The sequence below is a fragment of the Sphingobacterium sp. UT-1RO-CII-1 genome (genome assembly GCF_026711005.1).
Taxonomy (GTDB): Bacteria; Bacteroidota; Bacteroidia; order Sphingobacteriales; family Sphingobacteriaceae; genus Sphingobacterium.
In genome coordinates this window covers 115343-173013 of sequence record NZ_JAPPVJ010000004.1, presented here as the reverse complement: position 1 = coordinate 173013, position 57671 = coordinate 115343, and the positions used below count along the sequence as shown (strand labels likewise).

Sequence of the window (57671 nt, the reverse complement as noted above, 5' to 3'; positions counted from 1 at the left end):
CAAACAACTTTAGAAGATATCATAAAAAATCAAAACTCCGGACTATTATCCATGGGTTTTATTCTGGCTACCTTTTTTGCTACCAATGGCATGAGCACCTTGATGCTCTCCTTTAATAAAGCTTCCTTATCAAAAGAGAAAAGATCATGGCATAAAAGGAGGCTAGTAGCTTTAGCATTGTCTTTTGGTATTGTCGCAGCACTGATAATAGGAATAGGAATATTTACAGCTACTGGATTAACTATATCATATCTACAAAAAAATATCGATTTTGACTTATCATGGTTTTGGACATTTGTTATCAAACTTTCGCGATGGGTTGTATTATTTGGTATTTACTTTATAACGGTAAGTATGCTATACAAATTTGGTCCGAGTGATTCAAAAAAATGGAAATTCCTGAATGCAGGGGCTAGTCTTGCTACCATCCTTGCAATACTCACCTTTTCAGGCTTCACCTATTTCATCAATAATTTTGGGGCTTACAATAAACTTTATGGCTCTATTGGTACGTTAATAGTAGTTATGATCTGGATGCAGCTTAATTCTCTAATCCTTCTTATTGGATTTGAATTAAATGCCGCAATTGCACTTTCAAAAAAAAGTATTAAAATAATCAAACCAAAAATTTACAATTCCTTTAGACATAAATAATTATATATTCGGACTATTATCTTCGCTTAAAGAAAAGCAAACAACTAATACCCAAACCAGTACGCCTTAAAAAAAACTTTTAAAGTGTTTTTAGTTCACGCACAATTAAGCCTCTTCTTCCAACATTTAATCTAATAATATACTTTTTTTACACATAAGCTCTTGTATATAAAAGTTTTTCGTATTTTTGCAGTCCCTACAACGTGGGGAAAAGGAGATAAATTAATTAATGGCAAAAAAACAAGAAGCAGAAAAAGAGTTAGCGGCGAAAAACGCAGAGCTACAGGGTGTTGACACTAAAGTAGTGAAAGACACTGAAACAATCGAGTCTGAAGCAGATTCAAAATTAATCGACGAAATCAAATCTAACACTTGGAGTACACCTGAAGGTGATTTCGATTGGGATCTTGATGAAAAAGCTTTCGGTAACTACAGCGAAGCTGAGCGTACTAAACTAGAAGAGCAGTATGCAGGCACTTTCAACCAAATCAACCAAGGTGAAATTGTTGAAGGTATTGTAGTATCAATCAACAACAAAGATGTTGTTTTGAACGTTGGTTTCAAATCAGACGGTCTTGTAGCATTATCTGAGTTCCGTGACTTACCTGACTTGAAAGCTGGTGATACGGTAGACGTATTTGTTGAATCACAAGAGGATGCAGATGGTCAATTGGTATTATCACGCAAACGCGCTAAAACCCAAAAATCTTGGGAAGCGATTAACCTTGCTTTGGAAAATGACACGATCATCGACGGTTTCGTAAAATCACGTACCAAAGGAGGTCTTATCGTTGACATTAAAGGTGTAGAGGCGTTCTTGCCTGGTTCTCAAATCGACATTAAACCTATCCGCGATTATGATATCTATGTAGGTAAAACAATGGAATTCAAAGTTGTAAAAATCAACCATGAATTCAAAAACGTTGTTGTTTCACACAAAGTATTAATCGAGGACGATTTAGAAAACCAAAAATCAGAAATCGTTGCTAAACTAGAAAAAGGTCAAGTACTAGAAGGTACAGTTAAAAACATTACAGATTTCGGTGTATTCATCGACTTAGGTGGTGTTGACGGCTTACTTCACATTACAGATATTTCTTGGGGACGTATCGAACACCCGAAAGAGGTATTGACACTAGATCAAACAATCAACGTTGTTGTATTGGATTTTGACGACGAGAAAAAACGTATCGCTTTAGGTTTAAAACAACTTTCAGAACACCCATGGGAGTCACTGGACAAAGAATTGGCTGTAAGTTCTAGAGTAAAAGGTAAAATCGTAACAGTTGCTGATTACGGAGCTTTCTTAGAAATTATCCCTGGAGTTGAAGGTTTAATCCACGTATCAGAAATGTCATGGTCACAAAACTTACGTTCTCCTCAAGAGTTCTTAAAAGTAGGTGACGAAATTGAAGCTGAAATCTTAACTTTAGATCGCGAAGATCGTAAGATGAGCCTAGGTATCAAACAATTGACACCAGATCCTTGGAAAAACATTACTGAGCGTTACCCAGTAGGTTCAAAACAATCAGCTATTGTTAAAAACATGACTAACTTTGGTGTTTTCGTTGAGTTAGAAGAAGGTATCGATGGTTTAATTCACATTTCAGACTTGTCATGGTCTAAAAAAATCAACCACCCTAATGAGTTTACAAAAGTAGGCGAAACTTTAGAGGTTGTTGTTTTAGAATTAGATGAAGAAAACCGTAAACTTTCTTTAGGTCACAAACAACTGGAAGAAAACCCTTGGGATACATTCGAAACAATCTTCACTGAAGGATCTGTTCACGAAGGTACAGTAATCAAAGTTGGTGATAAAGGTGATATCGTAGCTCTACAATATGGAGTAGAAGGCTTCTGCCCGAACAAACACTCTGTTAAAGAAGACGGTACGCAGTTAAAAGTTGACGAAGTTAACGAGTTCAAAATCATCGAATTCAATAAAGAGAACAAGCGTTTAGTTATTTCTCACTCACGCATCTGGGAAGATCAAAAAGCAGAAGCGCGTATTGATGAGTTTAACGCACGTAAAAAAGAAGCTAAAGCAGCTAATTCGGCAGTGAAAAAAGTAAAAGACTCTGTTGAAAAATCTACTTTAGGTGATTTAGACGTTCTTGCTCAATTAAAAGAGCAAATGGAAGGTGATGAGAAAAAATCTAAGTAATTAGATAGTTCACATACTAATTCTGAACCCCAATCAATATTTTGATTGGGGTTTTTATTTAAACAAAATATTGACTTATTGATTACATAAGTCAGATATTATAATCATATTTTTGCATTAATAATTCAAAGTGCACCGCCACTCTAAATATGCAATATATGATTCGTGTATATCTAGTTTTTATTTTCACATTATCCAGTCTATTACTTTCCTCCTGTAAGAGACCATTTGAATACTCTGTCCTTGAGGTTCGTCCATTAGCAAAAGATTTAAATACAATTAATATAGAAAAAATTCAATCTTTAAAACCTAAGGATCACTTTACTTTTTTCTTTATATCAGACACTCAAGTAGCATATGACCAGTTAGAAAGTTTTGTCAAGATGGTCAATAAGCTTCCCCAAGACAGTATCTCCTTTATACTAAATGGAGGTGATGTCGCTGATTATGGCACTAATTTCGAGTACAACTATTATTACGATAACATCAAAAAGCTAAATGTACCTATTGTCACTATTATAGGTAACCATGATATGTTAGGGAATGGTAGGGAGTTATACAAGCAATATTTTGGTCCAGAAGACTTCTCTTTCTCTTTTGGTGAAACCGGGTTTATATTATTCAATTCCAATTCGCGTGAGGTAGCCTTCGATGGTAGCCTACCTAATTTATCTTGGGTAGAAAACGAAATAAAATCTTTCGAAAATAAAAGAAACATTATTTATTTATCTCATATTACACCAGATAATTTCGATTATGATCAAAGTAAGAAAGCCCAACATGGTCAACTTATATCAAGTGCCACCAATTCCCGTTTATCATTGCACGGACATACACACTCCTATCATGAAGCTGAAGTCTTTAATGATGGCATTCCTTATGTTACTACAGCAACCTTAAGAAGGCGTTCTTATGTAAAAGTAGCCGTACACGGCGACAGCATATCTTACAGTCAAGAGTTTTTCTAAAATGAATAAGTATTTCACTACAATTATCCTTAGCTTATTAATATTTAATAACATATATGGACAATCAAAAACAGATCATGTCTTATACAAGATAATGCCTCATAACTTAAAAATACAACATGCGGGGAATATTGGAATGTTCTCTGTTGGTTTTGGTTATCACACTAAGAATAACAAATGGAAAGGAGATTTTATGTACGGTGTTGTCCCTAAGAAGTACGGTCCTAATAAAGCAATACACTCTTTAACACTAAAAGGAAAGTTTGCTCCTATACATCGTGTATACAATGACGAAATTAAAGTCAACTGGCTTAACACAGGCTTTCTTTTCAATTACTCACTCGGTAACGATTATTTTTTAACTCCGCCCAGCCATTTTGAAAGTGGTTACTACATTTTATCTACTGCCTTAAATGTAGGAATATTTGTTGGTAGCGAAGTTAAATATAAAAAGTGGGGTGCTTATTATGAATTAGGTACCACCGACAAACATATTGTTAACTTCGCTAAAAGTCCAAAATCTATTGGTTTACAAAATATTTGGAATATTGCTTTAGGGGTAGTCTATCACCTCAAATAGCCGCCTCCCAAATACAATTATTGAGCACCCAAATGAACATTAATTAACGTTTGACCTCTGGTAATGCTACATATCCGTCATCATTTATCACCTTAGGAAAACGATGGTTTCTCCAGTCATCTTTTGCTTGCTCTAAAATTTCTTTACTAGTTGCGACAAAGTTCCAAGATATAAAACGTTCTTCTGGAAACGGGTTTCCACCGAAAATATAAATAGTAGTATTTGCTTTTATAGTGAAAGCACATAAGTGTGCATCTTTCGTTATTAATATCAGTTTAGGGCCAAAAGCATCGCCCCCATTTTCTACTTCTCCCTCTAAAATGTACAAACCACTCTCGCCAAATAACTTTCCTCCCAGGTCAATTACCTTATCCTCTTTTGATTTAATTTCAATCATATACAAAGGCGAGTATACAGGAACAGCTGATTTATGTCCTAACACTTCTCCTGCTATAAGTTTATAAGCGACACCATCTTCTTCCCAACTAGGGATATCCTTCGCTTCTACATGAAAGAACTCAGGCTCCATAAATTCCAGCTCTTTAGGCAGCGCTACCCATATTTGCAAACCATGCAAAAATTTATCCTGCTGTCTTAAATATTCTGGCGTACGTTCAGAATGCACCACGCCTTTTCCTGCAGTCATCCAGTTAACGGCCCCGGGCTGAATTTCAATTTCGGTACCAATACTATCTCTATGCATAATAGCTCCTTCAAACAGATACGTTAATGTAGATAAACCTGTATGTGGGTGCGGCGGGACATCTAAGTTTTCATAATCAGCTAAACAAGCCGGCCCCATATGGTCTATAAACACAAAAGGACCAATAGATCTTTTTTGTCTAAATGGCAATAATCTTCCTACAAGAAAGTTACCTATATCAGCTGCTTTCTCTTCGTGTATAAAATGAATATTCGACATCGCTATAATTTTTTGTTACTCCTAAGTTACAAAATAAAAATCCCAAATGCTTTTGGCAATTGGGATTTTTCACTACTTCCAAAACTATGTATTGCTATACGTCAATTTTTGCATAACGTGCATTTTTTTCAATAAACTCGCGTCGAGGCGCTACCTCATCTCCCATCAACATAGAAAAAATCCGATCACACTCTGCTGCATTCTGAATAGTAACTTGCCTCAAAGTACGGTGTTCAGGATCCATGGTTGTTTGCCATAGCTGCTCTGCATTCATCTCTCCCAGACCTTTATAACGTTGAACATGCACTGACTCTTCTTTTCCTGCTCCTTTCAATCGCTGAATAGCTGCTACACGTTGATCTTCTGTCCATGCATACTCAAAGTCTTTACCCTTTTTCACCTGATACAATGGTGGTGTGGCAATATACACATAACCACGCTCAATAAGCTCTTTCATATATCTGAAATAGAATGTTAGAATAAGCGTAGCAATATGCGATCCATCCACATCAGCATCCGTCATGATAATAATCTTATGATAGCGCAACTTAGCAAGGTTTAAGGCTTTTGAATCATCTTCTGTACCAATACTCACACCAAGTGCCGTAAACATATTCTTTATTTCATCACTTTCGTAAATCTTATGTTCCATTGCTTTTTCTACGTTAAGAATTTTACCTCTCAACGGCATAATCGCTTGGAATTTTCTATTACGTCCTTGCTTAGCAGTACCACCTGCGGAATCTCCCTCGACGAAAAATATTTCACATTTTTCTGGATCTGTATCCGAACAGTCAGCAAGTTTACCAGGCAATCCAGAACCACCCATTACGGTCTTACGCTGCACCATTTCTCTTGCCTTACGTGCTGCTGCGCGCGCCTGAGCCGCTATAATAACCTTCTGGACAATAGTTTTAGCTTCTTTAGGATGCTCTTCTAAATATATACCTAATATTTCTCCAACCGCCACATCTACCGCTCCCATCACTTCGTTATTCCCTAACTTTGTTTTAGTTTGTCCCTCAAACTGAGGTTCTGCTACCTTAACAGATATCACAGCACTTAAACCTTCACGGAAATCATCACCTGTAATATCCACTTTTAGATTTTTCAAAAGGCCTGATTTGTCAGCATAAGCTTTTAAGGTACGTGTTAATCCTCTACGGAAACCCGATACGTGCGTTCCCCCCTCAATAGTGTTAATATTATTAACATAAGAATGCACGTTTTCAGAATAAGTATCATTATACTGCAATGCCAATTCTACAGGCACTCCCTGCTTCACCCCTTCTACATAAATCGGTTCAGGAATTAAAGCGTGCCTTGTTCCATCCAAGAATTTCACAAATTCACGCAACCCACCTTCTGAGAAAAACACATCCGACATATAGCTACCATCCTCTAAGACTTCGCGTTCATCGGTCAAAGTAAGTGTAATGCCTTTATTTAAAAAAGAAAGCTCTCGTAAACGGTTTGCCAAGGTATCATAATTATATACCGTAGACATCGTAAAAATAGTAGGATCAGGCGTAAATACAACTGTAGTTCCTGTTATTTCGCTTGTTCCTATTTCTTTAACATCATATAGCGGTTTTCCTTTTTCATATTCCTGTTGGAATATCTTTCCTTCTCTATGCACAACAGCAGATAGATGAGATGACAAGGCATTCACACAAGAAACCCCCACACCATGCAATCCTCCTGAAACCTTATATGTATCTTTATCAAACTTTCCTCCAGCATGAAGGACAGTCATAACAATTTCTAAAGCCGATTTATTTTCTTTTTTATTAATTCCGGTGGGGATACCTCGCCCATTATCAGTAACCGATATAGCTCCATCCTTACAAATAGTAACCGATATTTCAGAACAGTAACCTGCAACAGCTTCGTCAATGGAGTTATCAACAACCTCGTAGACCAAATGGTGCAATCCTTTAATTCCAGTATCACCAATATACATGGAAGGCCTCTTACGTACAGCTTCTAATCCCTCTAAAACTTGGATATTATCCGCCGAATACGTTGATTCAATCTTCTTTTCTTCGCTCATGAAACTAAATTAAAATGAGTATTGTTTAACATTCAAAAATACGATTTTTTTTGCTAGTAATCAAGCAAAAACGTACTACTGTTTCTATATAAGGCGAGTAAATTATAAGATCCTAAAAGTATAAAATCACTGTATAAAAGAATTGCGATTAAAAATCATTAAGAATTTCAAATGAATTAGAGATAATTCAATTTATTTATATTAGGTTTGTTTTCTAAACAGAAAAGACATATAAGTAATGAATAGATTAACTAAAACTTTGTCAGCTTTAACCCTAGGTTTAGCAACTACAATGTTTACGATTTCATGTAATCAAAACGCCAATAAACCGGCAGCAAATTCTAGTGATTCAAGCGCAGTAGTAAGTTCTTCGAATGTAGTTGAAGAAAAAATAGTATATATTAACTCAGATAGCCTATCTGAGAAATACGAATATTTCAAAGACATTAGAACAAAACTAGAAGCCAAAGTAAAAAAAGCACAAAGCGATTTACAGTCTAAAGGGCAGGCATTTCAGCGCGAAGTAGCAGATTATCAACAAAAAGCAGCTACAATGAGCGCAACGGACCGTCAAGCAACCGAAGAAAAACTAGCGCGTAAGCAAGACGAGTTGGGTCGCTTAGATCAAAATGCTTCAGCATCCTTAGCTCAAGATGAATCTACCGAATTCAATAATGTCTATAATACCATAACTGAATATCTAAAAAAACATGCTGAGGAAAAAGGCTATACATTAGTATTAACATATTCTAAGTCTAACCCTACAGTATTATACGCAGACTCAAAGCTAGACATTACGAAACAAGTAATCGAAGCTCTTAATGCAGAGTATACTAATACAAAAAAACAAGATAAAAAATAATTGCATACAACAGCAAACAGAAAAGCCTTAGAATAACTTCTAAGGCTTTTCTGTTTGCTTTTATACCGATTGATTGATACCTTGTATACTATTTACCAGTCGTTATACGTTTACTATGATCCGCACTGTACTAGACAAAGACCAAGCACCATTCGAATGGATTGATATAAAAGATCCTGTTCGAACAGATTTTGATCCCTTAAAAGAGAAATACAACATTCACGAAAAATCAATTAAAGACTGCCTTCAAGTCGGGCATCTACCAAAAATAGAGGAATTTGATAATTACCACTTTCTTGTGATACGTTCTATCCCTGAAAGTTTTAAAAACCATTCTGATTCGCTAACTGAAGTAACTGTTCGTCTTTCTGTATTTTTTAATGATAAATTTATAATTACCGTACATCGTGGAGAAATAGGTTATATAGAAAACCTAGTAATAAACTATCCTATATCGAAATTAAACTCCAGCAAATTACTCATTAATCACTTAACATCAGAGGCTTTAAAAACTTTCGAAAATCTACTCATTAATGACCTTAGTTTAAAACTAGATAATTGTGAAGAAAACATCTTCCTGAGCACACGAAACAAAATGCTTTTACGCGACATCTATTATATTAAGCGTCAGGTTGATTTAATACGCATCATACTTACACTATATAAAGATATCGTAGACTTCTTTCATCTACCGGCTTTTAAAAACATATACACACAAGATTTAAGAGACATATACTCCCGCTCTAGCACATTATACCGAAATATGGCAGAAAACACGGCTCAGTTACTCAACATCTATTTCAACATAGAGTCCAACCATACCAATGATATCATGCGAACGTTGACAATTATATCCGTATTTTTTATGCCTTTAACTTTTATAGTTGGCGTATATGGTATGAATTTCGTTAACATGCCCGAATTAGAATGGTATTACGGCTATCCTATTATTATGGCAATAATGGCTGGCCTCGCCTTGATCATTTACATATGGTTCAAAAGAAAAAACTGGCTGTAATTATCTTTTCTTAGGTGTGGTTGCAATAAAATCTTTTAAATAATAAGGTTCAAAATATACTAAATCTTCAAAATCCTGACTTTCAAAAGCGACAAATGCCAAAAAGCTCATAAAAGCCGCAGAGTTTTTAAACCCAGGACTTATTTGTACCTTTCTATTGTCAGCAAATAAATCCGTGAACTTATCTGCACCACTTCCAAAAAGAGTAACCGTTGCAGCCTCAGTGTTCGAAAAACTGTCCTCATCAATAATTTCAGCTTTTGTCTTTATTAAAAGTTTTGCGTCTGCAGTGTATGTTGCCATATATACCTCCATACGTCTAGCATCTAGCATAGGAATAAAAAGGCTATTTGCTATATATTCCTCCTTTCTTTCCTTTAAAAAACCAGAGCACATAGCATCCAATGTATTAATAGCAATGAATGGAATATTTAACCCATAACACAATCCTTTCGCAGTAGAAACACCGATCCTTAATCCAGTATACGATCCAGGTCCTTCACTAACAGCGATCGCCGACAAATCACTATAATTCAGATTCGCATCCATTATAGCTTTTTCAATAAATAATGTTAAATGGCTAGCATGTATATTTTGCTCTTCAGCTTCTATAGACACCAACGTTTCACCATTAAGACTAATTGCAACTGAACACACAGGTGTCGCTGTTTCTATTTGAAGAATATATATGTTTTTCATAGAACTTAAGGAACAGGGTCATGACCATGACCACCCCATGGGTTACAACGCAGAATGCGTTTTATAGCTAAAAATCCACCTTTAAACGGACCGTACTTCAGAATAGCTTCTTTGCCATACTGCGAGCAAGTAGGGTAGTATCTACAGTTAGCTCCTAACAGAGGGGATATAAATAATTGATAAATCCGAATGATTGATAAGAAAAGAAACCTAACTGGCAAAACCACTAAATTATCCCATAAAAGCTTTAATACTTTCATATTCTAAGCGTTCTAAAACAGTTTCCATTCGCACACACATTTTTTCGAACGGTAGTTCTTCTTTACCCACATATTGAAAAGCTACTAAAAGCTCCAGAGAATTCTGTCTTAAAAACTGGTGAAATCCAGATTTATTAAGCCGATAAGATTCACGCATTAGCCGTTTTATCTTATTCCTATCTACAGCCTTTTTAAACCTTCTTTTTGACACCGATATAATACATTGTACAGGGTACAGCATTTCGGCGTCCATAAGCGGCCTTTTACAAAAAACCACTCTATAAGGGTATACAACAAAAGAAGAGCCCTGATTAAAAAGACTATCAATAAGTCTTTTGCTACACAATCGCTCTTCTTTTGTAAAAGTATTTCTCATGATGACCTTCATGCCGATTCGTTAGCTCGCACGAGTCACCGGCCATACATACTATCCTTTGTGACGACCTTCGTCAGATACTGTAAGGCGTTTTCTTCCTTTAGCTCTACGAGAAGCTAATACTCTTCTACCGTTAGCCGTGCTCATACGCTCTCTGAATCCGTGCTTATTTCTTCTTTTTCTTTGCGAAGGCTGAAATGTTCTTTTCATGACGCTTTATACTTATTTTAATATTTCCAATCAATAATCCCTTAAACAAGGGAACGCAAAAGTAAAGCTATTTTATAAAATAAGCAAATTAAACTTCCAAAAAATGCAGGAATAATTGCATTCCAATAAACGAGCTTTCTTTAATACTATAAACTATTTATTTTTTAATAAGTCGCGAATTTCAGCTAAAAGAACTTCTTCTTTAGTCGGTGCAGGTTCTACTTCTGGTTCTGGCACTACTTCCTCTTCTCTCTTCAGAGAATTTAATCCTTTAATTACCACAAATATACATAGTGCAATAATTAAAAACTGAATAACGACATTAATAAAGTTCCCATACGACAACGAAACCTCCTCAATACCAGCAGCTGCATCCGCATCAACCATCACATATTTTAGATTACTAAAATCAACCCCACCAGTAATAAAACCGATTGGAGGCATAATGATATCATCTACCAATGAAGTAACGATTTTACCGAATGCTCCACCGATTACAACCCCTACTGCCAAATCGATTACGCTACCGCGCATCGCAAATTCTTTAAACTCTTTTAAAAACCCCATATCTTAATATTTAAATTAAACAATTTAAAAACAAAAATGATAAATATATTTCCAATTTTCAAGACTTTTAAAACAAAAATAAATAAATAAATTTTTTTAGTTAATTTTATTATAACCCACTCTTTATTGAATTTTTTCTATATTTGCTCAAAGGGTAAGAATATTGGAGTTAAAACCTTTGGAGTTAACCACATCTTATAATGAAAAACATTTTAATAGCAGATGATCATAGCATAGTAAGACTAGGCGCATCTGTAATTATTAAAGAAGCTATTCCAGATGCTGATATCGTTCAGGCACAAACATACGATGAAGTATATCTTCATCTGAAGAATAAGTCTTTTGATCTACTTCTTTTAGATATTAATATGCCTGGAGGCAACAACATAAAAGTTGTCAAAGAAATTTTAGATTTACAGCCAGAATTAAAAATATTAATTTTCTCTTCCTATGAAGAAAATCTATACGCCTTACGCTATATAAACGCAGGTGCATCTGGATATTTAAATAAGAATACAGCTATGTCTGAATTAAAAAATGCCATCAATCATATTATGGTGCGTGGCAAATACATGTCGGAAGCTGTTAAAGAACTGTATATACAAAAATTAACTTCAAGTAAATCATCATTTGATGAAAACAATCCGCTAAACAAATTATCGAATAGAGAAATGGATGTTGCAAAACATCTAATTAAAGGACTAGGTATTCTAGAAATATCGACTTCATTAAACCTTAGCTCATCGACAGTCAGCACCTATAAAAGTCGTGTTTTTGAAAAATTAGCAGTACAGAATATTCCTGATCTTATCGAACTATTTAAATTACATTCAGAGAAGCAATACTAAAATCGCTTCTCTGAATATATACTAGTTTAACCTAAGTTAATTGATCCATCGTTGTTTCGGGAATATCCTTCACACTAGGCTCAACCAATTCTTTTGTCTTTTTATACACATAGCCCTTCTCCGCATCCAAATCCCACAGCAAAGGCGCCAAGAAATTTATACAAGTAGAAAAACCCTGGTTTGTTGCAGAAATATTACCTGTATCTTTGGAGTTTTTCGCTTCATTCTCAATCTCAAAGGGGCCATCAAAGCCTTTCTCCTGCAGAGCAGAAACAAAACCATTCCAATCCATATTATCTGTTCCTCCAAAACCAGGCAACATGGCTTCATAGTGATGTCGATCCCAATCATGCGCAGGAATATCTACACCTGCTTTTCTCGCCAATGATTCTTCAACGGTTTGCATAGCGTACATCCCCCCCCATTCTACTCTCGCTTTCGTATTTAAATTACGGGTAGTTTTAACATGAATACGTTTAAGGCGGTCAATATCTGTTTGCTTGATTACATCAACCGGATTTGTATTTTGCCAAATATCATGTGATGGATCATAAATCTCTCCATGTGCTACACTGGGCACCATAGCATACATTAACTTACGTGCCGCTAATACTCCTGGCAAATTATTATAAGTAGATGTATAGCGTGATGAACGCCAACCTTCCATCGGACAATTTTCATACACTATTGTAACACCCAAACTTTCAGCATATTTTACAATAGGTTCAAAGACTCTCTTATATTCGTCAAGATTTTTTTGAAAACCATCTATTTCATTTCCCAAATCATGATTATAACCGACAAAAGTACCCACCTTTACATCATTAGTATCTCCACCCAACAAATGCGCAATACGTATTAAGCGTAAAAGATGATTCTGATTTTTGACCCGCTGTTCCGGATCGCCACCAATCATATTTTCAAAAGCACCTAAAGACAGAGTCAACTCTGATTGATTAAACTTATCAATAAGCTTCTTGCCGTCTTCAACAGTAAAGTTTTCATATTCTAAATGTGTAGCAGTATGATCTTCACGGGTTCCATCTTTTCTAAACACACATAAATCAAGTCCCTGCGCCCCAACCTGCTTAGCAGTCTGTATTAATTCGTCCAAGGACAGACGGTCATAAGCTGAACTCATTACCCAAATAGGGTTGTTTTGTTTGATTGACATATCAATTTTAAATTATATTCGACAATTAAATGAAGTCTTCAAAAGACTTCGCTTGTAGACTAAAGTTAATATGTAAATATAAAGGAAAAAGCACTAAAAAGGACTTTTCTCACGGCATAATACAAATTACAAATATCAATTCTTACATTCTATCAAGAAAAAGAACGATTTCCTAAAAGCCAAAAAAAGCGGCCATTTTAGCCGCTTCTCTATATTTTTGCACTAAGCTTAGTCCACATTATCATGTAAAAACGAGTTATTTGGCCTAATCTCTGTTTCTCCATCATCAAACGATAAAGTAAAGCGAGAAACTTGAGATTGCGACGAATGAGGAACGTCTTCTAACGACTTTTGTCTTCTTTTATAAGCGGGTTCATTCTCTAACTCTTGCAATCCATTAGTCGACTTCAACTTCATGCTCAGTTCTTTCAATCTTAGTATACGCTCTTTTGTTTTCAACAATTGATCTTCAAAATCAATTTCTTTTGATTCCTGCATCTGATTATCAAAACCCTGTGGCGTCGCTGGCACTGATTCTAAATTAACATTTTCTGTAGACTGTCTTGTTTGTTCATTTTTGTCACCATAGGCATCAAAAACGCTAGGTAACTTAAACTCAAACACAGAAGGAGTTGTTTTTAATTCAAACCCTGAGTTATCCGCTTCTACATCCTGCTCTTCAGGCGAATTCATATCTAGTGTATGACGTATCACCTGAGGCTCTTCCTGATGGTTAACAACCGAAGAATTAATCGGTTTTGGCGATGCAAAAAGATCTGTTTGCGAAGGTCTATTCTCAACTACCGGACTATTAAAGAACGCCTGTGTAGGTTTTATATAAGGTTCTGTAGGGCTTTGAACTTCCTGTGTTCTAGTTGCAAATTGATTTTGCGCTACTGGTTTCACGAACTGATTAGCGGACGTTTCCGGCATTAAAGGCAAAGCCACCTTTTCCTTTTCTTTTTCTTTAACACGCTCATCAGCCGTTTGAAAGCCTGTCGCTATAATTGTCACCGACAACTCGTCTTCCAATTTATCGTCAATACAATTACCCCAAATTAAATCAGCCGAAAGTCCTGCTTTCTCCTGGATATAATCTGTCACTATCGCTACTTCATCCATTGTTACTTCTTTTTTACCAGAAGTAATGTTCAATAAAATATAGCGTGCTCCTTCAATTTCATTATCTTTTAATAATGGAGAAGCCAATGCTCCTGTTACTGCTTCAATAGCACGGTCGTCCCCAACAGCAGTAGCATTTCCCATTATTGCCACACCACTATCATTCATCACGGTGCGCACATCTTTAAAGTCTACGTTAACATAGCCAGGTATCGTAATAATTTCAGCAATACCTTTTGCAGCTGTTGTCAATATATCATCTGCTTTTGCAAAAGCAGCCGTCATGGTTAAGTTACCAAAAATCTCACGCAAACGATCATTAGAAATAACCAGATAAGAATCGACATATTTACGCAATTCCTCCATTCCATCTTCGGCTTGCGAGCGACGTCGTTTTCCTTCAAATGTAAAAGGGGTAGTTACGATAGCAACTGTTAAGATACCTAACTCTTTCGCAGCTTTCGCTAACACAGGACTTGCTCCGGTTCCCGTTCCACCACCCATTCCAGCAGTAATAAAAAGCATTTTGGTATTTGTACCCAACATCCGCTTAATATCCTCTATACTTTCAATAGCTGAATTTTCACCTACATCCGGGTCAGCTCCTGCCCCCATCCCTTCAGTCAAACTAACACCAAGCTGCACTTTATTAGGTATAGGGCTTAATTCCAAAGCTTGTGCATCCGTATTACAAACAATAAAATCAACACCACTGATCCCTTGCTTATACATGTGATTAACAGCATTACCACCGCCACCACCAACCCCGATAACCTTAATTATCGATGATTGCTCTTTTAACATTTCAAATTGAATCGACATAAAATACCCTATTTAACTCATGCTAAACCACTTATTAACCAGCCAGAGGTTCAACATTTCAAATGTAATATTAACAAAATATCCACAATTGTTTTCCACAATTGTTAAAATGTGGAAAAATCAAACATTGTGGAAAACTTATTTTTTCCCGATAAAAGTATCATCATCAATACCTGCATCATCTTTAATAAAATCAGACAAAATCTTAGTAAACCAGCTCTCTTTTCTCCGTTTCTCTTCGGCTATTTCTGCTACTTTTTCTCTGCCCGGATTTTTCGCCACAGCTTCCTGCTGCATAGCCTCATCCTCTTCCAAAGATTGCACACCTTTTATAAGTAAACCTACCGACGTAGCGTACATTGGGCTTTTTAACTCTTCTAAAGCCTGTCTGTTCAACATTTCTGTTTTAGCGAGATATTCATTAGGATACCCAATTCTACATCCTATACCTGTAATATACTCTACCAACTGCACCAAATGTTTCACTTGTGCCCCTCCGCCTGTTATTACAATACCTGCTATTAATCTGTCTTCGTAACCGGAAGATTTTATCTCATAATACACATGCTCAATAATTTCTTCCATACGGGCCTGTATAATATAAGCTAGATTTTTAACCGATATTTCCTTGGCTTCACGTCCACGGATACCTGGCACACAAATTACTTCATTATCTTTATTCTCATCTGCTAAAGCTGAACCATAACGTACCTTAAGTTGCTCTGCTTGATTACGCAATACCGAACACCCCTGTTTAATATCTTCCGTAACAATATTACCCCCCAATGGAATCACAGCAGTATGGCGGATAATACCTTCATGAAAAACAGCAACATCAGTTGTACCTCCACCGATATCTACCAACACAACACCAGCAGTTTTCTCCTCTTCATCCAACACAGCTTCAGATGACGCTAGAGGTTCCATAACTAAAGAAGACACATCCAATCCTGCATTATCTACACAACGTTTAATATTGCGGATATCTGTCACGCGTCCAGAAATAATATGGAAGTTAGCCTCTACACGGCGTCCCGCCATGCCTATAGGTTCTTTTATACCGGGTTCGTTATCAATTGTAAATTCTTGTGGCAACACATGCACAATCTCTTCCCCTGGAGGCAACACAAGCTTATACATATCAGAGATCAACTGATCAACATCCAAACGCCCCACCTCATCATAATCTCGTTTTGTCAATATCCCCCTATGTTGAATACTCTTGATATGCTGTCCTGCAATACCAACGTGAACCACTTTAATATCCACATTAGACTGTGATTCAGCTATCGACACGGCTTCTCGAATACTATTCACTGTCTTCTGTATGTTAGCCACCACCCCACGGTTTACACCCGAAGACTCTGCTTTCCCCACACCTAGAAGTTCAATTTTATTCGTACCACTACGACGACCCACCGTTACACAAATCTTTGTTGTCCCGATATCCAACCCTACTATGATTGGATTCTCTCTCTCGTTTTCTGCTAATCTTGGTTTCATATGCTGTGTATTTTGTTGCTGTGTTATTAATTAATTTTCATTTGTAAACTATCCAAAAACCAACCTTTTTGACGTTCACAAATTATTTGATCCTCATATTTTACATTTACCCTAGCATAGGCATCAGAGCCCACTCGCGGTAATATATTTTTATAAAACGCTTCTAAACGCGTCAATTTATCTTCGATATTCTCTGCACTCCCTACTATTAACTGCTGGCTGCCCACACGTGGTACAATCTCTATATCCTGCTCAGCATTAACATATAACTGCACAATTTGATTACCCCATAGCACATCATCTTTTACATGTTCTGCTATTTTCATCAATGAACGCACGACCTCAGTTTCCACCGTATCTAATGCCTCACCATATCCTTCTTTTATATATCCATTTGCAATCAGCACATGGGGCACATATTTCAAGGTAACAGGCACTTTGGCACCTTTCGTATCTATATAATACTCCTGCCCTCTAGCATTTATGATACGCAAAACCACTTCTCTCTGCTTTACTGCCACCTGTAGAACACCATCCATATCTGCATATATTTCAGCTGATGACACATATGGCAGCTCAACCAATGTTTTTTCTATTTTTTCCGTCGGAATCTCCACAAGTCGTTTCCCAACGACCTCTCCAAAACCTACTTTTATCAAATCAGATATATCTTCTTGATTGATAAATGTTTCTTTTCCTTCTACCATTACCTTCAACGAAACACACTCTTGCACGGCATCCTTCTTTTTAACAAGAGCCATCAGCATCATCACCCCTACAACTGCCAATCCACTTAGGCATGCATAACCGACAATCTTCCACCTTATGTTTCGAACAAACTCAAGCATTTGTTAATACTTTTTTTAGCGGTTTCACCAAGCGGTCAATATCGCCTGCACCAACTGTCACCAATAACTCAGGGCGTTCATCATCTACAATTTTAACCACCTCATCAGCTTGTACCACTCTTTTATTTTTTAATGCTATTTTTTCCAACAACCACGAAGAATTCACTCCTTCAATTGGCAACTCTCTAGCTGGGTATATTTCCATCAAAAGCAATTCATCCGCCAAGGCCAACACATCTGCAAAACCATCGACAAAATCCCGTGTCCTCGTATATAAATGAGGCTGAAATATAACTGTTAACTTACGCGAAGGATACAACTTTTTCATTGACAATAAAAAAGCTCTTAACTCCTCTGGATGATGCGCATAATCATCAATATAAACCGCCTCCTCTTGTCTTACTACAAATTCAAATCGTCGTTTTACACCTGCAAATCGAGAAAGTGCTATTCTAATTTTTTCAGGATCAATAGCCAATTTTAAAGCTACTGTTATTGCAGCCACGGCATTTTCAACATTATGAATACCCGGGATACCCAAATGAATATCTCTAAGCTCTATTTCGCCAGCTATATAGTCAAAATAAAATTCACCATCTTCTACGCGTATATTTTCAGCATACGCGTCACTTTTTATTCCGTTTGAATAAGATACATCTCCTACTAAAGGCAATCCCTGTTTAACAATCGCCGTTCCTCCCTCTACCACTTTCCCCATAAACAGCTTAAACGATTCAAGCAGCTCTTTTTCACTACCGTAAATATCCAAATGATCCGCATCTACACTTGTCACCACCGCTATATTCGGATGTAATGTCAAAAAAGAGCGATCATATTCATCAGCTTCCACCACCACAACGTTATTATTCCCATACAGCACATTACTATTGTAATTTGTACTAATTCCTCCCAAAAATGCCGAACAGTCATATCCCGTATCTTTCAATACATGTGCAATCATAGTTGAGGTCGTTGTCTTCCCATGTGTTCCTGCCACAGCTATAGTAAAACGACTACCACTTATAATCCCCAGCACCTCCGATCTTTTAAACAATTTACATCCTTTTTCCAGCAACAAATTCTTTAGCTTCAAATCTTGCGGAATAGCCGGTGTATAAATCAATAAAGTATCTTCAGATGGCACCGTATAAATAACCGGCAGCAAATTCGGATCATCCTCATAACTTACCGCTATACCTTCTCCCACTAAAGCCTGGGTCAATTCTGACTCCGTTCTATCATATCCTCTCACTTCACAACCCAAGTGCTTAAAATAACGGGCTAACCCACTCATTCCAATACCACCTATCCCCAATAAGTACACTCGCTTTATATGATCCAAATTCATCATCTATTTTATTAATTTCAATACCTCTCTTGCAATTACTTCATCCGCATCCAGCCTTGCCATTTTCTTTATATTTTCTCCCAACAATTTACTTTGCTCGTCATTTCTCAAAATTTGCATTGCCGTTGCTATCAAATCACGCTCTGCCTCATTATCCTTCACCAAAACAGCCGCATCCTTATCAACCAAAGCTTTCGCATTTTTTGTCTGATGATCTTCAGCTACATTCGGAGAGGGGACCAATACCACCGGTTTCCCTATCACACAAAGTTCTGATATCGTACCTGCACCTGCCCGTGATATTATTAAATCTGCTGCTGCATAAGCATAGTCCATTCGTTGTAAAAAAGGCATCAACAAAACATTGCTCGGCATTACTTCAGCTAAATGCTCTTTTAGAGAATCATAATAATACTCACCACACTGCCATATAACTTGCACATCGTCTGTTCCGAGAGCTAGCAAGGAACCTATCATACAATTATTTAGTGTACCTGCTCCCTGACTACCCCCTGTAATCAAAATCGTTTTCCGATCGGCAGCTAATCCAAAAAAACTTAAAGCTTCCTCTCTTAAACCTATAATATCTACAGAAGCTCGTCTAACTGGATTTCCGGTAAGCATTACTTTGTCCGCTGGAAAAAACTGCTCCATACCTTCATAAGCCACACATATACGAGATGCTTTATTTGCCAATCGTTTATTTGTTACTCCGGCATATGAATTCTGCTCCTGTATTAAAGTCGGGATTTCCATATTTCCTGCCACCATTAACAAAGGAGCGGAAGCGTAACCACCTACACCAACTGCAACTTGCGCGCCGAAATTCTTAATAACCTTTCTCGCCTTCAACATGCTACCTATCAACTGAAATGGTAACATGATGTTATTTAATAAAGAGCTCCGATCTATCCCTCGAATATTCAACCCTACTATTTCATATCCTGCTGCAGGCACCTTCTCCATTTCCATTTTACCCTTTGCTCCAACAAACAGAATTTCAACCGTCGGGTCTAATCGACGCAAAGCATTGGCTATCGAAATAGCCGGAAAGATATGTCCTCCTGTACCACCTCCACTTATAATAATACGATGCGCCATATTCATTTTTTTTATATCGTACCTACTACAACTTTTTTATTCAGCGCAGTAGACTCATTAAGTTCCTCTTTTCCTTTTAACTCTTCTATATTTCGACTCACACTTAGTATAATCCCTAAAGCTACACTCGTAAACAAAATAGATGTCCCTCCCATACTCACCAAAGGCAGCGGTACCCCCGTCACAGGTCCTAAACCTACAGCAACAGCCATATTTGCCAAAGCCTGTATAGCTAAACTAAAACCCAGTCCTGCGGCTAAAAAAGCACCAAACGCACGCGGACTCAACGTCACAATCCGTATGCATCGATACATTAACGCCATATACAAAAACAACAATACAGCCCCCCCAATTGTCCCATACTCTTCAATAATAATAGCAAAAATAAAATCTGAATACGGGTGGGGCAGCAGATTACGCCCTACACTATTTCCTGCTCCTTTACCAAAAAACTGTCCCGAAGCAATAGTCATTTTAGCTAAATTTGCTTGATAGTTTTTGTCTTCCTGAAAAGGAATATTTCCTCCCGCAACTTCCTCTGTTCTAAAAAAACCTTCTATACGACTCAAATAAGTATCCCTACGCGGCCCGATCAAAATCACAAGTAGTAACAAAAAGCCTCCCCCAACACATACAATAGCTATTTGTTTAAAACTCACTCGACCGATCAACAATAACAAAACACTCGTCCCAAATAACATTAGCGCAGTTGATAAATTCGCCCAGGCAATGAGTATAAACACGAGACATACAGCCCCCATGATAGGAACAAAAGATTTTTTCACATCCTTAATATCCTCTTGCTTTCTAGATAGCATCCTAGCTAAGAACGTGATTAAAGCAAGCTTAGCCAAATCAGAAGTTTGAAAAGTCTGATTAATTACCGGTATAGTCACCCAACGGCTTGCATCATTAACTTTACTACCGCCTATCAAGGTAAACAGCAACAATGGGATAGTAATAATCATCAGCAACTTAGAAATACCCGCGTAATACCTATAATCAAGCTTATGAGACAGATACATAAATAATAAACCAATAGCAATAACAGAGAAGTGCTTCAATAAATACATCTCCGTGCCTTTACCTTCTTTATAGGCTAATGTACCTACCGAGCTATATACAGCTAGCAAAGACCATCCGGACAGAACTATTACAATAATCCATATCCATTTATCACCTTTGAGTTTACTAAAAACCTGATCCATCATCTTTCTCTTGTTTACAGATTCATTACAGCATTTTTAAATTTATCTCCACGCTCTTCATAGTTTTTAAACCAATCAAAACTTGCGCAAGCCGGAGAAAGCAACACAGTATCTCCTTTTTTAGAAAGATGCGACGCCATCTCCACTGCATCCTCCATAGACGAGCTATTAACGATCACCTCCGTATCATCCTCAAATGATTCATGAATCCGCACCGTATCTTTACCTATACAAACAATAGCCTTCACTTTTGATTTTACCAAGTCGCGTAACATCTCATAATCATTTCCTTTATCCACACCTCCCATTATCAAAATAATATCCGGCGAAAAACTCTCCAATGCATACCAAAGAGAATTCACATTTGTCGCTTTCGAATCGTTAATGTAATTAACACCTCCAATACATGCCACATGCTCCAAACGATGCTCAATATTCACATAAGATCCCATACTCTCCTGCATAGTCTTATTGCGTAGCTGCTGTGCTTTAGCAATTAAACCTGAAGCCATATTATTGTATGTATTATGCTTCCCGTGCAATGACAACTCTTCAATATTCATCGTAAATCTTTCTTTATTAGGTACATTAATTACAACATTATTCTCTTTATCCAGATAAGCTCCTTCACACACTTCTTCTAATTGCGTAAACGGCAAATGCTTAGCTGGAGTCTTAAACTCACTCAATCCTTTAACAAGCTCTTCATCGTCCAAGCAGTAGATAAAATAATCTGCTGCTGTCTGATTTTGTATCATTCTAAATTTCGAAGCGACATAATTCTCCATTTTATAGTCGTATCGATCCAAATGGTCAGGCGTTATATTCAGAATCACAGCCATATCTGCCCTAAAATGATACATATCATCAAGCATAAAGCTTGATATTTCTAGCACATAAACATCAAACGTTTCACGCGCAACCTGCAGCGCAAAGCTCTTCCCTATATTACCGGCCAAGCCCACATTAAGCCCACCATTCTTTAACATATAATAAGTAAGCATTGTCGTCGTTGACTTTCCATTCGACCCCGTAATGCATATCAATTTTGCATCTGTATACTGGGCTGCAAACTCGATTTCAGAAATTACTGGAATAGCCTTCCCCTTCAACAACTTCAGTAACGGTACATTGAAAGGTATTCCCGGACTTTTAACTACCAAATCGGCCTGCTGTATTTTACTCTCCGTATGTTGCAATTCTTCAAATGCAATCCCTTCTGCCAACAGTTGCTCCTTATAAGACGTGTCAATAGCTCCTTTATCAGACACAAACACATCAAAACCACGATCTTTAGCTAAAATAGCAGCTCCCACACCGCTCTCCCCTGCCCCTAGGACAACAAGAAAACCAGTCTGCGGATAATATGTATGTGCTATATTAGTCATATCTTCTATCTAATTTTAAGCGTCACAATTGTTAAAATCGCCAATGTAATAGACACAATAAAAAAGCGCATAACAATTTTAGATTCATGATAACCTTTCTTCTGATAATGATGATGTAAAGGCGACATCAAAAATATACGTCGACCTTCACCGTATTTCTTCTTTGTATATTTAAAATAAGACACCTGTAAAATAACAGACAGATTTTCCAATAGAAAAATACCGCACAAAATAGGAATAAGCAGTTCTTTACGAATCAAAATCGCAAAAGCAGCTATAATACCACCTATTGCCAAACTCCCTGTATCCCCCATAAACACTTGAGCAGGGTAAGCGTTATACCATAAGAATCCCGTACAAGCACCAACAAATGCTCCTGCAAAAATCACCAGCTCACCCGAATTCGGGATGTACATAATATTAAGGTAATCTGAAAAGATCACGTTACCTGAGACGTACGCCAAAATAGCCAATGTAATACCAATAATTGCCGAGGTTCCGGTCGCTAACCCATCGATACCATCTGTAATATTCGCCCCATTTGACACAGCCGCCACAATAAACACCACCACAAACAAAAAGACAAAGAAAGTAGCCATTTTGCTATTCAGCCCGAACATGGCCAATACTTTAGCGTAATCAAACTCGTTATTCTTATAAAAAGGAATGTTTGTTTTTGTCGACTTTACATTTTCTGCGTAGTACTTTTCTCCCGTCTGTGTATCTGTCATAATCTCCACAGCCTTCATTGATGTCGGGTTGCTTACTTGCTGTCTCACAACAATGTCTGGATGAAAATACATTGTAAAAGCAATCAACGCGCCCAAACCCACTTGACCTATAATCTTAAATCTACCGGCCAGACCTTCTTTATTCTTCTTAAATACTTTTATGTAATCATCCAAAAAACCTATTGCCCCCATCCAGATCGTTGTAATAATCATAATCATTACATAGATATTATCGATTTTCGCAAACAATAAAGTCGGTATCAAAATCCCCCCTATAATAATCAAGCCCCCCATAGTAGGTGTACCTGCTTTCTTCTGTTCCCCTTCCAAACCTAAGTCCCTAATCGTCTCACCCACTTGCCTATTATGCAAAGCCCGTATTAAACGACTACCATATACCGTTGTAATAATCAACGAGACAATAACCGCCATAGCTGTACGAAAAGATATATATTGGAACAATCCTGCTCCTGGAATGTGCATATGCTCTTGCAGCCATGTAAATAAGTAATATAACATATACTCTTTTTATTGTTCGTTAAAAGTCTGTTCTAAAATTTCTTTATCATCAAAATGATGCTTAACACCATTAATATCCTGATACTTCTCATGCCCTTTCCCGGCAATCAAAATAATATCTCCTACCTGCGCCAAATGACAAGCTGCCCTTATAGCTTCTTTACGTTCCGTAATTGTAAAAACACGCTTTTTGTCCGCTGCCTGCACGCCTTGCTCCATATCTTTTATAATAAGATTAGGATCTTCAGTTCTCGGATTATCAGACGTAATGATCAACTTGTCACTCAGCCTAACAGCCACTGCTGCCATTTCGGGTCTTTTTGTTTTATCCCTATCCCCTCCACAACCTAAAACAGAAATAATCTGCTGCCCTGGTTTCCTCAATTCACGAATAGTCGTTAATACATTTTCCACAGCATCAGGAGTATGCGCATAATCAACAACACCAATAACCCCCTCTTTAGAGCGAACCACCTCAAACCTTCCCTCTGCTCCTTCAATTTCACTCATAGCCGTCAAAACCTTCACCGTTTCCTGCTCCAACAAAATAGCCGCCCCATACACTGCCAGTAAATTATATGCATTAAAGCCTCCCACCAACTTCACCCACAACTCATGCCCGTCAAGTTGCAACAACATACCGTCCAAATGACTTTCAAGCACCTTTGCTTTAAAATCTGTCAAACTCTTTAATCCATAAGCTTTTTTATGCGCAAATGTATTCTGCAACATAACCGCTCCATTCTTATCATCAATATTTGTCAGCGCAAATGCAAAGCGATCTAAATCATCAAAAAACTTCTTCTTTGCTTTAATGTAACTATCAAACGTACCGTGAAAATCTAAATGATCGTGCGTCAAATTTGTAAACACGCCGCCAGCAAAACGTAATCCAGCTATTCGCTGTTGTACTATTGCATGCGAACTCACCTCCATAAAGCAATAATCACAACCATCTTCTACCATTTCTGCCAAAAGTGCATTTAGCGATAACGGATCAGGTGTCGTATGCGTTGCTTCAACCACTCTAACTCCCACCCTATTCTCTACTGTTGACAACAAACCGACATGATAGCCAAGCTTATCAAACAGATTATATAACAAAGTAGCTACGGTTGTCTTGCCATTTGTGCCTGTCACCCCAACCAACTTTAACTTACGCGAAGGATCTCCGTAAAAATTAGTAGCTAATAAGCCCAACACATAGGAAGTATCATCTACTACTACATACGTCAAACTCTCATCTAACACCTCAGGAAGTTCATCCACCACCAACACAAGAGCTCCATTCGCTATTGCACTATCCAAAAAGAGATGCCCATCCTGCTTCACTCCTCGCACTGCTACAAACACACCACCCCGGCCTACCTTGCGGGAATCAAAAGAAACAGAAAGCACTTCAACTTCTAGCTCACCCTCAAGCTGCTTTACAGGAATAGCATATAATAGTTCTTTAAGCTTCATATCATTTAATTCAAGGCCAATACAATCGGCGTACCTTTCTTCATTTTACTCCCAGCCAAAAGCGACTGATTAACAACTTTTCCTTTCCCGTTTATTTTCGTTTTAAACCCAGCATTTTCCATTGCAAAAACTGCATCCATCAAGCCCATACCAACCACATTAGGAACAACCCCCTCCTTAATATCCGTCTCTACAAAAACTTTATGCTCAGCATCACCTTCTGTCGCCATCGCCAACGTATTCCAATTCGAAGCCTGATAGCCCAAAGCCTCATAAACGGCAGATGAAGCGTCTTTCGATCCATTTAAAGTGTATGGCACCTTAGACCCTGCGCTATTCACTTTTCTAGTCGCCAACGTCCCTTGGAGCTCCAAATCGTTAGCATACACCATGTCCGCCAACTCCTTAAATACAGGCCCCGCGATAGCCCCTCCATAATAACCTTTACGTGGATTTCGAATAACTACAATCATCGAGTATTTCGGATTCTCTGCAGGAAAATAACCTGCAAATGACGACTGATAACGACGCATCCCATACCCCCTAGCCCCATCATTCATTTGAGCGGTACCTGTTTTTCCAGCCGAGCTATATAATGGCGAACTCAACCTTCTTCCCGTTCCATTAGTCATTACCCCAACCAACATATCCTGCATCTTTTTAATAGCGGCTGGCGAAGCAATCTCTTTATTAATCACCCGCGCTTCAAACTTCTCAACCGTATTTCCTAAGTGCCGTATCTCTTTAACAAACAAAGGAGCTACCAACTTACCATCATTAGCTACTGCATTATATAACGAAAGCATCTGCAGAGGTGTCAAGCGCAACTCATACCCATAAGCCATTTGCACTAACGACAACTTACTCCATGATTTACTATCCGGGTGCTTTACCCAAGGCTTAGCCTCTCCTGGTATCTGTAACCCTAATTCGCTACCTAAACCAAAATGATGGAGCTTCGCAGTATACTTACCGGGGTTTTTCCCATAATATGTATCAATAAGCTTAGCAATCCCCACATTAGACGATTGCTCAAATGCCTCCTTCACCGTTAAAACAGATTTTTTAGGCGCATGCGAATCCCGAATAGTATGCGACGGCACACGGAATGTACCATTACCAATATCTACTGTCGAAGAAGTATCCACCAAACCATCGTCCAAAAGCGCTAAAAAACTAGCTATCTTAAATGTCGAGCCCGGATCAGCCCCTTGAGCAATCGCGTAATTATATTTCTCTCTAAACACTCCTTGATGATCTCTTGTAAAGTTTGCAATAGCACGCACCTCACCTGTTTTCACTTCCATCAGCACCACACACCCGTTGTCCGCATCACTTTCGATCAATTGTTTCTCCAGAGCACGCTGCGCCATATCCTGCATGTTAACATCGAGCGTAGAAATAATATCCGACCCATCCACAGGCGCCACTTGCACCTCTCTACTCACAGGAACCCACACTCCTCCAGCAATACGTTGCATAATTTGCGACCCACTCGTTCCATCAATATAAGAACCATACGCCCCCTCTAAACCCACCAACACTTCCTCTCCTTTTGTATTTTTATAACCAATCGTACGAGCAGCCAAATTCGTAAACGGCAAAATCCGCTTATTCTCACTCACCGTCACCAAACTTGTTGAGTAACGTTTTTTGCCCTCGCGAAATGTTTTCAAAAGTGGGAAAGTCTTTACAACTTTCAGATCCTGATGAGAAACATCTCTTTTCAGCAACATGTACCTTTGTTTTTTCGCTCTCGCATTCTTCAACAAACCCAAATATTGCCTTGCTGATTTATCTTTAAAAAAGTTCGCTAAACTTGTCGCTAGAGAATCTACTTTAGAATTAAACACATCATTAGCTTCAGCAGGAATTGCCATTGCATCAAACCGCAACTCATACTCGGGCACTGAAGTAGCTAACAGACTACCGTCATTCGCATAAATATTTCCACGTGCTGCCTCAATAACGCGCTCACGGATTGTCAAACTATCCACTAAAGCCCGCCACTCACCTCCATCCACATACTGTAAATGCAGCAGTTTCCCAAAAACCAACAACGCACCAAACACCATCAGCCCGAATGCCAGGTACACTCTCATAAGTATAGACTTCCTAATATTCATTTGTTGACTCCGTGTTTATTTTTTTACTTTTATTATTACTTCCCCTTCCTAACAACCTCTACCTTAATCGGCGGCTCCTTTCGCTCCTTCAATCCCAATGTATCCGCCCGTTTAGCGATCTCTGTCTGTGTCGTCAACTTCATCAATTCCGCCGACAACGACTTATAGTCCCAACTCAACTCCTTCACCTGCCTACTCAATTGATCTATCGACCTCACCGTCCGCTCTGCCAAATGCCTATTTGATATATAAATCAATCCTAACAACGCAACAAAAGCTGCAAAAGGAAGGTTTCTAGCCACCAAATAACTAGACAATTTCTTTGTCGAAAAAACTGATTGAAGAAAATGTTTCGTCTCCTCCACTTTTTCCTCTACCGAATCGTCCATTTTCTTCTGAACCTCTTCGCTTAGTTCTTTATTTTTAATCGTATTTCTCGACATAAAACTTTACTCTTCGCGCTCAGCCACTCTCAACTTCGCACTTCTCGAGCGATTATTTAACTGCAACTCCTCTTCACCCGCCACTATAGCCTTCCGACTAATAACTTTAAAAGGCTTTATTTCATTCCCAAAAAAATCCTTTTCCACTTCACCTTTAAATTTTCCTTTTTGCATAAAATTTTTCACCAAGCGATCTTCCAAAGAATGATACGACATCACCACCAATCTACCTTCCGACTTCAACACCTGCACTGTCTGCTCCAAAAAATCCTGCAAAGCCTCAAGCTCCTTATTCACCTCGATACGCAATGCTTGAAAAAGTTGCGCATGATATTTATTTTCCTTACCTCTCGGCACATGTTTTTTCACCACCTCTTTCAACTGCTCCACGGTGTCTATTGGAGCTGTCAACCTTGCCGTAACAATAGTTTTAGCTAGCGTCTTTGCATTCTGAATTTCACCATACATACCAAATATGCGATGCAGATCCTCCTCAGCATAAGAATTCAACACCTTCTTAGCGTCCACATCACCCACCCTATCCATGCGCATATCTAAATCCGCATCATAACGAATAGAAAAACCCCTTTCAGCCGAATCAAATTGATGAGAAGATACGCCCAGATCTGCAAGAATACCATCCACTTTCATCACCCCCAACAAACGCAGATTATTTCTCAAAAACCTAAAATTATGTTGCACCAAAGTAAAACGAGGATCATCAATGGCGTTACGAACCGCATCCGGATCTTGATCAAAAGCAATCAAGCGCCCATTCACCCCGAGCCTACTCAACAATTCCCGCGAATGCCCACCACCACCAAACGTCACATCCACATACACACCATCCTCTTTAATCGCAAGAGCGTCCATACATTCAGCCAACATAACCGGCACATGATAAACCCTATTCATTTTCATCCCCTCCAAAATTAAATCCACCCATAACCTGAGCCGCTAAATCCGAAAACTCCTCTTCCGAAACACCATCCAGACTTTCCTGATACTTCACTTTCGACCAGACTTCTATTTTTTCCAAATTACAAGCCAACACCAACTCTGCCCCTATCTCCGCATACTCCAACAAAGCCTTAGGCAACAGCACACGCCCCGCAGAATCAAGCATCAACTCCGTTGCTCCACTCATAAACTTTCGTATAAAGTCTCTGTTTTTTGGCTGAAACTGATTTAATCGAGCTAACTGCCCCAACAACTTATTCCACTCTGAACGCGTATAAATCACTAAATTTTTCTCGAACCCACGATTCACAACAAGCCCCTCGCGCTCAGCATCAGGCAACTGCCTTTTGAGCGACGCAGGAACCACCATTCTTCCTTTGGTGTCCAGCTTGCATTCGTATTCTCCGATTAAATAGTTCATTAGTCTATTAGCCCAATAAAATTTAACTGTAAAAGTAGACACTTTCCCCCACTTTCCCCCACAATATAACACAAAAAAGTTTTCAACATAGTATAATCTCTACAAAATTTATAGGCACAAAGCTCCATAAAGCAAAAAACCTCGTTAAAAAACACCTAACACCTAGATAATCACTGCACAACGATTCAAACCCATATTTATCGATAAACGAAAAAACTCAATCATAAGACAGCCCTAAAAAGCAAAAGACTGCGCTGGTGCAAATAACAAAACCTACTTTTAGCACTAAAAAAAGCATGTAAATAGAAAAAGTGGGGGAAAGTGGTAGCTATTTTCAATTTCACTTTTATTTGTAACAAAACTTTTAAAAAAGCCCTTCTTAACTTTACATATCCGAGCGCAATGAGTCTTCACCTATCTTTATATAGAGAATTATTACATCATGCACAATTTTACGCATATGCATCTCCTACCATGCGGTCATTTGTGTCTATATAAACTCTGCCACACGGATATTTCTTGAATAATTAGTTATGTCCAATCCATATCTTTCGTTATTGTCCCATAAATGCAATATTTTTGCATAAAATAATGTAGAACATGTACAGAAGTCATAATTGCGGCGAGTTACGAATAGCCGATGTAGATAGTCAAGTCACACTTTCAGGTTGGGTTCAAAAATCAAGAGATAAAGGCTTTATGGCCTGGGTAGACTTAAGAGATCGTTATGGGGTTACTCAATTAATTTTTGATGATTCCCGTACAGACGCCTCTATTATGCAAGCTGCAAAATCATTAGGCCGCGAATTCGTTATTCAAGTAAAAGGCACAGTCATAGAGCGTGAATCAAAAAATGCAAACATGCCTACTGGTGACATCGAGGTTTTAGTTACTGAACTCACCGTCCTTAATGAGTCACAGACTCCCCCTTTTACTATTGAAGATGAGACAGACGGCGGCGAGGATATACGTATGAAATACCGTTATCTCGATATCCGTAGAAACCCTGTAAAAAACAGCTTAATATTTCGTCATAAAGTAACACAGGAAGTCCGAAATTACTTATCTAATTTAGACTTTTGTGAAATAGAGACACCTTATTTAATTAAATCTACGCCAGAAGGTGCACGTGACTTCGTTGTCCCTTCCCGAATGAACCCTGGCCAGTTTTATGCTTTACCCCAATCGCCGCAAACATTCAAACAGCTTTTAATGGTTGCGGGCATGGATAAGTACTTCCAAATTGTAAAATGTTTCCGAGATGAAGATCTGCGTGCTGACCGCCAGCCTGAATTCACGCAAATTGACTGTGAGATGTCTTTCATCGAACAAGAGGATATTTTACAGGTTTTTGAGGGATTAACCCGTCATCTATTAAAAGAAATACATCATATAGAAATAGACAGCTTTCCACGCATGACTTATGATGAAGCTATGCGCACTTATGGAAATGACAAACCGGACATTCGTTTCGGTATGAAGTTCGGCGAACTTAACGCGGTAGCACAACATAAAGAGTTTGCAATTTTTAATAATGCAGAGTTGGTTGTAGGTATTGCTGTTCCTGGAGCTGCATTATACACACGTAAGCAGATTGATGGATTGATTGACTGGGTCAAACGTCCTCAAGTTGGAGCATCTGGCATGGTTTATTGTAAATATGAAAATGACGGAACCTTCAAATCTTCTGTAGACAAGTTTTACGATCAAGCGGATTTAGCCAAATGGGCTGAAGCAACTGGTGCGAATCCGGGCGACCTGATCTTAATTTTATCAGGTCCGGCTAACCAAACACGGAGCCAATTAAGCGCATTACGCATGGAACTGGGCAACCAGATGGGGCTACGCAAACCTAATGAGTTTGCCCCGCTATGGGTTATTGACTTTCCCCTCCTAGAATGGGACGAAGATACTCAACGCTACCATGCGATGCATCATCCATTCACATCACCTAAAAAAGAAGATATGCATCTTCTGGATACTGATCCCGGTAAAGTACGCGCTAATGCCTATGATTTAGTATTAAATGGAAACGAAATAGGTGGAGGTTCTATCCGTATACATGATAAAGAAACACAAGCCCTCATGTTTAAACATTTAGGTTTCACTCCCGAGCAGGCTCAAGATCAATTTGGTTTCCTAATGAACGCATTCCAATACGGTGCGCCCCCTCATGGAGGTTTAGCTTTCGGTTTAGATCGTCTTACTGCGATTCTAGGCGGACAGGAAACCATCCGTGACTTTATTGCGTTCCCTAAAAACAATGCGGGTCGAGATGTTATGATCGATGCTCCTGCTAGCATAGATGCAAGTCAACTCGAAGAATTGAGCCTAGCGCTTCAAGTAAAATAAAATTTAACAACAAATAACAGTCTGCCCATTAAGCAGACTGTTATTGTTTAACAACACCTCCTTCTCTCCTTTTCAATATACTGGCTAAAAAACACTTAAGCCTCCCTCTGTTCATAGCCATCCCACGCAGCAGTCATTGACAACACTTCTACATCTATTGTAATTTTGCTTTTTCACTCATCCGAGCTATTCTTTACCGGGGGTTAGAATCAGGTTTTCGAAAAAAAAAGACTAATTTTGTCCCATGGCTCAAAAAAATGCGGAAAAATTTCTTAGTGAAAGTAAGATCAAATCATTCGATCAGCAGCACCGCAATGTCATAAACCACAATATTGGTAAATACAACACATCTTTTGAGAAAGGAAAGGAAAAGTTTAATAACCTAGAAAACTCAAAAAAGAAAGCGAATATTATCAAGTGGAAAGCCATCGAAAACCTAGACCGTTACTTATTAGATTTCGAGTCAAATTTCACAAAAAGAGGAGGTAAAGTAATTTGGGCCAACGATGCAGACGAAGCTCGTGCAGAAATCGCAAAAATCATCGACTACCATCAAGCTAAAAGCGTCGTCAAGTCCAAGTCAATGGCAACTGAAGAGATTGAACTTAATAGTTTCTTACAAGAAAAAGGTCTCGACAATATTGAATCAGATCTGGGCGAGTTCATCGTTCAGCTATTAGGACAAAAACCTTATCATATTGTCACTCCTGCCATGCACCTCAGCTTAGAAGATATAGCCAAGCTTTTTCACGAAAAATTCGACACCCCCCTCGAAGCTACTGCTAGCGAAATTACAGCCAAAGCCCGTGAAATAATGCGGAAAAAGTATAAAACTGCCGATATTGGCATCACGGGAGCCAATTTTTTAATTGCCGACAGCGGCAGCATTGCCATTACGGAGAATGAAGGAAATGCACGCCTCTCAACCACTTTTCCGAAAGTACATATCGCTATAGCCGGTATAGAAAAAGTCATACCCCAACTTCAGGATCTCGACTTGTTTTGGCCCCTATTGGCATCACATGGAACCGGACAGAACTTAACCGTATACAACAGCATACTGAGTGGCCCTCGGCAAGCACACGAGTCTGACGGCCCAGAGGCTATGTACGTTATTTTACTGGACAATGGCCGCTCGCAGCTTCTTGCACAGAAAGAACAGCGTCAGGGCTTATACTGCATACGCTGCGGAGCCTGTCTAAATGCCTGCCCTATCTACAAAAACATTGGCGGACATACCTACAACACGACTTATCAAGGACCTATCGGATCACTTATAACTCCACATTTGAAAGGAATGAAAGAGTTCAAGCATCTCAGTGAAGCCTCCTCTTTATGCGGTAAATGTACAGAAGTTTGTCCTGTAGGTATAAATATCCACAATATGCTTCTGCTTAACCGCAAAGATGCGGTCGAACAAGGTTTAACCACCCGTAGCGAACGCAACCTCTGGAAAGGCTTTAGCTATCTTATGAAAAAAAGAAAACTACTTGATTTTTTTGGCGGTAAAACAAAAAACTTCTTCCTCCGAAACTTCTTCAAAAAATCATGGGGCAAAAAGCGTGACCTCCCCAATATTGCCAACAAATCTTTCGCACAACAGTGGAAAGAGCAAAACAAACAATAAACTTTCTATCCTCGGTTAGTAAGGATCAACGTCTATACTAATACGCGACCCTTTATATTGCTTCTCCACTTGAAACTGCAATATCGCCTGTTGAATCAGCTCTTTGACCTTGCCAATACTTACATTATTACGTTCAATTTTCAGCGTAATTGTTTGTATATACTGATTTCTGATACGTGAAATCAATGGAGGTTCAGGTCCCAACACACGGCTTCCCAAATGTACACGAAGCAAACTCGCTAAACGAGTAGCCCCATTATGCGCCATATTCATATCATTATGCCTTACATCTACTTTTATAAGCCTATAAAAAGGCGGATACTCGTAGTTTTTCCTTTCGGTTACCTCCGTCATAAACATCCCATCAAAATCGTGCGCTATCACCTGCTCCAACACCCTATGGTTAGGTGTATGCGTCTGTATAATCACTTTACCAATCTGCTCACGTCTACCGGCCCGTCCTGCTACCTGCGAAAACAATGAAAATGCACGCTCATAAGCTCTAAAGTCAGGGAAATTAATCATGGCATCTGCATTAATAATACCTATCAGACTTACCCGTCCAAAATCCAACCCCTTGGCCACCATCTGTGTCCCGATCAGAATATCAAACTCATGGTCATCAAAAGCTGTAATAATCTTATCAAAACCATACTTTCCTTTTGTCGAGTCCAAATCCAACCGACCTATCCGTGCCTGTGGTATTAGCAACTCCAATTCTTCTTCCACACGTTCTGTTCCAAACCCCTTACTCTCAATATGTGGCATTCCACAACCTGGGCAAACCTGAACAGGCAACTCCGCATGACCACAATAATGGCAGTGCAAATGATTTGTCGACTTATGATAAGTAAGACTGACATCACAATTCACACACTTAGCTACCCAGCCACAGGTATTACATTGCATAAAAGGCGTATGCCCTCTTCTGTTTTGAAAAAGTATAACCTGCTCTTTACGCTCCAATGCTCCCGTAATTTCTTCCAGCAAAGTTGCGCTGAAATAGGAGAACATCTGGTCTTTTCGTCCTGCTTCTGCAACATCCACCACTTGAATCTCTGGCAATACAGACGTCCCGAAGCGTTCTTTAAGCTCAACTAAGCCATACTTGCCCGACTTTGCATTATAATAGCTCTCTATAGAAGGTGTAGCCGAACCCAAAAGAACTTTTGCCTTATGCAGATGAGCCAAATAAATAGCCGTATCTCGTGCATGGTAGCGAGGCGCAGGTTCGTATTGTTTATACGAACTTTCATGCTCTTCATCTACCACAATTAACTTCAAATTTTGAAACGGGAGAAAAACCGAAGAACGTGCCCCTATAACGACACTGTATTCTCCTTTCAATACTTTATGCCACACCTCTGCTCTTTCATTATCATTAAACTTAGAATGATAAACCCCTAGTTTGTCTCCAAAATGCAATTTCAGGCGTTCTGTAATCTGTGTTGTCAATGCAATTTCAGGCAAAAGATATAAAGCTGTACCTCCTTTACGGATAGCTTCTTCAATCAACCGAATATAAACCTGCGTTTTTCCAGAAGCTGTTACGCCATGCAAAACAGTTACATCTTTATCTTCAAAACAACTGTTTATCTGTGCAAAAGCATCATTTTGTGCTGCGCTGAATTCAAAATCCACCACGATCTCTACATCCTCACCTCCCAATCTCGAAATAACCTTTTCTTTTATTTCGAACACCCCCTTTTCGATCAGTGACGCCAAAACTCCGGCACTCACCCCTGTTGCTTCCATAATATCTTGACGGCTGACATCCTCTTTCGTCTTCCGCAGCTGCATAAATGCAATTACAGCATCTTGTTGTTTTGGCGCTCTATTAAGCGAATCCAAGAGGCCTCTCTTTCCCTCCTCATCCGAGAAAGCCTGCCCTAATACTAAATAGGCTTTTCGTTTGGGCTTAAACCTATCTTTAATCTCTTCAGATATCAATACAAAACCTTGATCAAACAATGTTTTCAACAATGGAAAAACAGTCTTCTGCCCTAATATTTTCACAATATCATTTACAGTAAGCTCGCCTGCTAAATCAAGTGCTTCCATCACCATATAGCCTTTATCTGTCAGCAGCGAACGATCAAGTTCGCCATCTTCTGCAGCTATAATCTTTGTTTCACTAGCCATCTTCAGCGCAGCCGGTAATGCAGCCTGCATCACCTCTCCCATATAACAGAGGTAATAATCTGCAATCCATTTCCAGAGCTCAAGCTGTGGTTCATCAACAATAGGTGCCTCATCAATAACGTTTAGAATATACTTAGCCTCATATCCCAACGGCGCTTCTTTCAGTACTTTGTATACTATTGCTGAATAAATCCGATTACGTCCAAACTGCACAATCACCCGTTTTCCTACAGCAACATCATCATTCCATTCCAGCGGCACCCTATACGTGTAGGTTTTTGCTATATAAAGCGGCAAAATAACATCCACAAAAAGTGTTTCCCGCCCCGTATTAAATAAAGATGATTCCGACATACTACAAATTTAACAAACAACGCATACATTTGATAATTGCTTATAAATAAACTAAGCCTTCATTTTCTACAAACGAAGGCTTAGTCCTAACATATTACTAGTAAAGTTTACGATCTATTTCGCATAGCCGCGATAAATAGTCCAATCCATCCGACTATAAAACAGAGGCCACCTAACGGGGTAATAGGCCCTAAAAAGCTCCATCCGTCTATCCCTATCAGACTTCTGACACTTAATATATACAACGACCCTGAAAACAAAAGAATACCTAGCGTAAATGCTATAAATGAAACCCTGATCGATGAATTTTTAGCCCTTGAAAAAGTAGAAAGAAATAAAAGCGCCAATGTATGATAAAAATGATATTGATTAGCCGTTTTCCAGGTATTCAAATGGTAATCACTAATCTTACCTTCTAAGCCATGTGCTCCGAAAGCTCCTAATATGACAGCCAGCATACCAAATAAAGCGGCCACCAATATAATTTGTTTATTCATATATAGAAATAATCTGTCTATTATCTGAACCACTTATGTTTCCATTAGTCTGAATCATGCGTAGTTCGTAAAAGAGATTAACAAATTCATATAAATTCAGTAATCTGTCCCTAAAATAGAAAAATTACCTGTAATACACTTTAAATATTTTCTTTTTCTATTAGGGCATATCTCGAAATCATTGCATCTTAATATAGTCTATTACAAATAGTACTAAGCAAAGAATGTAAAAAGCCAAGTCACTTATAGCTTCTTTTAACACTCTTTTTAACACATATTGCACCTTCTCGTCAAAGATATTTTTTACATTTGAGATTGACTTAGGCTTTCATTTCATGAGAAACACCATAATAATTACAATTTTACTTTTCGCAGCGGTTATCGGTGCATCTATATATTATTTTTCAAATCTCGATGGCGAAAAAGACGGACAGATCAAGCCGCTCACCTATTTGCCGCAAGAAACATTTCTTATCACCAGAATACACAATAGTGCAGCCACAGACAATATTTTCAAAGATTATGATATTTTCGAAGCACTTATCGGTAGAAAAGAAAAACAACAATGGCAAAACATCAAAGATAGCCTTCTCCGAAATAGCGCTATACAGCATTACATCGGCGATGGAGACATCTATATATCATTTCACCCTACAAAGGATAGTATTAAAACCGTCTTCATCATTCCCACTCTTGAGAAAATAAATACGAGCCAAGCTAGCTCCATAATTAAAAGCCTAGGTCAGCAATATCAAGTTACAGAATCCGACACTTTAGGTCATACTGTTTATACCTTTCAACATACCGACGGTTCGCCCAGCTTACATGCTGTTTACCATAAAAACAGTTTCTTTGCTTCCCACACTAAGGCACTTGTTTTAAATGTTATTGACGATACCAAAGCAAAAATAGCCAAACAGCACATAGACTATTTTGCACAGCAAAACAACCGTAACTCGCCCTTAAGTGCATACTTTGTTCATGATCAAATAGCCGCCATAGGACAACACATGCTACGTAAAAACAATGGAGCTTTTCTTGCTCTATTTCAACAGCTAGGCGGACAATCTGCATGGAACCTTAATTTTAAAAGCGATGCTTTAATCCTTAGCGGCGAAAGCGAAACAAGTGGCAAACGAGAAAACTACTTGGAAATATTCGGCCAACAGAATAAAGTATCACAAAGCTTATATCAATTATTTCCTGAGCACACGAGTTCTTATCTTTCTTTTTCCATAAGTGATCGCACTCTGTTTCAAAACGAACTTAATAAACTCTTTAGTCATCGGCAAGAATCTAAAAAGAAAGAAGCACTAGCTCAAACCTTAAAGCAGGATAAAGATATTTCACTTGAAGAGGATATCTTTACTATTTTCGGCAATGAGTTTGCTATTGTCGAACAAAGCAACCAAACTGAGCTTGCTTTCATTTCATTGCAAGATTCCGTCCTGCTCTCTAAAAATATATCCAAATTTGCCACTGAAACAGGTGATTCTGTTTTCCGATTCGAACAGGCTGACATATTATACGCTCTATACGGCGATCCTTTTAAAACTTACAACCGCCCGTACTTTATCATCATTAACAATACGCTTATCCTATCCAACAGCGTAAACGTGCTACATGCCTATAAGCAAGACTGGTCTCGTATAAACCTATTGATCAACAGCATCGGATTTAAAAACTTCGAACGTATCCAAGGCAATGAAGCCAATATCACCTACTTCAGCCGTACCCGAACATCGTCAAGACTCATCAGCAACCTGCTTAAAAAATCATTCTCTACGATATACCAAGACAATAAAAACTATGGCTACCAAGATTTTTACTCTTGGTCATTTCAAGTTGCTGGAAATAATGGTGATTTTCTTTCAAGTGTATATGGCATATATAAAAGTAAAACAGCTTTAGGTTCATCTCCCGAATGGACATATACTTTTAAAAACCGACCTATAACCGAGCCCTGGGTATTTGAGCATTCAGACACCAGTCAGTTCATCCTCATGCAAGAACAAGATCATACTGTGCACGGCATACACCCAAGCGGCAAAAAACTATGGTCAAGTGTGTTTCATGGGCGTATTGTTGGTCAGGCCCAACAACTAAAAGACCGGTCTATTGTATTACTAACAGACCGTAGTCAATTATATAGATTTACCCCAGACGGCAAACCCCTTTCTGGTTTTTCACTAAAGCTACCGCATGAGCCTAGCTACAGCCCTACTCTTGCAACATTAAACAACGAAGAAATATTACTGATACCTGCAAAAGACCAATTAATGGCCTATGACCTGCAAGGGAAGCCAGTCGACAACTGGCGAAATATCACACTAGACGGAAAGATCCTATTTGATATTAAGGTTATCGACAATCAAGTATTTGTAGGTACAGAAAACGGACATTTTTATCTTTTCAATGCACGAGGAAAATTGGTAAAGGAAGAAACCATACAGGGAAGCGTTTTCAAAAACCCCATTGCTCTTGCACACAATGAAAACCAAAACCCTATACTCTTAGCTCTAGATACCACTAGCACACTGTTTACCTTTGATTTTAAACAAAGCCCTAACAAACAAAAGCTACATAGCTTGAACAACCAAGTTCTTGTAGATTTTGGCTATCTAACCAACAGTAACACAGCTAGCATGATTGTTCTAGATGGAAGAAATATGGGCATTTACAACCTAAGGGACAGCTTACCTAGCTCGGAGTATACTTTCACACAAAGTATCGATAATAGGCCTCAGTTTTTCAAAAATGCAAGTGGTCAACATAATTTAGGTATTGCTTCACGCGGTAACTACTTAATTTATCTATTTGAAGATAACGGAGCAATTGCAGACGGCTTTCCTATCGAAGCTTTTCCAAACTTCTATTATGGTAAAATTGACTACAACAGCAACAACTTTTTACTGTGTGTCCGCCGAGATAAAAAACTGTATGCTTTCAAAAATTAAACAGAATTATTTACAACAAACACTAAACACATCACAAATCACGCTGAACAAATAACTGTCTATAAATCTGATTTTCAACAGAGGCAGACAATACAGCATAAAGTGTAAAGATGCATGTTAAAAATTTTATTAAGCAACAAAATTATAGTAGGTTTGCACTCTTAGAATACATATGCTTACAGGAGAAAAGAATTTAGAACTACTCGCAGAACCGAGAAACATCGTTATCACTACCCATCATAAACCGGATGGGGATGCATTGGGCTCCTCTTTAGGGATATATCATTGGCTAAAAGCTAAAGGTCACCGTGTAGAAGTAGTATTATCTTCAGACTTCCCTAGCTTCTTGGACTGGCTTCCTGGCCGGGAGGAAGTCATTATTTATCCTGAAGCTCCTGCAAAAGCTAAAGATTTATTCCAGCAAGCTGATATTATTTTTTGTCTGGACTACAGTGCTTTGTCACGTACGAATATATTAGAACCTATTATACGGGACACAAAAGCTCAAAAATGGATGATCGATCACCACCTAGAGCCAGAGAGTTTCTCTGACCTTAGTTTATGGGATTCAAAAGCCGCTGCTACAGCTCAATTGGTTTATACCTTTATCAGCCAATTATGCCAAGACCGCAGCAGCATCACTCCTGAAATTGCGACCAACTTATATACGGGTATTATGACCGATACCGGCTCGTTCCGCTTTCGTTCTACTTCATCTGAAGTACACCGTATCATAGCTGATCTTATCGACGCAGGAGCTGACAATTGCAGTATACATGAGCAAGTATTCAACAGCTCTACCGAGAGTCGTTTAAAGTTTCTTGGTTACAGCTTACTCAACCGGTTAGAAGTAATCCCCGAATACAACACAGCCTTTTTCTCCCTGACAAAAGAAGACCTTATCAAATTCAACGTTACTACAGGCGATACGGAAGGCTTGGTTAATTACGCTTTATCCATAAAAGGCATACGTCTAGCTGCTTTATTTGTCGACCGTACAGAATTAATCAAATTATCCTTACGTTCGACAGGCGACATACCTTGCAATAAGATCTGCCGAGAGCATTTTAATGGGGGCGGTCATCTGAATGCTTCAGGGGGAAGCTCTCATGAATCGTTAGACAACACCGTTGCCCTATTCAAATCTATATTACCGCAATACAGAGAAATATTAACAAAATAACATAGTGATTATATCAAAACAATGAAGAAATCAATTTTATTCCTTTCAGCCGCTGTCACTTTATTAGCGACTGCTGCTTGTCAAAACTTCAAAAAAGGTGAGGGTGGTCTTGAATATAATATAGTTAAGGACGCAGGTGCAGAAAAAGCACAATCCGGCGACTTACTATCAGTTGACATGATTGTTACAACCGACCGTAAAGACTCTCTTTTACAAAGCACATACGACATCGGTTTGCCACAAATTGTAAATATTGCACCTGACTCTATTCCGGGTCTATATGCAGGCGATTACAACTCTATGTTTAAGTTTTTAGGTGAGGGCGATAGCGCTATCTTTAAATTAAACTTAGATACTATGGCTGCAAGAATGGGGCAACCAAAGCCTGAGTTTGCTGACAAATTTGTCACTTTTAAAATTAAAGTTAGAAAACACTTCAAAAAAGGTAGCTTAACTGACTCTGCTCTTTATGCACAGATCGACGAGTATTTCAAATCTGAGGTAGATGGTTTGAAAAATGGCGAAGAAGGAAAATTAGCGAGCTATATCTCTACAAATAAACTAGACCCTAAAAAGACTGAAAGCGGCCTACAGTATGCTGTAAACGAAGAAGGTAAAGGCAATAAACCTGTTATCGGTGATACCGTAGTGGTTAATTATACGGGTAAATTAGTAGGCGGTAAAATATTCGATACGAACAACGCTGAGCTTGCTAAAAAGGAAAACAAATTTAACCCAATGCGTCAGTACGAACCTTTACGTTTCCGTATCGGTCACGACCCTGTTATTCAAGGATGGACTGAAGCTTTCCAACTTTTAACAAAAGGTTCAAAAGCTACTTTATTAATCCCTTCACATTTAGGCTATGGCGAGCGCGGTGGTGGTGAAATTCCTCCTTATGCTCCTTTAGTTTTTGATGTCGAACTGGTTGATGTTATTGCTGGCCCTAAGGCAGATACTACAGCTGTAAATTAATAAGTATACATATCATAATAAAAAAGCAAGGTTATATAGCCTTGCTTTTTTATTTTGATAGTCTTTTCCTACGATCCATCCCAGATCAACTGTCTAGTTTTACACCTACATTACACCTCGTCTCAGCTGGCTAGGTAATATATTATATTTTCGTTTAAAAGCGGAGGTAAAATGCTGCGGATTTTTATAGCCAATGGCAGTAGCTATCTCAGCAATACTTCTATCATTCTTTTGTAGCATCTTTCGGGCTTCTTCCATTTTTACGTCAGTCCAATAGCCGTAAACGGTTGTTCCAAATATTTCCTTAAATCCCTTTTTCAATGTAAATTCATTTGTCCCTACCTCATGGGCCAGCTCTACTAGCGAGCTTGATGCTTCTAAATTACTCAACATAAAATCCCGAACTGCATACATTTTTTTCACATCACTACTTTTAATACTGCTATTAGCATACTTCTGCCCATATAACTGCTCCAGTTGCAACAACAAAAGTTCTAGCACCTTCGTTTCTAGAAATATTTTCTTAAATAATCCTTTGCGTTCACATCGAATAATTTGTCCGATAATTTCATACATCTGCATATCAATCAATTGATGCTGCTCTGTTATAAGAGAAGAGGCTCCATTTTCAATCTGTTTACGAAAAGCATCAAAAATATCACAACTGTCCTCTGGTAAAAACCTTTTAAAAAAAGAAGGAGCCATATTTACTTCGAAAATACGGAAATCACTTCCCTCCCATTCCATTTTCCCCCTAAACCTATTCGCATATATAATATTATGCTGGTTAGCTTTAAAATTCACATGTTTTTTAAAACTTTGTGATGTTGCAATTGTATCACCATTAAGTGCAAAATGCATTTCAACACTTTCATAATCGCTATCAAAATGAAGCCTAGTTCGTCTAGCTAATTCAATATCCCCGTAGCTTATATGCAAATCTGGCGTATGCATTTCCCGATACACCCCACTTGCCGCCGCCCCATTTAATAGGATCACATCTTCCCTAACACACTCATTATGTATCAATTGTTTATGAGAAAATTCTCTAGACACCATCAGCTCCGGTATATCTGCTACATATAAATTTAGTCCCATTTATATCTTATTATTATTCTATTCTTTCACTATTACACTTACAATATTCCTTTATACGGCTTTTTTTATCCCTTAAACGTTAGTAAGACACAATGTTATTTGAATATCTTCGCAAAGATATGTATATTATTTAGAACTATTCTTAATAATGAATCAACAAGTATGAGTAAAGCAAATTTTAAAACTATTCAGGCAGCACTTCAAGTAAGTAGAAAGGAGTATATCACTCCTCACTACATCAGAATTTATCTAACAGGAGATCAGATTCCTTTATTTGCCAACACTACGGTAGGCGTAAATAATAAGATCCTTATTCCACCAAAAGGTATATCAGAGATTTACTTTCCAAAATTTGACTATGAAAAAGGACAATGGGAGCCATTAGCAGACGAGATTCGTCCATACATAAGAACCTATACACATCGGGGAATCGATTTGACAACGAATGAAATCTGGATTGATTTTGTCGCACATGGCGACGAGGGTCCGGCTTCTGCTTGGGCTATTTCAGCCAAAGAAGGAGACAACTTAGGCGTTTTAATGAAAGATGGAAAGACGGATCTATATGTAAAAGCCGACAACTATCTCCTGGTTGCTGATGCTACAGGAATTCCTGTAATAGCAGCGATCTTAGAAGATCTTAGCCCCGAAGCCAACGGCACCTGCATCATTGAGGTTCACGGTGAAGAAGACAAACAAGCCTTAAAAACCAAAGCCAATATTAATTTTATTTGGTTATACAATACACATCCACAAGACGGCAGTTTACTAGCCGATACCGTAAAGCAGCAAGCCCTGCCAACACATTCCCGCTCCGGCTATGTCGCCGCTGAATTTTCGAGTGTTAAAGCTATTCGCCACTATCTGCGAAAAGAAAAAGATTGGCAACAGCAGGAACTATACGCTTATTCCTATTGGAAATCGGGTGTAGCAGAAGATAAGTCTACAGTAGATAGGCAAAAAGAAAAAGAAGGCTAAACACAAGCTATAACAAACAAATATTTATGGAGCAACAACGTACCATCATCCTTACCAAACCTTTGCCTACTGTGATGTGGCAACTATCCTGGCCTGCCGTAGTAGCGATGGTTTTGTATGGGCTGAACAACTTTCTAGATGGAGTCTTTGTTGGTCATCTCATCAATAATAATGCATTAGCTGCCGTGGGTATTGCTTATCCTCTGGCCCAATTTTCACAGGGTCTGGGTACACTAATCGGCACAGGAATGGGAGCTGCTATAAGCATTTGGCTAGGAGCAAACAATCAAGAAAAACTAAATAAGTCATTTGGCAATATCAATTATCTGACTTTGCTCTTTTCTGTTCTAGTTACTGTTCCTTGTTATTTTTTCGCCAGAGATCTGGTTTATATGATGGGAGGAAGAGGTGAAATATTAAATCTGGGCACATCGTATTTTCAGGCGACTATTCTAGGAAGTTTTTTTTGGATATATGGTCTTGCCATCAATATGATCATCCGTGCCGAAGGTCGCATGAAAACGGCCGCATGGATGATTGCCCTTGGCTTGCTTGTCGACGTTGCTTTAAAGCCCATTTTCATAGACACTTTTAGTTGGGGCGTAGCCGGTGCAGCATGGGCTACCAATATTTCTATGATAATCTATACGCTCGTCGGCGCATGGTACTATGCTACTGGGCGTTCATCTTTTAAAACAAAGTTTTGGTCTTTAAAAATAGATAAAGCTATCATCAAAGAAACACTCTCCTTAGGGATGCCCGGCTTTATTATGATGGTAATGATTGTCGTTCAAAATATTGTGGTATTCAATGCTCTTTCAAAATACGGAAACTCCCTAGACATTACATTCTTCACCGCCGTAAATCGTTTTTATATTTTACTAAACACGCCTTTATGGGGATTAATGCGGGCACTACAACCGGTATCCGGTATGAACTACGGTGCAAAACAATATGATCGCAGCATTCGTTCGTATAGTTTATTTTCGATCACAGGATTATTAATATTACTACCATTCTGGCTATTTGTTATGTTCAATCCGGACGGACTCTTAACACTCATGATACCAAACATGACTTTTTCCCCAGAACAGCTAACGGACTTTAGAGTCTATATGAGTGTTCTGCTTGTATTGCCTTTTGTATTTATGGCTATGGTCTGGTTTACTTCCATCGAAGAAGCCAAGCCTGCTACCACAATAAGCATACTTAGACAAGTTGTTTTTTATATTCCCGCACTTCTTATCATTCCCCAGTTTTATGGTGTCAGAAGCATTTATTTCACAAGTGCGATTATCGACTGGATCATTTTTGGAATCGTTATCTATACAGTACTTCAAAGTGCAAAAAAATTACGCCTATACGCACTACAAGAATAAATTAAAGAAAATCATCAAATTACAGGAAAAATGACATATCATAATAAAATTAAATGGGCTTTTATCGCTGGAATAATTGGTGCTATATGCTGGATTATCGGTGATGTATATGTTGCAGGGTTTGAGGTAGACCCTAAAGATTACCCACTTTTCTCGGAAACTTATGCTGATCAAGTTGATGTCGGGCTCGCCACCCTCATGTTAGAAGGATCTACAAATAGACTTATGTTTGGCGCATTGATCGCAGCAATGACAGCTACACTTTTTTTACCTTGCGTTTGGCTCGTATACCAGTATTTCAAGGAAAAAGAAAAATGGTATACTTTGGGTATCTACTACCTGTTAATTATCAGTGTCATGCTAATGCCCTTAGGACATGCCGTCTTTTACTTTACAGGAGAAATTTATAAAGCTATTTACAACACCGACCCTATTGCTCACCCCTATCTATTAGAAACAGCGGCAGGGTTTCAAAAAGCAATGTATATTACCTGGGGGACAGCAATAATTATCATGCTGTTGGCCTACCTCATCTTTTCTATTTTAGTATTTATGGGAAAAACGACCCTACCCAGGTGGGCAGGTTTTATCAGCCCCTTCTTTTTGACACTCTACCAACTGCCCTTCAAGATGATCCTTCCGTCCTCAGACCTTAAAGGTTGGCTTGGTGCGGCCGCTTTTAATATTTCTTATCTGATTTTCCTTTTACTCTTATGGTTCTTTTTCCGAAATCGTTTAGTAAAAGATACATCTATTAAAGATACCGTTTAATTTACATTGTACAGAATTACTTCAATTACAAATTAATAAGTATTATATGTCTATAATAGAAAGCGAGGCTTAGGCCTTGCTTTTCTTCTTTCAAAATCCATCACCACCTACAACAATATTTTTAATAACTCACATCCCACGACAGCTATATACATCTGGCTATGGATTCAATTAACCTTATAGCTGTACCGAAAGCAGACAACACAGCCCCATTATTAATAAGTTTGATCGTAATATTTTATTTTCCCAATAGTTTTACATATCTTAATAAATCCTACAGGTAATAAAAACTAATCAATTTATTTATCAAGAGGTAGGTTAATCACATGACTATAAAAGACAATAACGCCTCCGCATAGCTTATACCTTTGTGGAAATGTTACTTTAACTTTAAAAAATGGAAAGATTTGAAGTTATTTTCAAAGAATATTATTCGCGCTTAGTATACTATGCGAAAACTAAAGTTATTGACACTGAAGTAGCAGAAGATATAGTCCAAGATGCTTTCGTACAACTCATAAACAACAAATCAGACATCAACAACGTAGCTAACCCTATTGCTATCCGCAATTTTCTATACACGTCAATTCGCTACGCTGTTCTCAACCGTGCACGACGCCTTAAAGTCCATGACAACTACCTTACCTTAACACCACAAATAGAAATCGATGACACCGACCTAGAGCAGGACATCATAAAAGTAGAAACTTACTACCGGTTGCACCAAGCCATTAACAGCTTACCGCATGTCTGTCAAAAAGTAGTACGCTACGGCTACTTAGAGGAATTATCGAACAGCGAAATTGCAGAAAAGCTTGGCATTGCGCTAGAAACTGTCAAATCGCACAAAAAAAGGGGTGTCAAATTACTGTTAGAGAGAATGATTTTTTTGATATCAGCATTACTACTCCATCTATTTTAGCGTTCTTCATTTAGTTTAAACACAACCTTATCCTTTACAGGACAAGCACTTAAACACAACCACCTTCTCATTCACGCATAAAAAATAAAACTAAAAGTAATATTTTCACATTTTGTTTACCCCTTTTGTTTACCCTCCGTTTCTTTATTAATAGATGGAGAGAAACAGAATAACTAACCTGATACTAAAACATCAATTATCATCCCTAACAGATGAAGAATTGGATGAACTTATGTCTTGGCTTCGAGAGAAGCCAGAGAATGAACGTGTTTTTTCGGATATCTGCAATAACAAAGAGCTAACAGAAGCCTTCTCCACGTTTAACCAAGCAAACCCAGACGAAGCCTGGGATCGTGTCTTAGCGAATACCACCCCCGCTGCTACCCGTATCCCGTACTACCGGCATACAGCTGCGGCAGTGCTGGTCGCTTTTTTACTCATCTGCTCCGGTGGCTATTATTTATGGCAAAAGCAGCATACCAATTCGCCGACTGCCAATCAAACATTCACGACATTAGATTTGGCTCCTGCTAAAACAGAAGCTCGTTTAATTACTGCTGACGGTGCCGAGCACAACCTACATCCAGCAGCCGACATCAATGGCTTTACGCCACTCACTGAAGGAAGCTTACAATATACCGAAGATGAAGAAGAAAATACAACGGGGTTAAACACCTTAATAACACCAGAAGCTGCCGTTTACACCATTTTTTTACCAGACGGTACAAAAGCCATGTTAAACGCTTCAAGCTCATTGGAATTTCCTTCTAAATTTGCCAACAACCAACGCGAAGTCAAAATTACAGGTGAGGTTTACTTTGAAGTTACCTCAAACCCCTCCCGTCCATTCATTGTACAATCGGGCGACCTAAAAATAAAAGTCCTCGGTACCAAGTTCAACATCAACGCCTACAAGCGTAATAAACGCATAGCATTGGTCGAAGGAAAAGTACAGGTTGAGCATCTAGCCAAAAGCCAAACCATGTTTCCGAACGATATATTGATTACAAGAGGCGATGACTTGATCAAAAGCAGTAAATCGATTGATCGCGAATTAAGCTGGGTGGATGATCTATTTTTCTTTGAGAAAGATGACCTGCATCATATCAGTGAACAACTTAAATTATGGTACGGGGTCGAAATTGAAATCGCTCCGAACATCAATCAAAATGTATTGTACAGCGGTAAAATCAGTCGACAAGCTATGTTAACTGACGTACTTGATATATTAAACTATCTAACTAATCTAAAATTTAAATTAAATGAAAAAAAGATCACCATAACCATGAATTAAAAAAAAAGTGAGAGTGCAGCCACACCCTCACCAAATTGAATTTAAGCATTTTATAAACTAAAACTCACTAACAAATTTATGCTATTTTTTGTTAATAGTCCTCTTTTTTCAAATTTAAAAAGGGGGCATCACGGTTTTGTAAGAATAATGAAGTTAATACTTTTTTGGATTCTAATTTTTACAACCTCTCTTCAAGCCAATTCATTTGGGCAAAAGGTCACAATACATGCGTCCGGCAAGTCATTAAAATCAATCCTCAACGAGGTTGAGCGTCAAACCGGCTACCATTTTGTCTACAAAGATGAAGAAATAAACTCTTTGACGGAGGTTGATTTCGAAGTTAAGCACCTTGACTTAAACGAGGTTCTTCAAAAACTTGCCAATACGAATGGTTTCAGTTACAAATTGGTTTCAAACCATATTATCCTCCGTCGCTCTGGGGTAGGTGCACCGGTAGAAAAAATACTGCATAGCCAACAGGTCCTTACGGGCCGAGTGCTCAACCAAGAAGGACAGGCATTAGTAGGAGCCACTATCACAGTCGTTGGTAAAAACACAAGCACAGCTACTGACCAAAGTGGTAATTTTCGTCTATCAGCTAATATTGGCGATCAGCTCGAAATCATCATGTTGGGCTACCAAAAGCGAACAACAAAAGTACAGACTTTAGACAATGTACGCATCGTATTGAGTGCGTCTGTAGAGTCCATTGCTGATGTTGAAGTTGTTGCTACAGGCTACCAGACAATTGATAAAAAGCTTTTCACGGGTTCTTCAAGCAGTGTTAAAATGGAAGAGATCAAAATGGACGGAGTAACCGATATCAGCCGAATGATGGAAGGCCGTATTGCCGGTGTTTCGATACAAAACGTATCGGGCTCTTTTGGTAGCGCCCCCAAACTTCGCATCCGTGGCGCTACTTCCATATCCGGCGATAACAAACCACTATGGGTTATCGATGGTGTTGTCCTGGAAGACGTTGTCAATGTATCTAACGACCAATTAAGCAGTGGCGATGCCTTAACTCTTTTAGGTTCTTCTGTTGCCGGCCTAAACTCCGAAGACATTGAATCTTTAGAAGTGCTCAAAGATGCTTCTGCCACGGCTATGTACGGTGCACGTGCCATGAATGGCGTCGTTGTTATCACCACTAAAAAGGGTCGTTCGGGCGAGCCACGTGTCACCTACTCGGGCAACCTCAGTACATACACAAAGCCCAGTTACAATAATTTTGACATCATGAACTCAAGAGATCAAATGAGCTTCTATACGGACTTATACCGTAAAGGCCATCTCAACATGACGAGTTCCATGAATGCGCCCAATGGCGGTGTCTTCAGAAAGATGTACGAATACATGGATACCTATGATGAAAAAAGCGGGCAATTTCTACTAGCAAACGACCCAAAATCAAGAGAAAACTTCTTGATGCGGTATGCCAACGCAAACACCGATTGGTTTGACCATTTGTTCAACAACTCTTTCGTACAGGATCACTCTTTAGCCATATCATCAGGAGGCGAAAAGTCACAGCACTATTTTTCGACCAGTATTTTTAATGATAGCGGTTGGACTGTTGCGGATAAAGTAACACGTTTCACGGCCAACTCCCGTTCGAATTATCAATTTACAGAGAAATTCAATCTCGGGTTTATCGTTAACGGTAGTGTCCGCAAGCAGCGTGCACCAGGCACACAAAATAGATTCAGCGACGATTTCCGTGGCGAATACACCCGTGACTTTGATATCAACCCTTATTCATATGCGTTGAACACGAGCCGTACATTAACTCCATACGACCAAAATGGCAACTTAGAATACTTCACCCGTGACTATACACCGTTTAACATCCTGCACGAAATAGAAAACAACTATATTGACATTAGTGTACTGGACTTTAAACTACAGGGAGAAGCCAACTATAAGTTCTTAAATAACCTAGAGTACTCGCTATTAGGTAACGTACGCTATGTAAAAACCAACACAGAAACAATCATCCAGGAGAACTCAAATGCAGCAAATGCATTCCGTTCAAACTACAATATGGCGATGTTGGAAAACAACAAGTTTCTGTATCCTGACCCAGACTTTCCAAACGAAAACAGCCAAGTCGTCTTACCGGCTGGTGGTTTCTACAATGTTCGTGAAAACAACTTGGTAAACTTCTACGGTAGACAAACCATCAACTACAAAAGCACCATTGACGACACACACTACATCAATGCTTTTGGAGGCCAGGAAATACGTATCGCCAACCGTGACGAACGCTACAATACGGGTGCCGGCTATCAATACTTAAAAGGCGGAACGGCATTTACCGACCCACGTTATATCAAACAATTGGTAGAAAGTGGCGAAGACTACTTTGGCATGCAGCGTACCTGGGACCGTTTCCTTTCGTTCTTTGCCAACGTAGCTTATTCTTATAAAGCTAAATACGTCATCAACGTATCCGGTCGTTTCGATGGAACCAACAAATTTGGCAACGACAAATCTGCTTCCAAATGGCTACCTACCTATACAGCCAGTGCTGCATGGAATATTTCGGAAGAAGAATTCATGCAAAACCTGCCCACCATCAGTCAGCTAAAACTACGTGCTGGCTACGGTCTTACCGCATCAATGGGTAGCGCAAACAACTTCTCTACTATTTTTTATGCCGGCCAGACCGTTCGTCCGGGCATGTCAAATGTAGAGAACATGATCTACATCGGGAATATCGGGAACAGAAACCTAACCTGGGAAAAACAGCATGAATTTAACATCGGTTTGGATTTAGGTCTATGGAAAAACAAACTTACGTTCAACGTAGACTACTTTAACCGTAAAGGTTTTGACCTCATCAGCTTCCGTCCTACCTCTGGAGTTTCGGGCTTCCGTTGGAGTGTAGATAACTATGCTGACATGGACTCTCACGGTATCGATTTGACGATAGGCGCCCATATTGTAAACAAAGAAAAATTTGGTTATAAGGTCCATACAACATTTGGTTGGAACAAAAATAAAATTGTAGACTTATCCTATACACCTACCGTCTTCTCTATGGTCAGCTCAGAAGGGGCTCCTGTTTTAAACGGTCCTGTGCGAGGCATTTACTCCATAGACTATCAGCGCCTTGACGAGCGTGGTTTACCTGTTTTCATCGATGAAAACGGCCATGAAGCAAACACCGTAAGTTTTCAAAGCGAAAAATCAGATCATTTGAAATACGAAGGTTCTATCGACCCTACCATAACCGGAGGTTTCAACAATTCCTTCCGTTACGGCAACTTCACTGCGTCTGTATTTTTCTCTTACCAAACGGGTAACAAAGTACGTTTAGACCCTGCATTCAATCAATACTACACAGATTTAGATGCCAGCAACTACGACCAGATTAATGCTTGGGCCATGCCTGGTGACGAGGCTTTCACGAACATTCCATCGGTCAGCGGTTACTACCAAAGCCAGGATATTGCCGGTAGTTACCCATACAATGCCTACAACTATTCTACACAACGTATTGTAAATGGTTCGTTCGTCCGCCTGAAAACCGTGACGGTCAATTATATGATGAACAATGATTTTGTAAAAAGAATGGGCCTAACAGGTATCAGCTTTGGTTTAAATGCCAACAACCTTTTCCTACTCTACTCAGACAAGAAGTTAAAAGGTCAGGATCCTGAATTTTTCAATTCAGGCGGAGTAGCCAACCCATTACCTAAGCAAATCAACTTATCATTAAAACTTTCCTTATAGACATGCCAAGATCTAAACATCTCAGCCGTTTGCGAGGAATAATTTTTAAATCTATGAACAAAACGATTTTATATATAATAGGTGCTGCAGCGCTGTTTTTCACATCCTGCAACAAGTTTTTAGAGCACAACCCCGATCAACGTTCGGAAATCGAAACAGGCGAGCAGCTATCCGAACTATTAGTTTCGGCTTATCCGCTGGCTGCCTACCAGGGATTTCTTGAAGCCAAGACAGACAATATCGTTGACAATTTTGGCATGCCCGATTATATCGAAGTTTTACGGAAAAGCTTTCTATTTGAAGACCCTGAATACGAATACCAAGATTCACCGATTTACTATTGGTCAAATGCTTATAAAGCTATTGCCTCTGCTAATGAAGCCTTGGTAAAAATTGCAGCTTTACCTAACCCGGAAGCCTACAACGACCAAAAAGGAGAAGCACTTGTAGCCCGTGCCTATGCACATTTTATGTTGGTCAACCTGTTTTCCAAGTTCTACCACGCCGAAACTGCATCAAAAGAGCCTGGCATCCCCTATGTAATGGGTCCCCAGACAGATCTCACGGTTAAGTATGAGCGTGAAACGGTAGCTATTACCTATCAGAAAATCGAAGCCGACCTCGTGGAAGGCCTCCGACTGATTAAAGATGGTTATAAAGCTACCCGATACCACTTCACCCGTTCAGCGGCTCATGCTTTTGCAAGTCGATTCTATTTATACCAAAAGCGTTATCAAGAATCGCTTCGCCATGCCGAACAAGCTATTCCTGGCGATATGATCATGAACCTACGCGACTATTTAAATGTATACGACAAGATGTCCTGGAATGAGTTTGGCCAGCACTACATGAGTTCAAAAGAAAAATCAAACCTACTGATTGTTTCGGCTATTTCTAACTATGGCTACCAATACCACGCCAACCGTTATTCGACCAATCAGAATGTCTTCAATGAACTGGTCGAAAACACACCTGCCGGATTACTGGACGTCATGTACTACAACAGCTATCAGCGCGAGCTACAGTCTTATTTTTTCGAGAAATACGACACACAGTTCATTCCCTCGGGAGCTAATGCTACAATTGGTCTAACCTATACAGGCTACTCCCTGTTCGACTCGGAAGAAGTCTTCTTCAACCGTATGGAATCCTTGGTTTACTTAGGTCGTATTGACGAAGCCGTTGGCGAACTTAACCGCTATGTAGCCACGCGTGTATACTCCTATACACCGGCTAGGGCCATCTCAAAACAATCCATCAAGAACTACTTTTTCTCCGATAAAGCCGATTACAATGACGAAGATTATAAAACAGGCGTTATCGAGACTATTTTGAATTTTAGAAGAGTAGAGTTTTTACATCAGGGCTTGCGTTATTTTGACCTATTACGCCATAAACGTACCATCAAACGCAGAACAAATGACGGTAAAGAGTTTGAAATCAACTACGACGACAACCGCACGGTAGCACAAATGCCTGCCGAAGTTGTAAGTTCAGGTATAACACTAAACCCTAGATAAAAACTACCGACTGCGAAGGATTTTCTTCCCATTTCGGTTAAACATTATTTACCATGAAGAAATTTAGATTTATCACATATACGGCTCTGGTGTTGGCCTTCCTTGCTTCATCCTGCTCGGAGAAAAACCCGCTTGACGAGTCAAACGACTTTTACCTAGGTATCAGCGGCTTAGACAAAGAAGCACGAACAGCCGTTGACCAAGAGTTATTCGACCGTTTTCAAAAACCATTTAATATTGAGATTCTGTATCATTGGGATGGTTCTGGGACGCCTTACAACTCGTCCAATATGCCTCCTAAAACTGAGCTGGTCATCCCGACGATGAACATTGTGGAAAACACATTTATCAAGCCATATATAGCGGCCAAGGACTCGGTCATGATTAAGAAATATGCCCCCAGACAGTTTGTGCTGTACGGTTCTCCGCTCATCAACCCACAATCAAACGTAGAAATAGCAGGGCAAGCTGAAGGAGGTCTAAAAATCGGTATGTTCGACATCAACAATATAGATTTCACCAATCGTGCCGACCTCTCTTGGTTCATGAAAACCATACATCACGAGTACGTACATATTCTAAATCAAAAGGTACCTTTTACCGACGAGTTTCAGCTTATTACAAAATCTACCTACACAGGCAGTTTCAACGTTTACACGGTCGATGATGCCTTAGAACGAGGCTATATTTCTCCCTATTCTATGGGTAACCCGATGGAAGATTTTGCCGAGCTTACCTCCTATTACCTCACCATGAGCAAAGCTGATTTTCAAGCGATGTTAGATCGGGGCGGTTGGGATGGACGACGCCTTTTAGAAGCTAAGCTACAAATAATCGAAGCTTATTATCGTGATAATTTCGCCATTGATTTGCATGAACTGCAAGCTTTATGTTTTTCATCCATAGTTAAAGAGACATCAAAATGAGACTAACCCTATATACAGCTGCGTTAAGCCTTATTCTATTTTCGGCTTGCAACGGCGACAAAAAAGATTTAGAAATCTATAGCCCTACGGCCATAGAAACTAACGAAGAGGCTGTCAATGCTTTAATAAAAGCATTGAGCACAGGCGGAAGCGAAGGCTGGAATGCGGACATCAGAACGGGATCCGGGCAAGAATTCATCTTCAACTTCCAGTTTGGTACCGACGGTCAAGTAAGCATGAACTGCGATTGTAACATAGATCAGATCATGGCTTCCAACGAAAGTACATACGCTGTCAGCGAGAGCGACGGCACCATATTAAGCTTTACCAACTACAGCTACTTACATCAATTGGTGGACACACGTCCAGAAATAATGGGTGGCACAGCCGGTAAGGGGCTAATTTCTGACGTCGAATTTAAGCTTATCAGCCAGAACGACCAGGAAATTGTATTAAAAGGACTAAAAAACAACACCACTTTACGTCTGAAAAAGACAGATGTTTCCTTTGCAAGCCTATTTGAAAAAGAAATAGAAGACTACAAGGAAGTCTTGAAATTGCCGACCTATGTCAACGATGGGTTGGTCCACCTTAACCGAACAGCCGACAACAGCCGACTGTATCGCTTCAAAATGGATGAAGAAGAAGGTACTGTACAAATATTAGTTTATCAAGCAAATGGCACGGGCAACCCGAGCATACAAAGCCCCCGTACAAAGCCTGAGGACGGCATGCTATTCTTTGCTTCTCCAATTTATCTCGGCGGCGACGAACTCGGTGGTCTACGTTACAATAAAGAACTGGAAAAAGTACAGTTCTTAAAAAACAACACCTGGACAGCGCTGGGCAATGTAGAGGCATCCGAATTAATCGGCGACCTAGATGACAACAAAGTATGGCGAATCAGCCGTTGGGCAGCAAATCCTGAACTTGATGTAGCCAATGATTTCCTCACGCTGTTCAACAAGGTACGCACTGACCTGCAATCGGCCGGTTTCACCTACGACAGAATGACGACTGAGTTCCTTTATAGCGACATCTATATCATGCTCAGGTCCGTCGAAGGGGGAACAGTGCGGATGTACTGCAACTACAACAGCGATGGCGATAATTTTGATATCACCAGTATAGGAATAGATTTAGGTACTGATGCGCAAAATGCAGCTTTAAAACCACTTGCAGACTATTTCATGACGGCCAACTTCCGTCTGAAGTGGGCGCTTCTGCCTGGTGGCAACTACTTATTCCCTGTATTATATGATACCAACAATGAAAATTTCGCTATGTACAATTACCATTAATCCAATTGTTCAAAAGCATACGAAAAAGAAAACAAAGCGACAGGTACAGGCTACAGCTCTCAAAAGGGCACAGCCTGTACCACAGCGCTGTGATATTGGTAACAATTACCCTAAAAGAATTATAAAATGAGAATATTATATATAGCGGCTCTATTTGCAACACTCTTAATAGGCTGCAAAAAAGACACCACAGAGCCCATTCTAGGTCGCTTGGACGACCGCTTGCAAGAGTCTCTTAGCCATTATAAAGAGTTGCTAAGTTCCAACACCGAAGGTGGATGGACCGGTACTTTAAAAACAGGCTCTGGGCAAAACTTTGAATTCAACTTTATTTTTGATGAACAAGGTAAGGTCAGCATGGCCTCGGACATGTCACTATCATCAATGGCCGAAAGAAAAGAAAGCACCTATGCTTTACAAGCTATTCAGGTACCATCGTTAGTATTTGACACCCACAACTATATCCACGAGCTCGCAGACCCTCGTCCAGAGGCTATGGGCGGCAAGCGTGGACATGGTTTAGAGGCAGATTTTGAGTTTGAAATTATAAAATACGAAGATGACGTCTTACATCTTAAAGGTATCAAATACAAAAACGAATTTAAGATTGCCAAGGCTGATATCGCCTATACTGACAGGTTTAAAGAGTCGCTCGAAAAACATAAAAAAGCCACCGAACTCTTCACCAAGTACAAGGTATACCCTTTCAAATTAGCGAATGGTAGACTTGCTGATTTTAAAGTTTTTGACGACGACCTCGATCTATACCTCATTGTCTACAACCGTAATAACAAAGGTACGCCTCAGTATCAAACAATTCCTTACGAAATTGACGAACAGGGCATACATTTTACAGAAATAACCGAGGGCAACACCAAACTTCAAGATTTGCTTATCGACGCTTCCAGCCAGGAACTTTTCACTAAAATGGATGGTCAGCTCATGAGTACAAACACCACCAACCCGCGCGACTTCATCGGTATGAACAGCGAAGGTAAACTATGGCGTTACTTTGACATGCTCTCTTATCTAGATTTAAAAGGCCAGGAGAACAATGGTTTTATAAACATGATCAAAGATGTCAGAGCCAACTTAAAAGGCAAAGGGGTAGAGTTTGACTACGCTTATATCGACCTCTACACTTTGGGCAACGTCGATTATCTCTACTTCTACCTCGATATGTACCAAAACGGCACCTATAGAAGAGCGACTTGGCAATACCAGCTCGAGATGACTGAATACGGCTTCAACATCATCGATGATGGATGGATTAGCTTAGGCATCGGTGCAGACGGCACACACCTGGCACCAATAACGCAATACTTCAACCAAAAGAATTTTGAACTTGTCTGGAACCCTGGTTTTCAATCAAGCTTCTTATCGACAGGTTTTGCGCCCATCAACGCGCCTACTGATATTGCATTTGGAGGAATGAGCACATTAGATTAAATTGTTTAGTAAGTGTTTATATAAGTCAAAAGGGTTATGCTTTATACAAGCTAACCCTTTTTTCATTCGGTTACTAGCCGACACAGCCGTTCATCAAACTACATAAAAACTCCGGCGTCTGTTTTCACTTCTTTCTTCTTCGTTTCCTTCAGTTCAATCAGCAGCTTGTCTGCATTGTTAAGCTTATTATTCCATATCTGCACCTGCTCACTACCTTCTACATAGATCCTGCTCTCCTCAACTTCTTGGTGTGGCAACGGAAATGCTGTTGTCGTCTGCTCTACTTTATTGTCTTTAACAAGCAATCCGCTCGTGCTTTTTGCCCGTATCCAAAATGGAGCAAACAACTGAAAGTCGTTATTTATAACCCGAATATTGCGGTGCACAAAATGCCCTTTCACAAGCTCTTTATTCTCGGGTTGTATGGCAATGGCGTAGCTATTACCCGGCAAGTTGTAGCCGCAGTCGACAAAACTATTGTTCTGTATAGTCACGTCGTTCACCGCCCCCGACTCGAACCAGCTATTCACATCTCCCGCTATTAAAATACCGTGCATACCGGTGCGGTAAAAGACATTATTTTCTATCCATACCCTACGCGGCGTGGACACCAGCACTCCACGTGCGTTGGTGCGTTCAAAACGATTCCCTCGGATATCGACTGCCGGTGTCCAGGTCATATTCTCTAACACATCGCCCACTTTCGTCCCTTTGGGCAACGAAGAGTCCAGTCGTAGCCTAATTTTTGTCAACGAAAGTGCTTCTGCGCTTACCACCTGCATTTCTCCGAGCGGCTTCATACTCTCCTGCGTCACGACCCGAACAGTATCCTGCACCTGAAATGCATCA

At 39.2% G+C, this 57671-nt stretch carries 47 protein-coding genes (2 of these 47 running past the window's edge); 22 read left to right on the top strand and 25 right to left on the bottom strand.

Translation table 11 applies throughout. The annotated features are described in order from the left end of the window. The 4 genes from ORI89_RS10495 to ORI89_RS10480 all read left to right on the top strand — a co-directional run. A protein-coding gene (locus ORI89_RS10495; protein ID WP_268230431.1) for a YihY/virulence factor BrkB family protein crosses the window boundary here: on the top strand, positions 1–654 show its 3' portion. The gene continues 315 nt to the left of window position 1, outside the view; the window shows 654 of its 969 coding nt (coding positions 316–969); the start codon falls outside the window, past its left edge; it ends in the stop codon at positions 652–654. Between the two features lie 229 nt (positions 655–883). Continuing rightward, positions 884–2818 (top strand): 30S ribosomal protein S1, encoded by a 1935-nt coding sequence (gene rpsA, locus ORI89_RS10490; protein ID WP_268230430.1) that lies wholly within the window; start codon positions 884–886, stop codon positions 2816–2818. Between the two features lie 158 nt (positions 2819–2976). Continuing rightward, complete coding sequence (locus ORI89_RS10485; RefSeq protein WP_268230429.1) at positions 2977–3786, top strand: metallophosphoesterase family protein; 810 nt, start codon at positions 2977–2979, stop codon at positions 3784–3786. Position 3787: 1 nt separating this feature from the next. Next, positions 3788–4366 (top strand): hypothetical protein, encoded by a 579-nt coding sequence (locus tag ORI89_RS10480; protein WP_268230428.1) that lies wholly within the window; start codon positions 3788–3790, stop codon positions 4364–4366. Positions 4367–4409: 43 nt separating this feature from the next. On the opposite strand, the gene ORI89_RS10475 is transcribed toward ORI89_RS10480, so the two are convergent. Together ORI89_RS10475 and gyrB are read right to left on the bottom strand one after the other, a co-directional pair. Beyond that, positions 4410–5288 carry a pirin family protein gene (locus tag ORI89_RS10475; protein WP_268230427.1) on the bottom strand — a complete coding sequence of 293 codons (879 nt, stop codon included), beginning with the start codon at positions 5286–5288 and terminating at the stop codon, positions 4410–4412. Positions 5289–5382: 94 nt separating this feature from the next. Beyond that, on the bottom strand, positions 5383–7341 hold the full coding sequence (gene gyrB, locus ORI89_RS10470; RefSeq protein ID WP_268230425.1) for a DNA topoisomerase (ATP-hydrolyzing) subunit B: 1959 nt from the start codon (positions 7339–7341) through the stop codon (positions 5383–5385). A 238-nt stretch (positions 7342–7579) separates the two neighbouring features. Here gyrB and ORI89_RS10465 point away from each other — a divergent pair, with 238 nt between their 5' ends. Together ORI89_RS10465 and ORI89_RS10460 are read left to right on the top strand one after the other, a co-directional pair. Beyond that, positions 7580–8203, top strand: a complete 624-nt coding sequence (locus ORI89_RS10465) for an OmpH family outer membrane protein (RefSeq protein WP_268230424.1) — start codon at positions 7580–7582, stop codon at positions 8201–8203. A gap of 115 nt (positions 8204–8318) precedes the next feature. Next, entirely contained in the window at positions 8319–9221 is a 903-nt protein-coding gene (locus ORI89_RS10460) for a CorA family divalent cation transporter (protein ID WP_268230423.1), read from the top strand. Here ORI89_RS10460 and tsaB read toward each other — a convergent pair whose 3' ends face one another. From tsaB to mscL, 5 genes are all read right to left on the bottom strand, one after another. Beyond that, a complete protein-coding gene (gene tsaB, locus ORI89_RS10455) occupies positions 9222–9920 on the bottom strand; it encodes a tRNA (adenosine(37)-N6)-threonylcarbamoyltransferase complex dimerization subunit type 1 TsaB (protein WP_268230422.1) in 699 nt (232 codons plus the stop codon). A gap of 5 nt (positions 9921–9925) precedes the next feature. Further along, complete coding sequence (yidD, locus tag ORI89_RS10450) at positions 9926–10180, bottom strand: membrane protein insertion efficiency factor YidD (protein ID WP_268230421.1); 255 nt, start codon at positions 10178–10180, stop codon at positions 9926–9928. Then, positions 10152–10556 (bottom strand): ribonuclease P protein component, encoded by a 405-nt coding sequence (locus ORI89_RS10445; protein ID WP_268230420.1) that lies wholly within the window; start codon positions 10554–10556, stop codon positions 10152–10154. The genes yidD and ORI89_RS10445 overlap by 29 nt, the downstream gene beginning before the upstream one ends. Positions 10557–10607: 51 nt before the next feature. After that, complete coding sequence (rpmH, locus tag ORI89_RS10440; RefSeq protein ID WP_268230419.1) at positions 10608–10766, bottom strand: 50S ribosomal protein L34; 159 nt, start codon at positions 10764–10766, stop codon at positions 10608–10610. A gap of 153 nt (positions 10767–10919) precedes the next feature. Next, positions 10920–11333, bottom strand: coding sequence for a large-conductance mechanosensitive channel protein MscL (gene mscL / locus ORI89_RS10435; protein WP_268230418.1), 414 nt, complete (start codon positions 11331–11333; stop codon positions 10920–10922). A 200-nt stretch (positions 11334–11533) separates the two neighbouring features. Between mscL and ORI89_RS10430 the strand changes: the two genes are divergently transcribed. After that, entirely contained in the window at positions 11534–12181 is a 648-nt protein-coding gene (locus ORI89_RS10430; RefSeq protein WP_268230417.1) for a response regulator transcription factor, read from the top strand. 31 nt (positions 12182–12212) lie between these two features. Here the strand turns inward: ORI89_RS10430 and ORI89_RS10425 are convergent, their stop codons facing one another. From ORI89_RS10425 to mraZ, 14 genes are all read right to left on the bottom strand, one after another. Next, on the bottom strand, positions 12213–13355 hold the full coding sequence (locus ORI89_RS10425; RefSeq protein WP_268230416.1) for a sugar phosphate isomerase/epimerase family protein: 1143 nt from the start codon (positions 13353–13355) through the stop codon (positions 12213–12215). Positions 13356–13583: 228 nt separating this feature from the next. Continuing rightward, positions 13584–15299, bottom strand: coding sequence for a cell division protein FtsZ (ftsZ, locus tag ORI89_RS10420; RefSeq protein ID WP_268230415.1), 1716 nt, complete (start codon positions 15297–15299; stop codon positions 13584–13586). A gap of 138 nt (positions 15300–15437) precedes the next feature. Next, positions 15438–16802, bottom strand: a complete 1365-nt coding sequence (gene ftsA, locus ORI89_RS10415) for a cell division protein FtsA (RefSeq protein WP_268230414.1) — start codon at positions 16800–16802, stop codon at positions 15438–15440. Between the two features lie 26 nt (positions 16803–16828). Beyond that, a complete protein-coding gene (locus ORI89_RS10410; protein WP_268230413.1) occupies positions 16829–17650 on the bottom strand; it encodes a cell division protein FtsQ/DivIB in 822 nt (273 codons plus the stop codon). Next, positions 17643–18998 carry a UDP-N-acetylmuramate--L-alanine ligase gene (murC, locus tag ORI89_RS10405; RefSeq protein WP_268230683.1) on the bottom strand — a complete coding sequence of 452 codons (1356 nt, stop codon included), beginning with the start codon at positions 18996–18998 and terminating at the stop codon, positions 17643–17645. Before murC ends, ORI89_RS10410 begins: the two co-directional genes overlap by 8 nt. 3 nt (positions 18999–19001) lie before the next feature. Beyond that, positions 19002–20099: an undecaprenyldiphospho-muramoylpentapeptide beta-N-acetylglucosaminyltransferase gene (gene murG / locus ORI89_RS10400; RefSeq protein ID WP_268230412.1), complete on the bottom strand. Its 1098-nt coding sequence runs from the start codon at positions 20097–20099 to the stop codon at positions 19002–19004. An 11-nt stretch (positions 20100–20110) separates the two neighbouring features. Then, the gene (locus tag ORI89_RS10395) at positions 20111–21307 is read right to left on the bottom strand and encodes an FtsW/RodA/SpoVE family cell cycle protein (protein ID WP_268230682.1); all 1197 of its coding nucleotides are present in this window, start codon (positions 21305–21307) and stop codon (positions 20111–20113) included. Between the two features lie 14 nt (positions 21308–21321). After that, positions 21322–22695, bottom strand: a complete 1374-nt coding sequence (gene murD, locus ORI89_RS10390; protein ID WP_268230411.1) for a UDP-N-acetylmuramoyl-L-alanine--D-glutamate ligase — start codon at positions 22693–22695, stop codon at positions 21322–21324. 5 nt (positions 22696–22700) lie between these two features. After that, on the bottom strand, positions 22701–23945 hold the full coding sequence (mraY, locus tag ORI89_RS10385; RefSeq protein ID WP_268230410.1) for a phospho-N-acetylmuramoyl-pentapeptide-transferase: 1245 nt from the start codon (positions 23943–23945) through the stop codon (positions 22701–22703). 9 nt (positions 23946–23954) lie between these two features. Next, positions 23955–25409 carry a UDP-N-acetylmuramoyl-L-alanyl-D-glutamate--2,6-diaminopimelate ligase gene (locus ORI89_RS10380; protein WP_268230409.1) on the bottom strand — a complete coding sequence of 485 codons (1455 nt, stop codon included), beginning with the start codon at positions 25407–25409 and terminating at the stop codon, positions 23955–23957. Between the two features lie 5 nt (positions 25410–25414). Next, positions 25415–27535 carry a penicillin-binding protein gene (locus ORI89_RS10375; protein ID WP_268230408.1) on the bottom strand — a complete coding sequence of 707 codons (2121 nt, stop codon included), beginning with the start codon at positions 27533–27535 and terminating at the stop codon, positions 25415–25417. 35 nt (positions 27536–27570) lie between these two features. After that, complete coding sequence (locus ORI89_RS10370; RefSeq protein ID WP_268230407.1) at positions 27571–27978, bottom strand: FtsL-like putative cell division protein; 408 nt, start codon at positions 27976–27978, stop codon at positions 27571–27573. Positions 27979–27984: 6 nt separating this feature from the next. Continuing rightward, complete coding sequence (rsmH, locus tag ORI89_RS10365) at positions 27985–28893, bottom strand: 16S rRNA (cytosine(1402)-N(4))-methyltransferase RsmH (RefSeq protein WP_268230681.1); 909 nt, start codon at positions 28891–28893, stop codon at positions 27985–27987. After that, positions 28886–29359 (bottom strand): division/cell wall cluster transcriptional repressor MraZ, encoded by a 474-nt coding sequence (gene mraZ, locus ORI89_RS10360; protein WP_268230406.1) that lies wholly within the window; start codon positions 29357–29359, stop codon positions 28886–28888. The genes rsmH and mraZ overlap by 8 nt, the downstream gene beginning before the upstream one ends. Before the next feature lie 600 nt (positions 29360–29959). Here mraZ and aspS point away from each other — a divergent pair. Further along, a complete protein-coding gene (gene aspS, locus ORI89_RS10355; protein WP_268230405.1) occupies positions 29960–31711 on the top strand; it encodes an aspartate--tRNA ligase in 1752 nt (583 codons plus the stop codon). A 244-nt stretch (positions 31712–31955) separates the two neighbouring features. After that, complete coding sequence (locus ORI89_RS10350; protein ID WP_268230404.1) at positions 31956–33338, top strand: LutB/LldF family L-lactate oxidation iron-sulfur protein; 1383 nt, start codon at positions 31956–31958, stop codon at positions 33336–33338. 15 nt (positions 33339–33353) lie between these two features. On the opposite strand, the gene priA is transcribed toward ORI89_RS10350, so the two are convergent. Both priA and ORI89_RS10340 read right to left on the bottom strand, forming a co-directional pair. Beyond that, the gene (gene priA, locus ORI89_RS10345; protein ID WP_268230403.1) at positions 33354–35834 is read right to left on the bottom strand and encodes a replication restart helicase PriA; all 2481 of its coding nucleotides are present in this window, start codon (positions 35832–35834) and stop codon (positions 33354–33356) included. A gap of 107 nt (positions 35835–35941) precedes the next feature. Then, positions 35942–36331, bottom strand: a complete 390-nt coding sequence (locus ORI89_RS10340; RefSeq protein WP_268230402.1) for a DUF423 domain-containing protein — start codon at positions 36329–36331, stop codon at positions 35942–35944. A gap of 335 nt (positions 36332–36666) precedes the next feature. Between ORI89_RS10340 and ORI89_RS10335 the strand changes: the two genes are divergently transcribed. From ORI89_RS10335 to ORI89_RS10325, 3 genes are all read left to right on the top strand, one after another. After that, positions 36667–39288: a hypothetical protein gene (locus ORI89_RS10335; protein ID WP_268230401.1), complete on the top strand. Its 2622-nt coding sequence runs from the start codon at positions 36667–36669 to the stop codon at positions 39286–39288. A 172-nt stretch (positions 39289–39460) separates the two neighbouring features. After that, the gene (locus ORI89_RS10330; RefSeq protein WP_268230400.1) at positions 39461–40471 is read left to right on the top strand and encodes a DHH family phosphoesterase; all 1011 of its coding nucleotides are present in this window, start codon (positions 39461–39463) and stop codon (positions 40469–40471) included. A gap of 21 nt (positions 40472–40492) precedes the next feature. After that, positions 40493–41446, top strand: a complete 954-nt coding sequence (locus ORI89_RS10325; protein ID WP_268230399.1) for an FKBP-type peptidyl-prolyl cis-trans isomerase — start codon at positions 40493–40495, stop codon at positions 41444–41446. A gap of 105 nt (positions 41447–41551) precedes the next feature. On the opposite strand, the gene ORI89_RS10320 is transcribed toward ORI89_RS10325, so the two are convergent. After that, positions 41552–42544, bottom strand: coding sequence for a helix-turn-helix transcriptional regulator (locus ORI89_RS10320; RefSeq protein ID WP_268230398.1), 993 nt, complete (start codon positions 42542–42544; stop codon positions 41552–41554). 162 nt (positions 42545–42706) lie between these two features. Between ORI89_RS10320 and ORI89_RS10315 the strand changes: the two genes are divergently transcribed. From ORI89_RS10315 to ORI89_RS10270, 10 genes are all read left to right on the top strand, one after another. Then, positions 42707–43522 (top strand): siderophore-interacting protein, encoded by an 816-nt coding sequence (locus tag ORI89_RS10315; protein ID WP_268230397.1) that lies wholly within the window; start codon positions 42707–42709, stop codon positions 43520–43522. 26 nt (positions 43523–43548) lie between these two features. Continuing rightward, positions 43549–44901 carry an MATE family efflux transporter gene (locus ORI89_RS10310; RefSeq protein WP_268230396.1) on the top strand — a complete coding sequence of 451 codons (1353 nt, stop codon included), beginning with the start codon at positions 43549–43551 and terminating at the stop codon, positions 44899–44901. Positions 44902–44931: 30 nt separating this feature from the next. After that, complete coding sequence (locus ORI89_RS10305; RefSeq protein ID WP_268230395.1) at positions 44932–45672, top strand: DUF6796 family protein; 741 nt, start codon at positions 44932–44934, stop codon at positions 45670–45672. 397 nt (positions 45673–46069) lie between these two features. Beyond that, entirely contained in the window at positions 46070–46594 is a 525-nt protein-coding gene (locus ORI89_RS10300) for a sigma-70 family RNA polymerase sigma factor (RefSeq protein WP_268230394.1), read from the top strand. 154 nt (positions 46595–46748) lie between these two features. Beyond that, complete coding sequence (locus ORI89_RS10295; protein WP_268230393.1) at positions 46749–47888, top strand: FecR family protein; 1140 nt, start codon at positions 46749–46751, stop codon at positions 47886–47888. Between the two features lie 147 nt (positions 47889–48035). Continuing rightward, positions 48036–51626, top strand: coding sequence for a SusC/RagA family TonB-linked outer membrane protein (locus tag ORI89_RS10290; protein WP_268230392.1), 3591 nt, complete (start codon positions 48036–48038; stop codon positions 51624–51626). A gap of 53 nt (positions 51627–51679) precedes the next feature. After that, the gene (locus ORI89_RS10285) at positions 51680–53146 is read left to right on the top strand and encodes a RagB/SusD family nutrient uptake outer membrane protein (protein WP_268230391.1); all 1467 of its coding nucleotides are present in this window, start codon (positions 51680–51682) and stop codon (positions 53144–53146) included. 53 nt (positions 53147–53199) lie between these two features. Continuing rightward, positions 53200–54072 (top strand): substrate import-associated zinc metallohydrolase lipoprotein, encoded by an 873-nt coding sequence (locus ORI89_RS10280; protein ID WP_268230390.1) that lies wholly within the window; start codon positions 53200–53202, stop codon positions 54070–54072. Next, positions 54069–55373, top strand: a complete 1305-nt coding sequence (locus tag ORI89_RS10275; protein WP_268230389.1) for a DUF4302 domain-containing protein — start codon at positions 54069–54071, stop codon at positions 55371–55373. Before ORI89_RS10280 ends, ORI89_RS10275 begins: the two co-directional genes overlap by 4 nt. A 126-nt stretch (positions 55374–55499) precedes the next feature. After that, a complete protein-coding gene (locus ORI89_RS10270) occupies positions 55500–56822 on the top strand; it encodes a DUF4302 domain-containing protein (RefSeq protein ID WP_268230388.1) in 1323 nt (440 codons plus the stop codon). 98 nt (positions 56823–56920) lie between these two features. Here ORI89_RS10270 and ORI89_RS10265 read toward each other — a convergent pair whose 3' ends face one another. Further along, a protein-coding gene (locus tag ORI89_RS10265; RefSeq protein WP_268230387.1) for a right-handed parallel beta-helix repeat-containing protein crosses the window boundary here: on the bottom strand, positions 56921–57671 show its end. The gene runs 1073 nt beyond the window's last position; 751 of the gene's 1824 nt are visible here — the last part of the coding sequence; its start codon lies off the right edge, out of view — the gene reads right to left on this strand; its stop codon occupies positions 56921–56923.

Bases quoted from the DNA above. Each gene is read 5' to 3' on its own strand.
- rpsA (WP_268230430.1), top strand. From the start codon at position 884: ATGGCAAAAAAACAAGAAGCAGAAAAAGAGTTAGCGGCGAAAAACGCA.
- ORI89_RS10485 (WP_268230429.1), top strand. From the start codon at position 2,977: ATGATTCGTGTATATCTAGTTTTTATTTTCACATTATCCAGTCTATTA.
- ORI89_RS10480 (WP_268230428.1), top strand. From the start codon at position 3,788: ATGAATAAGTATTTCACTACAATTATCCTTAGCTTATTAATATTTAAT.
- ORI89_RS10475 (WP_268230427.1), bottom strand. From the start codon at position 5,288: ATGTCGAATATTCATTTTATACACGAAGAGAAAGCAGCTGATATAGGT.
- gyrB (WP_268230425.1), bottom strand. From the start codon at position 7,341: ATGAGCGAAGAAAAGAAGATTGAATCAACGTATTCGGCGGATAATATC.
- ORI89_RS10465 (WP_268230424.1), top strand. From the start codon at position 7,580: ATGAATAGATTAACTAAAACTTTGTCAGCTTTAACCCTAGGTTTAGCA.
- ORI89_RS10460 (WP_268230423.1), top strand. From the start codon at position 8,319: ATGATCCGCACTGTACTAGACAAAGACCAAGCACCATTCGAATGGATT.
- tsaB (WP_268230422.1), bottom strand. From the start codon at position 9,920: ATGAAAAACATATATATTCTTCAAATAGAAACAGCGACACCTGTGTGT.
- yidD (WP_268230421.1), bottom strand. From the start codon at position 10,180: ATGAAAGTATTAAAGCTTTTATGGGATAATTTAGTGGTTTTGCCAGTT.
- ORI89_RS10445 (WP_268230420.1), bottom strand. From the start codon at position 10,556: ATGAGAAATACTTTTACAAAAGAAGAGCGATTGTGTAGCAAAAGACTT.
- rpmH (WP_268230419.1), bottom strand. From the start codon at position 10,766: ATGAAAAGAACATTTCAGCCTTCGCAAAGAAAAAGAAGAAATAAGCAC.
- mscL (WP_268230418.1), bottom strand. From the start codon at position 11,333: ATGGGGTTTTTAAAAGAGTTTAAAGAATTTGCGATGCGCGGTAGCGTA.
- ORI89_RS10430 (WP_268230417.1), top strand. From the start codon at position 11,534: ATGAAAAACATTTTAATAGCAGATGATCATAGCATAGTAAGACTAGGC.
- ORI89_RS10425 (WP_268230416.1), bottom strand. From the start codon at position 13,355: ATGTCAATCAAACAAAACAACCCTATTTGGGTAATGAGTTCAGCTTAT.
- ftsZ (WP_268230415.1), bottom strand. From the start codon at position 15,299: ATGTCGATTCAATTTGAAATGTTAAAAGAGCAATCATCGATAATTAAG.
- ftsA (WP_268230414.1), bottom strand. From the start codon at position 16,802: ATGAAACCAAGATTAGCAGAAAACGAGAGAGAGAATCCAATCATAGTA.
- ORI89_RS10410 (WP_268230413.1), bottom strand. From the start codon at position 17,650: ATGCTTGAGTTTGTTCGAAACATAAGGTGGAAGATTGTCGGTTATGCA.
- murC (WP_268230683.1), bottom strand. From the start codon at position 18,998: ATGAATTTGGATCATATAAAGCGAGTGTACTTATTGGGGATAGGTGGT.
- murG (WP_268230412.1), bottom strand. From the start codon at position 20,099: ATGGCGCATCGTATTATTATAAGTGGAGGTGGTACAGGAGGACATATC.
- ORI89_RS10395 (WP_268230682.1), bottom strand. From the start codon at position 21,307: ATGGATCAGGTTTTTAGTAAACTCAAAGGTGATAAATGGATATGGATT.
- murD (WP_268230411.1), bottom strand. From the start codon at position 22,695: ATGACTAATATAGCACATACATATTATCCGCAGACTGGTTTTCTTGTT.
- mraY (WP_268230410.1), bottom strand. From the start codon at position 23,945: ATGTTATATTACTTATTTACATGGCTGCAAGAGCATATGCACATTCCA.
- ORI89_RS10380 (WP_268230409.1), bottom strand. From the start codon at position 25,409: ATGAAGCTTAAAGAACTATTATATGCTATTCCTGTAAAGCAGCTTGAG.
- ORI89_RS10375 (WP_268230408.1), bottom strand. From the start codon at position 27,535: ATGAATATTAGGAAGTCTATACTTATGAGAGTGTACCTGGCATTCGGG.
- ORI89_RS10370 (WP_268230407.1), bottom strand. From the start codon at position 27,978: ATGTCGAGAAATACGATTAAAAATAAAGAACTAAGCGAAGAGGTTCAG.
- rsmH (WP_268230681.1), bottom strand. From the start codon at position 28,893: ATGAATAGGGTTTATCATGTGCCGGTTATGTTGGCTGAATGTATGGAC.
- mraZ (WP_268230406.1), bottom strand. From the start codon at position 29,359: ATGAACTATTTAATCGGAGAATACGAATGCAAGCTGGACACCAAAGGA.
- aspS (WP_268230405.1), top strand. From the start codon at position 29,960: ATGTACAGAAGTCATAATTGCGGCGAGTTACGAATAGCCGATGTAGAT.
- ORI89_RS10350 (WP_268230404.1), top strand. From the start codon at position 31,956: ATGGCTCAAAAAAATGCGGAAAAATTTCTTAGTGAAAGTAAGATCAAA.
- priA (WP_268230403.1), bottom strand. From the start codon at position 35,834: ATGTCGGAATCATCTTTATTTAATACGGGGCGGGAAACACTTTTTGTG.
- ORI89_RS10340 (WP_268230402.1), bottom strand. From the start codon at position 36,331: ATGAATAAACAAATTATATTGGTGGCCGCTTTATTTGGTATGCTGGCT.
- ORI89_RS10335 (WP_268230401.1), top strand. From the start codon at position 36,667: ATGAGAAACACCATAATAATTACAATTTTACTTTTCGCAGCGGTTATC.
- ORI89_RS10330 (WP_268230400.1), top strand. From the start codon at position 39,461: ATGCTTACAGGAGAAAAGAATTTAGAACTACTCGCAGAACCGAGAAAC.
- ORI89_RS10325 (WP_268230399.1), top strand. From the start codon at position 40,493: ATGAAGAAATCAATTTTATTCCTTTCAGCCGCTGTCACTTTATTAGCG.
- ORI89_RS10320 (WP_268230398.1), bottom strand. From the start codon at position 42,544: ATGGGACTAAATTTATATGTAGCAGATATACCGGAGCTGATGGTGTCT.
- ORI89_RS10315 (WP_268230397.1), top strand. From the start codon at position 42,707: ATGAGTAAAGCAAATTTTAAAACTATTCAGGCAGCACTTCAAGTAAGT.
- ORI89_RS10310 (WP_268230396.1), top strand. From the start codon at position 43,549: ATGGAGCAACAACGTACCATCATCCTTACCAAACCTTTGCCTACTGTG.
- ORI89_RS10305 (WP_268230395.1), top strand. From the start codon at position 44,932: ATGACATATCATAATAAAATTAAATGGGCTTTTATCGCTGGAATAATT.
- ORI89_RS10300 (WP_268230394.1), top strand. From the start codon at position 46,070: ATGGAAAGATTTGAAGTTATTTTCAAAGAATATTATTCGCGCTTAGTA.
- ORI89_RS10295 (WP_268230393.1), top strand. From the start codon at position 46,749: ATGGAGAGAAACAGAATAACTAACCTGATACTAAAACATCAATTATCA.
- ORI89_RS10290 (WP_268230392.1), top strand. From the start codon at position 48,036: ATGAAGTTAATACTTTTTTGGATTCTAATTTTTACAACCTCTCTTCAA.
- ORI89_RS10285 (WP_268230391.1), top strand. From the start codon at position 51,680: ATGAACAAAACGATTTTATATATAATAGGTGCTGCAGCGCTGTTTTTC.
- ORI89_RS10280 (WP_268230390.1), top strand. From the start codon at position 53,200: ATGAAGAAATTTAGATTTATCACATATACGGCTCTGGTGTTGGCCTTC.
- ORI89_RS10275 (WP_268230389.1), top strand. From the start codon at position 54,069: ATGAGACTAACCCTATATACAGCTGCGTTAAGCCTTATTCTATTTTCG.
- ORI89_RS10270 (WP_268230388.1), top strand. From the start codon at position 55,500: ATGAGAATATTATATATAGCGGCTCTATTTGCAACACTCTTAATAGGC.